General features: G+C 56.9%; 57 protein-coding genes (1 of these 57 only partly in view). 14 read left to right on the top strand and 43 right to left on the bottom strand.

Translation table 11 applies throughout. From position 1 onward, the window contains the following. The 4 genes from rlmH to A6764_RS01685 form a co-directional block, all read right to left on the bottom strand. On the bottom strand, positions 1-385 hold the 5' portion of the coding sequence (gene rlmH / locus A6764_RS01700; protein ID WP_065067540.1) for a 23S rRNA (pseudouridine(1915)-N(3))-methyltransferase RlmH. It extends 95 nt beyond the left edge of the window; 385 of the gene's 480 nt are visible here — the first part of the coding sequence; the start codon lies at positions 383-385; its stop codon lies beyond the left edge, outside the window. A gap of 3 nt (positions 386-388) precedes the next feature. Beyond that, complete coding sequence (locus tag A6764_RS01695) at positions 389-550, bottom strand: CxxH/CxxC protein (protein WP_255309724.1); 162 nt, start codon at positions 548-550, stop codon at positions 389-391. 280 nt (positions 551-830) lie between these two features. Next, the gene (gene cls / locus A6764_RS01690) at positions 831-2,276 is read right to left on the bottom strand and encodes a cardiolipin synthase (RefSeq protein ID WP_065067541.1); all 1,446 of its coding nucleotides are present in this window, start codon (positions 2,274-2,276) and stop codon (positions 831-833) included. Positions 2,277-2,527: 251 nt separating this feature from the next. Next, a complete protein-coding gene (locus A6764_RS01685) occupies positions 2,528-3,748 on the bottom strand; it encodes a S1C family serine protease (RefSeq protein ID WP_029100535.1) in 1,221 nt (406 codons plus the stop codon). Between the two features lie 232 nt (positions 3,749-3,980). On the opposite strand from A6764_RS01685, the gene A6764_RS01680 reads away from it, so the two are divergent. After that, positions 3,981-4,220 carry a hypothetical protein gene (locus tag A6764_RS01680; RefSeq protein ID WP_065067542.1) on the top strand — a complete coding sequence of 80 codons (240 nt, stop codon included), beginning with the start codon at positions 3,981-3,983 and terminating at the stop codon, positions 4,218-4,220. Between the two features lie 10 nt (positions 4,221-4,230). On the opposite strand, the gene A6764_RS01675 is transcribed toward A6764_RS01680, so the two are convergent. The 6 genes from A6764_RS01675 to A6764_RS01650 form a co-directional block, all read right to left on the bottom strand. Next, positions 4,231-5,019 carry an MBL fold metallo-hydrolase gene (locus tag A6764_RS01675; RefSeq protein ID WP_065067543.1) on the bottom strand — a complete coding sequence of 263 codons (789 nt, stop codon included), beginning with the start codon at positions 5,017-5,019 and terminating at the stop codon, positions 4,231-4,233. Positions 5,020-5,313: 294 nt separating this feature from the next. Then, entirely contained in the window at positions 5,314-6,090 is a 777-nt protein-coding gene (locus A6764_RS01670) for a two-component system regulatory protein YycI (protein WP_029100537.1), read from the bottom strand. Further along, positions 6,077-7,459 carry a YycH family regulatory protein gene (locus A6764_RS01665; protein WP_065067544.1) on the bottom strand — a complete coding sequence of 461 codons (1,383 nt, stop codon included), beginning with the start codon at positions 7,457-7,459 and terminating at the stop codon, positions 6,077-6,079. Before A6764_RS01665 ends, A6764_RS01670 begins: the two co-directional genes overlap by 14 nt. After that, the gene (gene walK / locus A6764_RS01660) at positions 7,456-9,285 is read right to left on the bottom strand and encodes a cell wall metabolism sensor histidine kinase WalK (RefSeq protein WP_029100539.1); all 1,830 of its coding nucleotides are present in this window, start codon (positions 9,283-9,285) and stop codon (positions 7,456-7,458) included. Before walK ends, A6764_RS01665 begins: the two co-directional genes overlap by 4 nt. Further along, positions 9,282-9,989: a response regulator YycF gene (yycF, locus tag A6764_RS01655; protein WP_029100540.1), complete on the bottom strand. Its 708-nt coding sequence runs from the start codon at positions 9,987-9,989 to the stop codon at positions 9,282-9,284. Before yycF ends, walK begins: the two co-directional genes overlap by 4 nt. Before the next feature lie 161 nt (positions 9,990-10,150). Then, positions 10,151-11,647, bottom strand: coding sequence for a peptidoglycan DD-metalloendopeptidase family protein (locus tag A6764_RS01650; protein WP_065067545.1), 1,497 nt, complete (start codon positions 11,645-11,647; stop codon positions 10,151-10,153). 267 nt (positions 11,648-11,914) lie between these two features. On the opposite strand from A6764_RS01650, the gene A6764_RS01645 reads away from it, so the two are divergent. Beyond that, on the top strand, positions 11,915-12,286 hold the full coding sequence (locus tag A6764_RS01645; protein ID WP_029100542.1) for a hypothetical protein: 372 nt from the start codon (positions 11,915-11,917) through the stop codon (positions 12,284-12,286). Between the two features lie 73 nt (positions 12,287-12,359). Here the strand turns inward: A6764_RS01645 and A6764_RS01640 are convergent, their stop codons facing one another. The 11 genes from A6764_RS01640 to pepF form a co-directional block, all read right to left on the bottom strand. Continuing rightward, positions 12,360-12,563, bottom strand: a complete 204-nt coding sequence (locus A6764_RS01640; RefSeq protein ID WP_029100543.1) for a hypothetical protein — start codon at positions 12,561-12,563, stop codon at positions 12,360-12,362. Between the two features lie 317 nt (positions 12,564-12,880). Then, positions 12,881-14,167 carry an adenylosuccinate synthase gene (locus A6764_RS01635; protein ID WP_029100544.1) on the bottom strand — a complete coding sequence of 429 codons (1,287 nt, stop codon included), beginning with the start codon at positions 14,165-14,167 and terminating at the stop codon, positions 12,881-12,883. 256 nt (positions 14,168-14,423) lie between these two features. After that, positions 14,424-15,773, bottom strand: a complete 1,350-nt coding sequence (dnaB, locus tag A6764_RS01630) for a replicative DNA helicase (protein ID WP_029100545.1) — start codon at positions 15,771-15,773, stop codon at positions 14,424-14,426. Positions 15,774-15,796: 23 nt separating this feature from the next. Beyond that, positions 15,797-16,240, bottom strand: coding sequence for a 50S ribosomal protein L9 (rplI, locus tag A6764_RS01625; protein ID WP_029100546.1), 444 nt, complete (start codon positions 16,238-16,240; stop codon positions 15,797-15,799). Between the two features lie 64 nt (positions 16,241-16,304). Then, entirely contained in the window at positions 16,305-18,242 is a 1,938-nt protein-coding gene (locus A6764_RS01620; RefSeq protein WP_029100547.1) for a DHH family phosphoesterase, read from the bottom strand. A 4-nt stretch (positions 18,243-18,246) separates the two neighbouring features. Next, entirely contained in the window at positions 18,247-19,155 is a 909-nt protein-coding gene (locus tag A6764_RS01615; RefSeq protein WP_035296454.1) for a DUF2232 domain-containing protein, read from the bottom strand. Positions 19,156-19,243: 88 nt separating this feature from the next. Beyond that, complete coding sequence (gene rpsR / locus A6764_RS01610; protein WP_035290218.1) at positions 19,244-19,474, bottom strand: 30S ribosomal protein S18; 231 nt, start codon at positions 19,472-19,474, stop codon at positions 19,244-19,246. 57 nt (positions 19,475-19,531) lie between these two features. After that, the gene (locus A6764_RS01605; protein WP_029100550.1) at positions 19,532-19,990 is read right to left on the bottom strand and encodes a single-stranded DNA-binding protein; all 459 of its coding nucleotides are present in this window, start codon (positions 19,988-19,990) and stop codon (positions 19,532-19,534) included. Positions 19,991-20,019: 29 nt separating this feature from the next. Further along, complete coding sequence (gene rpsF / locus A6764_RS01600) at positions 20,020-20,307, bottom strand: 30S ribosomal protein S6 (RefSeq protein ID WP_029100551.1); 288 nt, start codon at positions 20,305-20,307, stop codon at positions 20,020-20,022. A 141-nt stretch (positions 20,308-20,448) separates the two neighbouring features. Then, a complete protein-coding gene (gene ychF, locus A6764_RS01595; RefSeq protein ID WP_065067546.1) occupies positions 20,449-21,549 on the bottom strand; it encodes a redox-regulated ATPase YchF in 1,101 nt (366 codons plus the stop codon). A 207-nt stretch (positions 21,550-21,756) separates the two neighbouring features. Continuing rightward, positions 21,757-23,667 (bottom strand): oligoendopeptidase F, encoded by a 1,911-nt coding sequence (gene pepF, locus A6764_RS01590; RefSeq protein WP_029100553.1) that lies wholly within the window; start codon positions 23,665-23,667, stop codon positions 21,757-21,759. A gap of 339 nt (positions 23,668-24,006) precedes the next feature. Here pepF and A6764_RS22305 point away from each other — a divergent pair, with 339 nt between their 5' ends. After that, a complete protein-coding gene (locus A6764_RS22305; RefSeq protein ID WP_035290222.1) occupies positions 24,007-24,096 on the top strand; it encodes a YjcZ family sporulation protein in 90 nt (29 codons plus the stop codon). 355 nt (positions 24,097-24,451) lie between these two features. Here the strand turns inward: A6764_RS22305 and A6764_RS01585 are convergent, their stop codons facing one another. From A6764_RS01585 to A6764_RS01575, 3 genes are read right to left on the bottom strand one after another with little or no spacing between them, the layout of a single operon-like run. Next, positions 24,452-24,661 carry a DUF951 domain-containing protein gene (locus A6764_RS01585; RefSeq protein WP_029100554.1) on the bottom strand — a complete coding sequence of 70 codons (210 nt, stop codon included), beginning with the start codon at positions 24,659-24,661 and terminating at the stop codon, positions 24,452-24,454. 30 nt (positions 24,662-24,691) lie between these two features. Beyond that, positions 24,692-25,582 (bottom strand): mechanosensitive ion channel family protein, encoded by an 891-nt coding sequence (locus A6764_RS01580; RefSeq protein WP_029100555.1) that lies wholly within the window; start codon positions 25,580-25,582, stop codon positions 24,692-24,694. After that, positions 25,579-25,860 carry a putative Se/S carrier protein gene (locus tag A6764_RS01575; protein WP_029100556.1) on the bottom strand — a complete coding sequence of 94 codons (282 nt, stop codon included), beginning with the start codon at positions 25,858-25,860 and terminating at the stop codon, positions 25,579-25,581. Before A6764_RS01575 ends, A6764_RS01580 begins: the two co-directional genes overlap by 4 nt. Before the next feature lie 343 nt (positions 25,861-26,203). Here A6764_RS01575 and yyaC point away from each other — a divergent pair, with 343 nt between their 5' ends. After that, complete coding sequence (yyaC, locus tag A6764_RS01570; protein WP_035296459.1) at positions 26,204-26,815, top strand: spore protease YyaC; 612 nt, start codon at positions 26,204-26,206, stop codon at positions 26,813-26,815. Positions 26,816-27,005: 190 nt separating this feature from the next. Here the strand turns inward: yyaC and A6764_RS01565 are convergent, their stop codons facing one another. The 19 genes from A6764_RS01565 to rpmH all read right to left on the bottom strand — a co-directional run bounded on the left by A6764_RS01565 (position 27,006) and on the right by rpmH (position 44,792). Beyond that, positions 27,006-27,905 (bottom strand): diacylglycerol/lipid kinase family protein, encoded by a 900-nt coding sequence (locus A6764_RS01565; RefSeq protein WP_065067547.1) that lies wholly within the window; start codon positions 27,903-27,905, stop codon positions 27,006-27,008. A gap of 178 nt (positions 27,906-28,083) precedes the next feature. Then, positions 28,084-28,800, bottom strand: coding sequence for a DUF554 domain-containing protein (locus tag A6764_RS01560; protein ID WP_029100559.1), 717 nt, complete (start codon positions 28,798-28,800; stop codon positions 28,084-28,086). Positions 28,801-29,156: 356 nt separating this feature from the next. Then, entirely contained in the window at positions 29,157-30,317 is a 1,161-nt protein-coding gene (locus A6764_RS01555; RefSeq protein WP_065067548.1) for an aminotransferase class V-fold PLP-dependent enzyme, read from the bottom strand. Between the two features lie 18 nt (positions 30,318-30,335). After that, the gene (locus A6764_RS01550) at positions 30,336-31,178 is read right to left on the bottom strand and encodes a ParB/RepB/Spo0J family partition protein (protein WP_029100561.1); all 843 of its coding nucleotides are present in this window, start codon (positions 31,176-31,178) and stop codon (positions 30,336-30,338) included. Beyond that, complete coding sequence (locus tag A6764_RS01545; protein WP_029100562.1) at positions 31,175-31,933, bottom strand: ParA family protein; 759 nt, start codon at positions 31,931-31,933, stop codon at positions 31,175-31,177. The genes A6764_RS01550 and A6764_RS01545 overlap by 4 nt, the downstream gene beginning before the upstream one ends. A gap of 276 nt (positions 31,934-32,209) precedes the next feature. After that, entirely contained in the window at positions 32,210-33,061 is an 852-nt protein-coding gene (gene noc / locus A6764_RS01540; RefSeq protein WP_029100563.1) for a nucleoid occlusion protein, read from the bottom strand. A 360-nt stretch (positions 33,062-33,421) separates the two neighbouring features. After that, positions 33,422-33,577 carry a hypothetical protein gene (locus A6764_RS01535; RefSeq protein ID WP_176703318.1) on the bottom strand — a complete coding sequence of 52 codons (156 nt, stop codon included), beginning with the start codon at positions 33,575-33,577 and terminating at the stop codon, positions 33,422-33,424. Between the two features lie 926 nt (positions 33,578-34,503). After that, positions 34,504-34,854, bottom strand: a complete 351-nt coding sequence (locus A6764_RS01530; RefSeq protein ID WP_065067549.1) for a hypothetical protein — start codon at positions 34,852-34,854, stop codon at positions 34,504-34,506. A gap of 260 nt (positions 34,855-35,114) precedes the next feature. After that, the gene (locus tag A6764_RS01525) at positions 35,115-35,660 is read right to left on the bottom strand and encodes an MgtC/SapB family protein (protein ID WP_035290225.1); all 546 of its coding nucleotides are present in this window, start codon (positions 35,658-35,660) and stop codon (positions 35,115-35,117) included. Positions 35,661-36,046: 386 nt separating this feature from the next. Beyond that, the gene (rsmG, locus tag A6764_RS01520; RefSeq protein ID WP_065067551.1) at positions 36,047-36,763 is read right to left on the bottom strand and encodes a 16S rRNA (guanine(527)-N(7))-methyltransferase RsmG; all 717 of its coding nucleotides are present in this window, start codon (positions 36,761-36,763) and stop codon (positions 36,047-36,049) included. A 12-nt stretch (positions 36,764-36,775) separates the two neighbouring features. Further along, positions 36,776-38,671, bottom strand: coding sequence for a tRNA uridine-5-carboxymethylaminomethyl(34) synthesis enzyme MnmG (mnmG, locus tag A6764_RS01515; RefSeq protein WP_029100567.1), 1,896 nt, complete (start codon positions 38,669-38,671; stop codon positions 36,776-36,778). 45 nt (positions 38,672-38,716) lie between these two features. After that, positions 38,717-40,093, bottom strand: a complete 1,377-nt coding sequence (gene mnmE, locus A6764_RS01510; protein ID WP_029100568.1) for a tRNA uridine-5-carboxymethylaminomethyl(34) synthesis GTPase MnmE — start codon at positions 40,091-40,093, stop codon at positions 38,717-38,719. Between the two features lie 347 nt (positions 40,094-40,440). Continuing rightward, a complete protein-coding gene (locus A6764_RS01505; protein ID WP_255309723.1) occupies positions 40,441-40,566 on the bottom strand; it encodes a hypothetical protein in 126 nt (41 codons plus the stop codon). Positions 40,567-40,589: 23 nt separating this feature from the next. After that, complete coding sequence (locus A6764_RS01500; protein WP_029100569.1) at positions 40,590-41,840, bottom strand: helix-turn-helix domain-containing protein; 1,251 nt, start codon at positions 41,838-41,840, stop codon at positions 40,590-40,592. A 294-nt stretch (positions 41,841-42,134) separates the two neighbouring features. Further along, positions 42,135-42,764 (bottom strand): RNA-binding cell elongation regulator Jag/EloR, encoded by a 630-nt coding sequence (gene jag / locus A6764_RS01495; protein ID WP_065067552.1) that lies wholly within the window; start codon positions 42,762-42,764, stop codon positions 42,135-42,137. Beyond that, a complete protein-coding gene (yidC, locus tag A6764_RS01490) occupies positions 42,761-43,519 on the bottom strand; it encodes a membrane protein insertase YidC (protein ID WP_029100571.1) in 759 nt (252 codons plus the stop codon). Before yidC ends, jag begins: the two co-directional genes overlap by 4 nt. A gap of 42 nt (positions 43,520-43,561) precedes the next feature. Then, positions 43,562-43,786, bottom strand: a complete 225-nt coding sequence (gene yidD / locus A6764_RS01485; protein WP_035290332.1) for a membrane protein insertion efficiency factor YidD — start codon at positions 43,784-43,786, stop codon at positions 43,562-43,564. A gap of 7 nt (positions 43,787-43,793) precedes the next feature. Further along, the gene (rnpA, locus tag A6764_RS01480; protein ID WP_065067553.1) at positions 43,794-44,162 is read right to left on the bottom strand and encodes a ribonuclease P protein component; all 369 of its coding nucleotides are present in this window, start codon (positions 44,160-44,162) and stop codon (positions 43,794-43,796) included. Between the two features lie 495 nt (positions 44,163-44,657). Beyond that, positions 44,658-44,792, bottom strand: coding sequence for a 50S ribosomal protein L34 (rpmH, locus tag A6764_RS01475; protein WP_081656608.1), 135 nt, complete (start codon positions 44,790-44,792; stop codon positions 44,658-44,660). 565 nt (positions 44,793-45,357) lie between these two features. Here rpmH and dnaA point away from each other — a divergent pair. The 10 genes from dnaA to A6764_RS01425 all read left to right on the top strand — a co-directional run bounded on the left by dnaA (position 45,358) and on the right by A6764_RS01425 (position 57,601). Next, positions 45,358-46,719, top strand: a complete 1,362-nt coding sequence (dnaA, locus tag A6764_RS01470) for a chromosomal replication initiator protein DnaA (protein ID WP_065067554.1) — start codon at positions 45,358-45,360, stop codon at positions 46,717-46,719. A 214-nt stretch (positions 46,720-46,933) separates the two neighbouring features. Then, positions 46,934-48,073, top strand: a complete 1,140-nt coding sequence (gene dnaN / locus A6764_RS01465) for a DNA polymerase III subunit beta (protein WP_029100575.1) — start codon at positions 46,934-46,936, stop codon at positions 48,071-48,073. A gap of 27 nt (positions 48,074-48,100) precedes the next feature. Next, complete coding sequence (gene yaaA / locus A6764_RS01460) at positions 48,101-48,316, top strand: S4 domain-containing protein YaaA (protein WP_029100576.1); 216 nt, start codon at positions 48,101-48,103, stop codon at positions 48,314-48,316. Between the two features lie 16 nt (positions 48,317-48,332). After that, positions 48,333-49,451, top strand: coding sequence for a DNA replication/repair protein RecF (recF, locus tag A6764_RS01455; protein ID WP_029100577.1), 1,119 nt, complete (start codon positions 48,333-48,335; stop codon positions 49,449-49,451). Between the two features lie 12 nt (positions 49,452-49,463). Next, entirely contained in the window at positions 49,464-49,748 is a 285-nt protein-coding gene (gene remB, locus A6764_RS01450; protein WP_029100578.1) for an extracellular matrix regulator RemB, read from the top strand. Next, complete coding sequence (gyrB, locus tag A6764_RS01445) at positions 49,748-51,673, top strand: DNA topoisomerase (ATP-hydrolyzing) subunit B (RefSeq protein WP_035296478.1); 1,926 nt, start codon at positions 49,748-49,750, stop codon at positions 51,671-51,673. Before remB ends, gyrB begins: the two co-directional genes overlap by 1 nt. 227 nt (positions 51,674-51,900) lie before the next feature. Beyond that, positions 51,901-53,088: an MFS transporter gene (locus A6764_RS01440; protein WP_065067555.1), complete on the top strand. Its 1,188-nt coding sequence runs from the start codon at positions 51,901-51,903 to the stop codon at positions 53,086-53,088. Between the two features lie 100 nt (positions 53,089-53,188). Beyond that, the gene (locus A6764_RS01435) at positions 53,189-53,731 is read left to right on the top strand and encodes a YdbC family protein (protein WP_065067556.1); all 543 of its coding nucleotides are present in this window, start codon (positions 53,189-53,191) and stop codon (positions 53,729-53,731) included. Positions 53,732-53,836: 105 nt separating this feature from the next. Continuing rightward, entirely contained in the window at positions 53,837-56,341 is a 2,505-nt protein-coding gene (gyrA, locus tag A6764_RS01430; protein WP_035296484.1) for a DNA gyrase subunit A, read from the top strand. 174 nt (positions 56,342-56,515) lie between these two features. Further along, the gene (locus A6764_RS01425) at positions 56,516-57,601 is read left to right on the top strand and encodes an HD-GYP domain-containing protein (protein ID WP_035296487.1); all 1,086 of its coding nucleotides are present in this window, start codon (positions 56,516-56,518) and stop codon (positions 57,599-57,601) included. The last annotated feature ends 70 nt before the right edge of the window (positions 57,602-57,671 follow it).

Genomic DNA, 57,671 nt, shown 5'->3' with positions numbered 1-57,671 from the left:
TGGAAAACGACAGCTGCGCATCGGCCCGCTTCAGCACCTCGGGCGACAGTCCGAGGGAGCCGCCGATCACGAATGCGATCTGGCTGCGTCCGTGCAGGGCCAGCCTGTCCAGCTCGGCGGAGAGCTTCTCCGAGGACCACATCTGGCCGTCGATGGCGAGCGCGATCACGTACTGGTCGGGTTTGAGCTGGGCGAGGATGCGCTCGCCCTCCCGGCGCTTCACCTGCTCCATCTCGCTCGGGCTCAGCTCTTCCGGCGCTTTTTCGTCGGCCACCTCCACCACCTGCAGCTTGCAGTAGGCGGAGAGGCGCTTGCTGTATTCGTCGATCCCTTCACGCAGATATTTTTCTTTCAGTTTGCCCACGGCGACAATCGCGATCTGCACGTCCTACATTCCTTTCCCGCGCAGGAGCGCAATCTTGCCCTCGGCGCCGCACACCCGGCAGCGCTTGTCCAGCGTCTCGTCTTCCACGTCCTCGGCCCGATACGTGTCCGGCGCCGCCTCAAATTGATCCACGTACTCATCGATCTCCTGGTCGACGTGCTCCATGCAGGCAAACCGCACCGGGTGTTCCGGGTGCAGCTCCACCTCTTTTCCAGCGATGCGGATTGTTTGTGCGGTTGGCTGCTCGTTCGTGTTTCTGGTCTTCTGCTCCATGTGTTCTGCTCCTTTTTCTTTCTCGTTACCCGTCCTTATTCTACCCAAGTTCCAGGAAAGGTCAAATGACGCTGCCCCCGTTCCGAGAAAGCGCCCCGCCATTTCCCGGGAAGGAGGCGGGCCGACCGGATCGCCAGGCGGTGGGTGTCGTCCGGAAATACGCCCGCCTTCCCTACAGAATCGGCGACAGCAGCCGCGTTAGCGACTCTTTCAGCCGCACGACGATCGGCCGCTGCTCGTACGCCTCCATGGTCACTTCCGTACAGTCGGCCAAGTCCTGCCGAAAGATCTGCTCCAGATGGGTGGCCAGATCCGTATCGAACAGAAAGGCATTCGTCTCAAAATTGATCTTGAAGCTGCGGATGTCCAGGTTGGCGCTGCCAACCGAGGCGATTTCGCCGTCGACGACCATCGTCTTGGCGTGCAGGAAGCCCTTGTCGTACCGGAAGCAGCGGACGCCGCTTTTCAACAGCTCGCCGATGTACGATTGCGACGCCCAGTAGACCAGTTTGTGGTCGGCGCGGCCGGGGATCATGACCCGGACGTCGACGCCGGACATGGCCGCCATCTTCAGGGCCGTCAGCAGGCTGTCGTCCGGGATCAGGTAGGGCGTCTGCACAAAGATGCGCTTTTTTGCCTTGTAGATCATTTTCAGATAGCCGTGCTTGATCTGCTGCTTCTCCGAATTGGGGCCGCTGGACACGATCTGGACGCCCACGCTGCCGGCCGCGACCGGCTCGGGGAAGTACCGCAGCAGCTCCTCCATTCGCCGGGTGGCGGACAGGTTCCAATCGAGGAAAAAGCGGGCCTGCAGCATGGGAACGGCGCTGCCGGTCAGCTTCAGATGGGTGTCCCGCCAGTAGCCGAGCCGTTTGTGCAGTCCCAGATACTCGTTGCCGACGTTGAATCCGCCGATGAAGCCGGTCCTGCCGTCGATGACGGCGATCTTCCGGTGGTTGCGGAAGTTGACCCAGATGTTCACGTAGGGAATCCGCGACGGAAAGAACGCGGCCACCTGTCCGCCCGCCTTCACCAGCGGGCGGAAGAAGCGGGTGGACAGGTGGGACGAGCCGATCGCGTCGTACAGCAATCGGACCTCCACCCCCTGCCGCGCCTTGTCGGCCAGGGCCCGGATGAGCCGTCCGCCCAGGTCGTCATCGCGAAGGATGTAGGTCGTGATATGGATATGGTCACGCGCTTCGTCGATACTCTGAAACAGCGCGTCAAATAGGCTGCAGCCTTCGGTATACACCTCGACCGTGTTGTCCTGGGTAAGCAGCGCGGCGTCGCTGGCCACATTCATCAGGATCATGTCCCGATGATCGCGCATGGCCGGATCGCGAAAGCACAGCGTTCCGTTTTCAAGCTGCCGCATCTGCTGCTCCACCGCCTCCTGAAACCGGGAAAACTCGCCTTCGCGCAGCCTGTACAGCTTCCGCCTCGTCAATTTCTGTCCGAACAGCAGATAAAACACGAATCCCACGCCGGGCAAAAACAGCAGCACCATCAGCCACGCCCAGGTGGCGGCAATGTTGCGCCTCTCCATAAAAATGAGAATGGCCGCCAGCAGCAGGTTGGCAATCGTCAAGAGGGAAACGATTTGTTGAAACAGTTCCATATCCCATCCGTCCCTGTTGGCGCGGCGGTCCCGTCTGCGGCGCAGGGACCGGGCACAGGTGTCTCCTTCTCGATTCATGTTTCTTTCATTGTACACGATGTGCGGCACTGCATGCACATGGTCACGAGGAGGCAGGCCTCGGGCGGCGAACACGCAAAAAAGGGGTGCCGATTCAGTTCGACACCCGTTTAGAGGAGGAAGCGCAGTTGGTTCAAAGAGACAGCCGCGTTGGCAGCCCGGTTGGGACCGCGTCACCGCTGCGGCGGATTGGTCAGAGTGGCGGTAGTTGTCTTCTGGAAGCCATCCCGGTAGTAGGTGATTTCGATCTTGTCACCCGGCTTCTTGTTCAGGGTCAGGTATTTGCGCAGTTGAGCGGCGTTGTTGATTTCCTTGCCGTCCAGCTTGACGATGACGTCGTACATACGCAGACCCGCTTGGCCGGCCGGGGAGAATTTCGGCACCTCGTCGCGAATGACGACGCCCGCTTTCACGCTGTCCGGCAGATTCAGCGTCTCTTTCCAGTGATAACGGGGAACGTTGGTCAAATCGTAAGGAATAATGCCCAGATACGGTCGTTTCAACTGGCCGTACTGCATCAGTTGGCCGACAATCGCCTTCACGTCGTTGATCGGGATGGCAAAGCCCAGCCCCTCAACGCCTTCCTTGGAAATCTTCAGCGTATTGATCCCGATTACCTGTCCGTAGATGTTGACCAGCGCGCCGCCGCTGTTCCCCGGGTTGATCGCCGCGTCCGTCTGCAGGACGTCCAGCTCCCAGTCATCCTGCCCGTCTTGATCCACGTCAATCGGCATGGAGCGCTGCAGCGAACTGATAATGCCCTGCGTAACGGTGCGGGAGAACTCCATGCCAAGCGGGTTGCCGATGGCGATCGCCGGTTCGCCCACTTTCAGCGTGCTCGAGTCGCCCAACTCCGCCACCTTCGTCACCTTGGAGCCGTCGATCTCCAGCACGGCCAGGTCGGTAAACGGATCGTACCCCATCACTTTGGCGTCCACCTTGTCCCCGGACGGCAGGACGACCTCCACTTTTTCGGCACCGTCAATCACGTGGTTGTTGGTGATGATGTGCGCTTTGCCGTTTTTCTTTTCAAAGATAACCCCGGACCCTTCACCGCGCGTCACCGACTCCTGGTTGAACCAGTTGACTACCCGGCGGATGTTGATCACGCCGACGACCGCGTCTTCCACTTTTTCCACGGCTTCCACCGTCGCGGTATTGACTTCGACGGAGATCGGCTGGGCAAACAGTTTGGCGGCCGGATTGGTCATGGCATTGGCCGTGCCCGGTTCCACCATGGAGATGTATCCCGATTTGGAGAGGGTCGGCAGCATCAAGAGGACGACCATCCCGCCGATCACGGCCGAGGTGATCGACGTCATGATCAAGCGTCCGACACCCGGCTGCTTGCGCTTTTTCTGCTCCACATGCGCCATATCATCGTAAAAACCCATGGTTCTCGCTCTCCTTTCTCTACTTACCTAGCTTAGCGGCTTTTTTGCCTACGTATACATACGATTGCGACACTTTCAGTATACGACGTGTTTTCGGCAAAATCGCGTGAGAAATATGGAAAGGTTGTGGAAGAGCACCAGCAAACCGGCATAAACCGCAAGCGGCGCGGATATGCTGGAGGTAAGGCTTTCCGCGAAGGATTCGCAGAGATGCGAGAAAGGATTGATAGGCATGAAAGACGTAAAGGTCATCGCCAAGCTGGCCGACCTGCAGGAAGTGGGATACCAGAACGCGCTGCTGCTGCACGCGCTGGTGGAACTGCTGGAGGCCAGGGGTTTGCTGACGAAGGACGAGCTGATCGGCAGCATGCACGAGCTGGACGCCGAGCTGCACCACCGCATCCAACAGATTGCCGGGCTCTCCCCTGCTCCCTATGAACCTCCTGTCACACCGCTCAAGCCGCGTTCCTGACCATGCGTATCTACAGCACTTCCAATCGGGTCGGCCGGTCGGGGTAGGTCTCCCGCAGATGGACGTCGTCGCCCACTTTCAGTCCCCGCTCTTCCAAGAGGCTTTTCACCGTGAGACGCGCCAGATCGATCATGTTGTTTTCCTTGCTCAGGTGGGCGAGGTAGACGCGCTCCGCACGGCCGCTCAAAAAATCGCCCAGCGCCTCGCCGGCCGCTTCGTTGGAGAGATGGCCCACGTCGCTCAGAATCCGCTGCTTGATGCTCCACGGGTACTGCGACATGCGCAGCATCTCCACATCGTGGTTCGCTTCAAAAATGTAGGCGTCCGCGTCGCGAATCGTTTGCTTGATCCGGTCGCTGACATAGCCCAAGTCGGTGGCGACGCTCAGTTTTTTCCTGCCGTGGTAAAAGCAAAACCCCATCGGCTCGGCGGCGTCGTGGGAAATGCCGAACGACTCGATCCCCAAATCCTCCAGTTCCTTCTTTTCGCCCACCTCAAAGAAGCGCTTCTGTTCTTCCCTGATGGTGCCGATCTGTTTGTCCAGCTCGGCCCACGTCTTTTGGTTGGCATAAATGGGCAGATTGTAGCGGCGGGCCATCACGCCGATTCCTTTGATATGGTCCACATGCTCGTGGGTAACCAGAATGGCGTCCAGCTCCCCCGGATTGACCCCGATCTCCCGCAGGGCCGCCTCCGCCTGTTTTCCGGTAATGCCCACATCGATCAACACGGAAACACGGTCGGTCGCCACGTAGATGGCGTTGCCCGTGCTGCCGCTTGCCAGAACACTAAATCTCACCGCATATCCCTCTTCCTTCACACGTCACGTTGCAAAAAACTGTCCGGTCTGAAACACGTCGGCGATGGTCACGACACCGTCTGGAAGTCCTTATCGCCCGGTCGCCGCCGCCGGTTGGACTGTCTTCCTCATGAGGTCGCCGACTCGCGTTCCGGGCGAGCCTCACAATTTCGACTGTCTTCCTCGTGCGGACGCCGACTCGCATTCCGGGCGGGCCTCACAGTTTGGACTGTCCTCCTCGTGCGGTCGCCGACCCGCGTTCCGGGCGGGCCTCACGGTCAGTTTGGACGGCCCTCACGGTTTGGATGTCACCAGCGGCCGTTCCAGCGCGCCGGTGAACGCGTTGACAAAATGCTGCTTGCCGTCGTGGATGACGCGCCACACCGGGGCCAGCACCTGGACGTCCGCATCGTACGAGCCGTAGTATCCGAGACGGACACTCTCGATCCGCTCGCCCGGCTGAATGATCCGCTTGTCCACCAGCGAGCGAATGGCCGTGTACGGCGAAATGACCTGCCGGGACGCCCCCTGGCTGCGAAGGTGCAGGTAGGTTTGCCGGTATCCGAGGACCGCGCCGTCCTCCAGGTAGATTTCCAGCGGGGCCACAAAGAGCGGCAGCTTCTTGTAGGTCTGCCAGTACAGCAGCCGTCCCTGGCTGGATTGATACAGATCGGCCGTGTATTGGTCGGCGTGCAGCATGCGCGGGCCGAGCTGGCGCAGCAGATCGCCCGGGGTGAACTGTCCGCGGATCGGAAGCGGCGGGTCCAGCCGGGCGGCCAGCGCCATTTTTTCCATCGTCACCCGAATCCCGGGTATCTCCTGCAGGGTGATCGCATTGATGCCGGCGTACTCCGCGTTGAGGTAGGTCATCGCCGGCGTCTCCTGCGGCACCTCCGCTTCCAGCGAGATGTTTTGCTGATTCAGATACATCTCGATGTCCCACCTGTCCGCCTGCACCGCCTCCGGGCTCTGCCAATGGCTGAACCGGGTCACGTACACCTGGTAGCCGAGAAACAGATCGAGGAAGAGAAAGGCCCAGATCAAAATGGTCTTGGCTCTACTCCAATCCATGTGCCTGTCCTCCTCCCCGCTGCACCAGGGCGGGAATGTACAGATTGGCCCGATTGGCGATCTCCACGACCCAGACTGGCGTCAGTTCGACGTACTCGGGGGTCGTTCGGGTCTCGTACGCCAGGTACGCGTTGGTAATCTGTTCGGTATCCGCCAACTGTTTGTCGCGGATATACTGGTACAGCTCCGGTCCAGACATCACGATCCACTCGTGGTTGTCGATGTAGCGGTCCAGATCCAACAGCGAACGATCCATCGTCACCACCTGCCCCGCCTCCGAGGTGATACGGATCACGTCGATCGGATAACCGTCCTGGCTGACCAGCGGATAGGCGCCGACGTACTGCCGGAACGTGATCACGTCTTTTTCGTTGTAGCTCCTTTTGATTGTCTCGAAGTGAAAGTCGCCTGTCCACCCCACGTGTTTGTTGATAAACGAGACCGCCCCTTTGACCTTTTCCTCGTCCGTCAGTTCCTGCCCGCCCGGTTGAAAGGCAGGGTCGGTAAAGGTGATCGCCTGCTGTTCGGAGCGCAGCAGGATCGAGCGGCTGCCGTCGGTAAAAATCAGCGTTTTGTCCCGCTCCATGATTTGTCGGACCAGCGTCCGGTCGAGGAAGTAGGCGTCAATCAACTGGTCGTTGGTCAGCGTATGGTAGCTGTAGCGAAACGCCTGCATCCTCGTCTGGTTTTTGGGCAGATAGTACATGTCTCCGAGAGCATATCGCTGCTCCACCGTGGGCATGCTCCGCGGCGGCCCGACCACTTTCAGGATCTGTTCCGGCATGGCGTTGCCGGTCGGCAGGTAAGACTGGCGCAAATCCTTGGGACTGATCGACGTGCGCGCCCGCATCACCCGCTCTTCTTCCGTGGAAATGAACAGGGCGTACACGACGTCTTCCTCTTCCTCGTAATACAGCCACAAACGGTCGATGCTTTTCAGCCTGGCTTCGTTCTCATCGCGGATCGTCACCAAACGGCCCACGACAGACATGGGGACGCTGCTGCGAAAGCGAATCTCCACCCCCTGCTTTTCCCGGGCAATTGCCTCCCATTTGTCCGTGGTGAGCGGATACGGAGCGAAGTCGAGGAAGATCCACTTGGGCATTTCCACCTGAACGATGACGCGATACTGCCCGTCCGTCGCGTTCGCCTTCGTGTGCCGGTTCTGCCCGTAGTGGAAAATGACCGACTCCGGCGTCACCAGCTCTTCCAATTGTTTTTCCTGCACCGGCTTTGACTCCTTGTACTGGGCCGGCTCGATGAATTGAAACTTGGGCTGATTGCTCCACAACAGCGCGGTCAGACAAAAGCTGGTCAGCACCAGGAGGTTGAGCAGCACGGTTTTGGCGGGTTCCTTCCACTGCTTCATCCCGCCTTCCCCCCTTTGGCAAACGGCACCCAGAACGTCACCGTGGTTCCTTGGTTCAACTCGCTGGCAATCTCAATCTCGGCTCCATGCGCCTGCACCAGTTCGCGGGCGATGGCGAGGCCGAGGCCGGTTCCGCCCTGTCCGCGCGAACGCGCCTTGTCGACGCGGTAAAATCGCTCGAAAATCCGCTTCAAATCCCGGCTGGGAATGCCGATGCCGGTGTCGGCGATCGAGATGTACACCCGTTTTTGATGCCGGTTGGCGTGCGCCCGCAGCACCACCGAGCCGCCCGCGGGTGTATACTTGATCGCATTGGACAGCAGGTTGTCCAGCACCTGATTGATCGCGTCCTTGTCGATGTGGACGTCGGGCAGCGTTTCCTGGATGTCCAGGCTGAGCTGCACCCCCTGCTGCTCGCCGAACAGGGAAAAGCGGTCCGCCGCGTAGCGCAGCAGTTGGTTGGCATTCACGTCCTTGCAGTGCAGGCGGACGCCCTGCGAATCAAAGCGGGAAAGCTGAAGCAAATCGTTGACGAGCCGGATCATCCGCTCCGTCTCCGACATCGTGACCCGCAAGAAGCGGTTGGACAGCTCCGGCTCCTCGACCGCTCCGTCCAGCAGCGCTTCCACGTAGCTTTTGATCGTGGTCAGCGGCGTGCGCAGCTCGTGCGACACGTTGGCCACAAACTCCCGGCGCTGCTGCTCCAGCCGCTGCTGCTCGGTCACGTCCTGCAGCACGGCGATGATGCCGCCCTTTTTGCCGCTGTCATGCTGCAGCGGGGTAAACGTCACGCGCAGAATCAGCACATCCCGGTTGGGCAGCATCATCTCGATAAACAGCGGCTCTTCCTGGGCGTACAGCGGCATCTCCTCCTCCGGCGGCAGCCGCAGAAGGTCGTGCAGGGTAGACCCTTTTTGCACGCACTCGTTCATCGTCACCTGCAGCATCTCTTCCGCCGATCGGTTTAGCAGGATGATCTGGCCATCCCTGTTGGCCGCGATCACACCGTCGGACATGTTGCTGAGAATGCCGGCCAGCTTTTCGCGCTCTTCTTCCTGCTGCAGAATGGCCTCCTGCAGCCGCCGGGTCATGTGGTTAAAGGCCATGCCCAGCTGGCCGATTTCATCTTCACTGTACACACGTACGTTTCTGTTAAAATCTCCGTCCGCGACGGCTCGCGCCTGACGGGTCATCTCCTTGACCGGCGTGGTTATCGTCCGCGCCAGCACCACGCCCAGTCCGGCCGTCAAGAGCAGCGCGATCATCGTCCCCGAGGCGAGAATCCCGTTCATCTTGCGAATCGTCATGTACGTGCCTTCCATGGAAGCGACCATGTACACGGCCCCGTAGACGATGTTGTCTCCCTTGACCGGCAGCACCAGCACCTTTACCCGGTCTCCGGTCCGCGGGTCGATCCGCATCGACTCGCTGCGCGTTCCCAGGAGGGCGATCGTCACTTCCGGCTGGGACGTGCGCTGGCCGATGATGCGCTTGTCTTCCGTCGTGCTGATCACCGTGCCGTTGGAGTCGATGACCTGGACGTTGGCCCCGTTCAGCTTCACCAGGTTGTTGATCAGGTTGTCGATGCCCTGCCTGACCTCATCGGCACTCTGTTCCTTGGCGTCGCGCGGGCGCAGGTACCCCTCCAGATGGGTGGCCAGCAGGCTGGCCTGGGCGTTCAGCGTCTCCGAGAAGTTGTTGAGGTAGTAGCTTTCCACTTCCCGCGCAAAATAGGCACCGATAAACTGCATGGCCATCAAGATCAAGAGCATGTAGATGACGACCACTTTCCACTGGACCGTGGTAAACAGCCGGAGCGGTCTCATCCGGCCGTTCCTCCCAGACCCGGATTGCGCATGGTGTACCCCAGACCGCGGCGCGTAATGATGTACTTCGGCTGGCTGGGATCGTCCTCAATTTTTTCGCGCAGCCGGCGAATCGTCACGTCGACGGTGCGCACATCGCCAAAGTAGTCGAATCCCCATACCGACTGCAGCAGGTGCTCCCTCGTCAAGACCTGTCCCTGATGGCGAGCCAGGTATGCGAGCAGTTCAAACTCGCGATGCGTCAGGTCCAGCGGCTCTCCCGCCTTCTCCACCGTGTACGAATTCAGGTCGATCTCCAGCTCGTGCACGCGGATCTGGCGGATGTCCTGCTCCTCGTTTTTCGGTTTCTGCCGGCGCAGATGGGCCTTGACGCGGGCGACCAGTTCCCGCGCGCTGAACGGCTTGGTCACGTAATCGTCCGCCCCCAGCTCCAATCCCAACACCTTGTCCAGCTCCGAATCTTTGGCCGTGAGCATGATAATCGGCACGTCGCAAGTCTGCCGCACCACCCTGCAGACGTCCATCCCGTCCCGGCCGGGGAGCATCACATCCAAAAGGATCAGGTCCGGCTTTTCGTTCTGCACCTGAAGCAGCGCTTCTTCGCCGTCATAGGCGCAGACCACCTGATAGCCTTCTTTTTCAAATGTAAACTTCAAAATATCGGCAATTGGCTTTTCATCGTCCACAACCAGGAGTTTTGCCATTCCGCTCCCCCCTTCTGTCTATTGGATTCCACTCGACCCCGGTTTTTTCCTCCACAAGCCCGCCTTGTAATACTTGTCATCCCCCTGCACGGACGCCTCTCGCGCAACAAGAAAAGGGCTCCTCCGTTTTCGGAGGAACGCCCTTTTTTTCGATGAATGTGCTAATTCAGGAAACGAAGCGGGTTCTGGACTCGTCCATTTTTTATCACCTCGAAATGGAGGTGAACCCCGGTGGAATCTCCGGTAGAGCCCATGACGCCGATCGGTGCGCCCTGTTCCACCACTTGGCCGACCTTTACATTGATGGAACGCAAGTGGCCGTAGCGGGTCTTCATCCCGTTTCCGTGGTCGATCAAAATGGATTTCCCGTAATCGCCATCCCATCCGGCGAACACGACACGGCCGTTGTCGGCCGCCCGGACCGTACCGGAACCGGCGATGTCGATGCCTTTGTGCAGTTTGCCCCAGCGCATGCCAAAGCCGCTGCTGATATAGCCTCTGGCCGGCCAGGCGAAACGGCCTGTCCCACGGGACGGAATCACCTTGGTGCCCCGTTCCACAATTTTGGCCACAGGCTGGACCAGCACCTGCTGGTTGAGCACCCTGCGGTCAACCACCTGTCCATTCTCCTTGACCACCTGGTAGCTGACCAGCTTGCTGCCGTCGCGTCCTTCCTGGACGACTCTGGTTTCCCCTTTGGGCAGCTTGTCGTTGTTTTTGATCTGCGTGGTGTACGGAATCGCCTCTTTTTGCGAGACCTCCTCCTTCACCTGGACCGTGACCAGGGGCCGGATGGCCGTCACGTTGATCTTTTGCCCCAACTGGAGCACGGTGTCTTCCGTAATCCCCGGGTTGTTGGCGTAAATGTCCTTGGAGGTGATGCCGTACTTCTGCGCGATGCAGCCGATGCAATCGCCCTGCACCACGGTATGGGTGACGGTTTTCAACGTGCCTCTGGACAGCAGTTCTTCCAGCTTGTCCACCGGCAGCACCTGCGCCGCCGCGACCGAGTCGCTTTCCAGCTTCACGTCTTCCTTGAACGTCACTTCCTTGACCTTTTCAGGCATCGCCGGCGGCATGGACGCGGCCGCCACCATCGCTTGTTTTCCTCTCACGGCGGGGATGCCGGAGAACTTTTCCTTCACCTTGGCCAGCGCTTCTTCGGCCGAACGGCGATCGGCGGCGTAGCCGATCACTTTGCCGTCGACGACCAGCTTGACGGCTTCCACCTTGATGCCGGCAAGATCCGACAGCTTTTCAATCGCGGCGGCATTGTCGTATGTGCCCTTGTAAACCTTCTCTTCCGTAAACGTTATGTAGTTGGAAAGCGTCAGGTTCAGGCCGTGCTTGTCCTTTTCCTCCGCCAGCTTTGCCTTGATCCAGTTGTTCACCACGTCCGGACTGTTCACCACGCCGATTTCCTGTCCGTTTACAAACACGTGATAGATCGGGATGACGTTGCTCGTATAGTAACTGTAGGCTGATACTCCAATTGTCGTTGTCAGTAGCAATCCTGCCGCTATGGATAGGGTTTGCTTTTTATGGGTGCGGAGATACGCGTTCGTGCGTGCCGCCGCGCGCTTCGCCAGTTGGCTGCCGTTCTGGATGAAGCTGCTCATCCGCTTTTGCAGCCTGGCCTTCCATTCGGCCCATTGCATACCTTGTCCCTCCTGAAAACAGTACAGCTTTTCCAATTGCCGGTACTTGCTGAATATTTGAAAAATACCGTCCAGGTCAAAAAGCCTATTCTCTTGTTTCCAGTTGCCTGTCAAATTGCCTAAAGAAACCAACTATGTCGACTTTACCACAAAAATAACGACAACATCAAGTGTAAAATATTGTCGAATAAACGCTCCGACAAAAAGGCATCATATGGACACCAGAGCGGCAGTGCTCATGCAGAAATGTTGAGAGGAGCGGCACACGTGAAGGAACGCAACATTTTGGCCGGATTCAAGACCGAGGAAGCAGCTGTCCAGGCGGGCGACAAACTTCGCCAGGCCGGTTTCGACATCGTTCAGATCGACCGGATCGGTCAGTTTCCCGGCGATGGCGTGGAGAACATCCTCAACCCGATTACCGGAGAAATCCCCAGTCTGGCGAAGATGACCACAGCGGGCGATTTCCCCAGCGGCCGCGACGCCAGCATTCTGGCGGCGGCCAATCCGGATGCGAGCGGAATGGCCGACCGCGGCGACGACAATCTGGAAGCCAGCATCCTGCTCACCGCAGTCGTGCCGGAAGAACGAGGCGACGAAGCGACCGACATCATCCGCGCCTGCGGCGGCATGGTCTAGCCGCAAATCGCAAATGAAGCCACCTTCCCTCTCATCGGGGCAGGTGGCTGTATTTGGCATGTGCATCGGGACGTCACACCTCGACCATCGACGTGATGTCTTTCAGCGCCAGACGGCGAATCGTCGTTTTCCCCGCATCCCGCTGCTTGTATGTGGTGATGAAGCAGAGATACCCGTTGTCAAAATGAGTCATGGTTCCTTTGATGACGCAGCCGTTGAACATTTTCACCTGAACGTTCTTGCCCAGGAGTTTCATTGCCTTTTGATCGAATCCCATCATCGCGACCACCTCATTTTCTTTCCTTGGTATGCCTTACCATATGCCCAGACAAAGTCGTTTTGTGTCTGTCCGGCGGAAAAAAATTTGCTCCATGCTTATCCTCCGCAGGCATAAACGCAGCCGACAGGGGCAGGAAAATGTACGGGCCTTCTTTCCGCTCGGGATGGGACGGACGGACCAGGACGTTTGGCCAAACGGGCGGGAAACTCCCTCCTTCGCACTACGAAACCGGTCGTAGGAACATCGCAGGACATATAAAAAAAGCTGCCCGAAACGGCAGCTTTTTTGCGGAAAACCCGCCCGATACGCAAGGATTATCCGTAGATGCCGCGGACAACCACGGTCTGTTCGCGGTCCGGACCCACGGAGAAAATGGAGAGCGGAATGCCGGTGAGCTGGGTGATGCGCTCCACGTAGTGGCGGGCGTTCTCCGGCAGGTCGTTGAGACTGCGCACGCCGGTGATGTCTTCCTTCCACCCCGGCAGCTCTTCGTAAACCGGTTTGCATTTGGCCAGCATGTTCAGATTGGCCGGGAACGACTCGATGATTTGCCCGTTGTACTCGTACGCCGTGCAGATGCGCAGGGTGTCGATGCCGGTGAGCGTATCCAGCTTGGTCACGGCCAGGCCGGTGATCCCGCTGACGCGGCGGGCATGGCGGACCACCACGCTGTCAAACCAGCCGACGCGGCGCGGACGTCCGGTCGTCGTGCCGTACTCGTACCCCACTTCGCGAATGTGGTCGCCGGTGGCGTCGGTCAGTTCGGTCAGGAACGGGCCGTCACCGACGCGGGTGGTGTAGGCTTTGGCGACGCCGATCACCTGGTTGATCTTGGTCGGACCGACGCCGGAACCGATCGTGACCCCGCCGGCAATCGGGTTGGAGGAGGTGACGTACGGATAGGTGCCTTGATCGATGTCCAGGAGTACCCCCTGCGCTCCTTCAAACAGAACGCGGTTGCCGCGGTCAATCGCGTCGTTCAGCACCACCGACGTGTCGGTGACGTACGGGCGGATGATCTCCGCATACCCCAGGTATTCTTCCAGCACTTCTTTCAGGTCAAAGCCGCTGGTGTTGTACATTTTCTCCAGCAGGCGGTTCTTCTCGGCCAAATTGCGTTCCAGCTTGCGCGCGAATTCGTCCTTGTCCAGGAGATCGGCGATGCGGATGCCGATCCGCGCCGCTTTGTCCATGTACGCCGGGCCGATCCCCTTGCGCGTGGTGCCGATCTTGTTCTGGCCGCGGCTGTCTTCTTCCACGCTGTCCAGCTTGATGTGGTACGGCATGATGACGTGCGCGCGGTCGCTGATTTTCAGGTTTTTCGTGGAGAAACCGAAGCCGTGCAGGTATTCCAGCTCCGCCACCAGCGCCTTCGGATCGATCACCATCCCGTTGCCGATGACGCAGATTTTGTCTTTATAGAAAATCCCGGAAGGAATCAGATGCAGCTTATACTTGTTTCCGTCAAAAATAATCGTGTGCCCCGCATTGTTACCCCCCTGGTAACGGGCCACTACCTCTGCGCTTTCCGCCAGATAGTCCGTAATCTTCCCTTTTCCTTCATCGCCCCATTGGGTTCCGACGACAACGACCGTTGACATCGAAAAACACCTCCTGCTCTCATCATATCCTTATTGGGCCTGAAACACTCTAAGTGTACTAAACCATTTCATACCTGTCAACGAAAATACGAACGTTAGGAGTTTGGGTAGATTCTACGTTCGGTATTTTTATCTTATTCAGAAAAACCGCCGCTGATCCCCCATTTGCCGCCGGCGTCCGGATGCAGCAAAAAAGCCGGACGGTCGTCCGGCCTTGCGCCTGCCTGTGCCGCCTTCGCTGCCCGCGGTCCGATGCTCAACCCGCCATGTCGCGGAAGCGGTTGTCCAGGCTGACAAACTTGTTGTATTCCTTTAAAAACGCCAGCTCCACGGTTCCGGTCGGGCCGTTCCGCTGCTTGGCGATAATGACTTCGATCACGTTTTTGTTCTCGGTTTCCTTGTCGTAGTAGTCGTCCCGGTACAGGAACGCCACGATATCCGCGTCCTGCTCGATGGAGCCGGATTCGCGAATGTCCGACATCATCGGCCGCTTGTCCTGGCGCTGCTCCACGGAGCGGCTCAACTGGGAGAGCGCGATGATCGGCACGTTCAGCTCGCGGGCGATCCCTTTCAGCGTACGGGAGATTTCCGAAACCTCCTGCTGCCGGTTTTCTCCGCGCCCGCGTCCCTGAATGAGCTGCAGATAGTCGATCAGGATCAGCCCCAATCCCTTTTCCGCCTGCAGCCGCCGGCATTTGGCCCGTATGTCCTGCACCGTAATCCCCGGCGTATCGTCGATGTAGATGGGGGCTTTGGCCAGCGTCCCGATCGCCATCGTCAGCTTCTGCCAATCGTCCTCTTCCAGCCAACCCGTCCGCATCCGGGACGCATCCAGGTTGCCTTCCGCGCAGATCATCCGCTGTACGAGCTGCGACGCCGCCATCTCCAGCGAAAAGATCGCCACGGTCTCTCCCGCCCGGGCCGCCACGTTTTGCGCCACGTTCAGCGCAAACGCGGTTTTCCCCACGGACGGACGGGCGGCCAGGATGATCAGGTCGCTGCGCTGAAAGCCGGAGGTCATTTTGTCCAGGTCCGGGTAACCGGACGGAATGCCGGTCACGTCGCCCCGTCTCTGGCTGAGAAACTCGATCCGCTCGTAGGTTTCCAACAGCACGTCGCGAATCGGCGTAAAGCCCCCGCTGTTGCGGTTCTGGGCAATTTCCAGGATGTATCTCTCGGCGTCCGCGAGAATCTGCGTGACGTCGTCTTCGCGCGAATAACCGTCATTGGCAATTTTCGTCGCCGTGCGAATCAGCCGGCGCAGCAGCGACTTTTCCTCGACGATGCGGGCGTAGTACTCGATGTTGGCCGCCGTCGGCACGGATCTGGCGATTTCCGTCAGATAGGTGACGCCGCCCACTTCGTCCAGCAGCTTGTGGTCCTGCAGTTCCGCCGTCACCGTGACGAGGTCGACCGGTTCCCCTCTTTCGTAGAGGTCCTGCATCGTTTTAAAAATCCGCTGATGCGCCGTCTTGTAGAAATCTTCCGGTCGAAGAATCTCGATGGCCGTGATGAGAGCTTCCTTGGATAAGAACACGGCCCCCAGAACAGACTGCTCGGCTTCGTTGTTTTGCGGCGGCACACGGTCCAAAAACAGGTCGCTCACGTCACACCCCTCGCTTGCCTAGCTTATTCTTCCACCACGTGCACTTTGAGCGTTGCCGTCACTTCGTTGTGCAGCTTGACCTTGATCTGGGTCACGCCCAGCGAACGAATCGCATCCATTTCCAGTTTGCGCTTGTCTACCTTTATGTTGAACTGCTCTTCCAAGGCCTGCGCCACCTGTTTGCTCGAAATGGCGCCGAACAGGCGGCCGCCTTCTCCCGCTTTTCCCGCTACCTTCACGGTCAGTTCGTTCAGCTTTTGTGCCAGTTCCTGGGCTTCCTGCTTCTCCTGCTCCTTGCGTTTCGCCTCGCTGCGCTTCTGCGCCTCCAGCGTCTTCAGGTTGGCTTCCGTGGCTTCCTTGACCAGTCCGCGCGGCAGCAGGAAGTTGCGCACATAGCCTTCGGACAGGTCTTTCACTTCGCCTTTTTTGCCTTGTCCTTTCACATCTTGCAGAAAAATGACTTTCATCGTCGTTTCCCCCTTTTCATCGAAAACTGGTCGAGGGCAGAGCGCAAAACAGCTTCCTCCCCGCCTAGACGACCGCATCGATCGCTTCTTTCAAGCGCTTGACCGCCTCTTGCAGGGAAATGCCCTCGATCTGGGTGGCCGCGCCGTTCAAGTGGCCGCCGCCGCCCAACTGCTCCATGATGGATTGGACGTTGATGTCCCCCAGGGAACGGGCGCTGATCAGCACGGTGTCGTCGGCGCGTCTGGCGACGACAAACGAAGCGGCAATCCCGGACAGCGTCAGCAGCTGCTCCGCCGCCTGGGCCACCTGCACCTGCGTAAAGTCCTCGTTCGGATCGCCCACGGCAATCGCCATGTTGTCGCGGTACGTCTCCGTGTTCATGATGACGCGGGCCCGCTTTACGTACTGCTGCAGGTCTTCTTTCAGCAGGCGCTGCACCGCCGCCGTGTCCGCCCCGTTGCGGCGCAAAAACGACGCCGCCTCGAAGGTACGCGAACCGGTGCGGAACGCGAAGCTCTTGGTATCCACCACGATCCCGGCCAGCAGGGCCGTCGCGATCAGGCTGTCGATGTTTAACCGTTCGCTCTGGTACTGCAGCAGCTCCGTCACCAGCTCCGACGTGGAGGAGGCGTACGGTTCCAGGTACAGGAGCACCGGCTCGATGAACTCCTCGGAGCGGCGGTGGTGGTCGATCACCACGATCCGGCTGGTTTCCTGCAGAAGCTGCGGCTCGATGACCAGCGACGGCCGGTGCGTGTCGACGACGACGAGCAGCGTCCGGCCGGTGACGAGACGAATCGCCTGCTCCGGCGTGATGAACGATTCGGCCAGCTCCGGATGGGCGTAGATCTCCTTCATCAGCCGATCCACGGAGGAGTTGCCCTCGTCCATGACGATGTAGGCGTCTTTGTTGTGGACCTGCACCGCCTTCAGCACCCCGAGCGACGCGCCGATCGAGTCCATGTCCGGCTGCTTGTGGCCCATGACGATGACATGCTCCGCCTCGTGGATCAGATCGCGCAGCGCGTGGGCGATCACGCGGGCCCGTACGCGCGTGCGCTTCTCCACGGCGTTGGATTTGCCGCCGTAAAACGTCAATTTGTTCCCCACTTTGACCGCCGCCTGGTCGCCGCCCCGTCCCAACGCGATATCCAGGCTGGATTGGGCCATTTGTCCCAGTTCGATGTAAGTGTCGGCCGCCGCTCCCACCCCGATGCTGAGCGTCAGCGGAATCTTGTTGTCGGCCGTCATCTCCCGCACGACGTCCAAAATGTCAAAACGGCTTTCTTCCAATTTGTCCAGCGTCTCTCGCTCCATCAGTCCCAAAAACTTGTCGGCGGTGAGTCGACGCAGGTAAATGCCGTGCTTGTTGGCCCACTCTGTAATGACCCCGGACACGCTGGTGGATAAAAGGGTGCGGCTTTGTTCGTCCATGACCTGTCCCACTTCGTCCAGATTGTCCAGGTGGATGATGGCGAGCACGGCCTTTTCGCGATGGTAGCGAAGCGTCAGCTCTTTCATGTCGGTAATGTCCGTAAAGTAGAGCAGCCGCTCCTCGGGCCGGATCAGCACTTCATAGGTACGTTCGTTGTAGGTAAACTCCAGCCGCTTCTGCTCCGGTTTCCAGGTCAGATGCGGAAAAACGTCCTGGAGACTTTTGCCGATCATCATCTCGTCTCCCGACATCTGTGTCATGAACGGGTTTACCCACTCGATTACCTTCTCTTCGTTGTACAGCAATATGCCGATCGGCAGTTCCTGGATGACGCCGTCTCCCGCTTTTTTCACCCGGTGCGTCACCGTAGCCAGGTATAGGCGCAGATCCCGTTGAAAGCCTTTTTCCGCTTGCAGGGCATAAAGAACCAGGCCAATCAGACAGATGATCCCGATCGCCCCGTACATCCAGTGATGCAGCGTCAAAATCCCCAACAGCAACAAGCTAAAGCTGAGAGCCAGGACCATATGCAGCCCGTACCAACGCTTTAACAGGAATTTGGGCATTTCCTCAGCCCCTCTTCACTCTTGTTTCCAGTTTTTTGCGCAATTGAAGCCCCAGATCAAAAATGCCTAATAAACTAAGTATAGTAGTTAGGAAAGGAAAAATAAATAGAGAGACAACTAGCGCGGGAGCCAATCGCTTCCATCCGTACAGATGAATCGCAAACAGACAGAAAGCCAATCCCTGCAGGGCAAAGATGCCGTCCAGCATCACCTTTACGTTGAGAACGGCGCTTGACCAGAACGTTCCCTCCGGCTCCTGCCCGATCAAAAACAGGCCGATCAGGGCGGCGAAGTAGTAGTACAGCAGGGAGCGGGGAAAACTCCACTCGCGTACCGGCTTCAAGGCGGGCACGGGGTATCCCAGCCGCTTGCCGATCAGGCGCGCCAGCCCGTGCGTGATGCCGCTCTGCAGGTAGCTGAGCATGACCAGAAACGCCGGCATCACCATTCTGCCAAGCGCAACGGACTGTTCAAACTGCTCTTTGGTCATAAACGACGGCTTGTAGGCTGCCGCCTCCCGCATGACCGCCTGGAAGTCGACATGCAGGACAAACGCAGCGAGAGCCAAAAAGGAAACGTATCCGAGAAACACCACGCCGGCTCCAGCCGTAATCGCGGACAGCGCCGTCCCGCGTTTGGCGTACATCACGCCCATGGCGCCGCCCCACAGCCCGAACAGGAGCGCGATAAAGCCGGTCATCGGCCCGGTCAGCACTCCGCCCAACAAGGCAAAGCCCAACACGATCCAGATCATGTTCGGCACCGTTCGTCTCATGCCCAGCAGCACGAACGGCAGCGGAAGCAATAAACCGGTTGCGACGCCCAGCACCGTGTAGAGGCTGACGAACAGCAGAATCAGCGCGATGGCCAACAGCACGGCGTTTTCCGCCAGTTGTTTGGTTTTGGAAGGCATGGCGACACCTCTCTGAGAATCTGGCAATGACAAATAATATGGAAAAAAGAGGGCCACGCAATTGTGTCCCCCTTTTTGCTTGTGTCAATTATTCAGCCGTGTACGGCAGCAGTGCCACTTGACGGGCACGTTTGATCGCTACGGTCAGCATGCGCTGATACTTCGCAGAAGTGCCGGTTACGCGACGAGGCAGGATTTTGCCGCGCTCGCTGATAAACTTCTTCAGCAGATCGGTGTCTTTGTAGTCGATGTGCTTGATTTTGTTTACCTTGAAGTAGCACACTTTGCGACGCTTGTTCGGACGTCCTTTGCGCGCCATGAAAAGTCCCTCCTTTTGCAGGAAATGTGAAGTTCTACGATTGAACGCAACCCCAAATCAGAACGGCAAGTCGTCATCCGAAATGTTGATCGGCTTGCCGGCATCGGCAAAGGGATCTCCAAATGGATCAAAGTCGTCTCGCTGACCGCCGGCCGGTTTCCCGCCGCCAAAGCCGGGATCGTAACCTGCGCCTTCACCGCCGCGCCCGCCCAGGAACTGGACGTTTTCCGCCACAACTTCTGTCACGTACACCCTTTTTCCTTCCTTGTTGTCGTAGGATCGCGTCTGAATGCGTCCTTCGACAGCCGCTTGTCTGCCTTTGCGCAGATACGTGGCGCACAGATCGGCCAGCTTCTGCCAGGCGACAATGTTGATGAAGTCGGCTTCCCGCTCGCCCGCCTGATTGGGGCGCGGACGGTTCACCGCAAGGGTAAAGGTGGCAACAGCGACGCCGTTTGGCGTATAGCGCAGCTCCGGATCTTTCGTCAGGTTTCCGATGAGAATGACTTTATTCATCTTGGGTCCCCCTCTGCCCGCGACGACGATTACTTCTCTTCACGAACAAACAAGTAGCGAATCACGTCGTCGTTAATTTTCATGAGACGCTCTGCTTCCGCAACAGCATCGGAATTCGCTTTGAAGTTCATCAAAACGTAGTAACCCTCACGGAACTTTTTGATCTCATACGCAAGACGACGCTTGCCCATCTCTTGAAGATTGGTCACTTCGCCGCCGAAGTTGGTGACAACTTCCTGGTAACGAGCAACGTTGGCTTTTACTTTCTCCTCTTCAAGGTCTGGACGCAATACGTACATGACTTCGTATTGACGCATACCTTTTCACCTCCTTATGGACTTAAGCGGCCCTGTGCGGGCAAGGAGCGAGTGCAGATAGATACGCATGGGACATGCACTCCATAAATACTCGCATTTTCGTATTATAGCAAAACACCCCATGCGAGGCAAGGTTGCGTTCTAGACATTGAACCGGAAATGCATGACATCGCCGTCCTGAACGACGTACTCTTTCCCTTCCAGGCGGTACTTGCCCTTTTCCCGGGCGGCCGCCACGGAACCGGCTTCCACCAGGTCGTCGTAGGAGATCACCTCGGCGCGGATAAAACCGCGTTCAAAGTCGCTGTGGATCACTCCGGCCGCCTGAGGCGCCTTGGTGCCCTTGCGGATGGTCCATGCACGCACTTCCTGCACGCCGGCGGTGAAGTAGGTAATCAGCCCCAGCAGGTCGTAGGCGGCGCGAATCAGACGGTCGAGACCGGACTCCTTCAGGCCCAGCTCTTCCAGGAACATCTGCTTGTCTTCGCCTTCCAGCTCGGCGATCTCCGCCTCCACCTTGGCGCTGATCACGACCACCTGCGCCCCTTCCTCGGCCGCCTGCTTGCGCACCGCCTGCACGTGCGGATTGTTGTCGGCGTCGTGAATGCCGTCCTCCGCCACGTTGCACACGTACAGCACCGGCTTGATGGTCAGGAGATGCAGGTCGCGGATCAGTTTGCGTTCGTCCTCGTCCATCTCCACGCTGCGCGCCGGCTTGCCTTCTTCAAATGCCGCCTTCAGGCGTTCCAGCACGTCCAGCTCCTGCTTCGCCTCTTTGTCGCCCGCTTTCAGCTTGCGGCCGATCCGGTCGATGCGCCGTTCGACCGACTCCAGGTCGGCGAAGATCAGCTCCAGATTGATCGTCTCCATATCGCTCAGCGGATCGACGCGCCCCGCCACGTGCGTGATGTTTTCGTCCTCAAAGCAGCGCACCACGTGAGCGATCGCATCCACCTCGCGAATGTGACCCAGGAACTGGTTGCCCAATCCTTCGCCCTTGCTTGCCCCTTTGACCAGACCGGCAATGTCCACAAACTCAAATGCCGTCGGAACCACCTTGTTCGGCACGACGATCTCCGTCAGCTTGGTCAGGCGCGGGTCCGGCACCTCGACAATGCCCACGTTGGGGTCGATGGTACAGAACGGATAGTTGGCCGATTCGGCGCCCGCCTGCGTGATCGCGTTGAACAAAGTCGACTTGCCTACGTTGGGAAGGCCTACAATGCCACAAGATGCACCCATCTATATACACTCCTTGTTTTCATCCTCATATCCTTTTCAGTATATAGATTTGGCTGAAAGAATACAATTGTCTCCTTGTGGCAGCAGATTCCGGCTTGCGGGTGCGTCTGTGAGCGTCTTTTACGCCTCTTACGTTAGCATCCTGTGCTGGGACAAAAAAAGCTCCCTTTCCGCGTGAAAGGGAGCCAGCCGGTTCGATCTGCCGCGTTACTTCTCGTTCACCAGCTTTTCCAGCTCGTTGAGCGTCTCTTCGAAGATCTCCATCGCCTGTTCGATCGGCTTGGAGGTGGACATGTCCACGCCTGCCGCTTTCAGCACTTCAATCGGCGGCGCGGAGTTGCCCGCCTCGAGGAAGTTGGTGCGGATGCGGTCGACGGCCGGTTTGCCTTCGTCCAGCACCTGTTTGGCCAGCGCCTGGGAAGCGGCGAAGCTGGTGGAGTATTGATAGACGTAGTAGCGGTAGTTGAAGAAATGGGGGACGCGCGCCCATTCCATCGCGATTTCCTCGTCCGAGACCATATCCGTGCCGTAGTACTTCTTGTTGAGGTCCAAATAGATCTTCTTGATCGCTTCGGCGTTGAGCGATTCACCCGCCTGTTCCTTCTCGTGAATCACCCGCTCAAACTCGGCAAACTGGGTCTGTCTGAACAGCGTGGAGCGGAAGTTCTCCAGGTAGTGATTGAGCAGGTACATTTTCTCTTCCTTGGTCTTGGCCTTTTCGTACATGCTCTTGAACAGCAGCGTTTCGTTCATCGTGGAGGCCACTTCCGCCGTAAAGGTCGGATAGTTGGACGTGATGTACGGCTGCGTCTTGTTGGTGTAGTACGACTGCATCGCATGGCCCAGTTCGTGGGCAATCGTAAACACGTCGTCCAGCGTTCCCTGGTAGTTGAGCAGCACGTACGGATGCGTGTCGTACGCTCCCCACTGGTACGCCCCGCTGCGCTTGTCGTCGGTGGAGTAGACGTCCACCCAGCCGCTTTCCAGCCCCTCGGCCAGCACCTTCACGTAGTCGTCCCCCAGCGCCTGCAGGCCGTCGACGACCATTTTCTTGCCTTCCTCGTACGGTATGTACCTGTTGTCAGACGGCACGATCGGGACGTAAATGTCGTACATGTGCAGTTCCTTCACGCCGAGCATTTTCTTCTTGAGCGCGATGTAGCGGTGCAAAAGCGGCAGGTTTTTGTTAACGGTTTCGATCAGTTCGTCGTACACTTTCGTGGGAATGTTGTTGGGCGTCAGGCTGGCCTCCAGCGCGGAGCCGTACTTGCGCGCCTGGGCGTAGAAGTTGTCCGCTTTCACTTTGGCCGCCAGCGTCTGGGCAAAGGTGTCCTGGAAGTCTGTCAGCGCCTGATAGTATGCCTTGAAGGCATCCTTCCGCACCCGCGGGTCCTTGCTCTCCAGGTAGGAGACGAAGTTGGCCCGCGTCAACTGCACCTCGTTCCCCTTTTCGTCCTTGATTTTCGGGAATTTCACGTCCTTGGAGAGCATGCCGTAGATGTTGGTCGGCGAGTTGCCCAGCGGCGACGACTTGGCCAGCAGCTCCTCCATCTCTTTGGACAGCGAGTACGGTTTGGTGCGGATCATGTCCTCTAGCATCATTTTGTACGGCGCCAATTCCTTGGCTTCCAGGAAGCTCTTCATCTTGTTGTCCGGAATGGCGACGATCTCCGGCTGCATCCACGAGGTCTTCTCGGAGACCAGCGTGTTCATTTTTTCCGCCCGGTCCGCCAGTTTTTGCAGCTCGGAATTGGCCGAGTTGACGTCCAGGGACATGTTGGCGTAGACGTACGCCTTGTCGTTCAAGCGCATCAGCGCGCTGTAGTCGTCCAACGCCTGCAGCAGCGATTGTACCGACTGGCCCAGTTTGCCCTGATGCTTGGTAAACGCGTTCGCCAGCGCTTCCACCTTGGCGACGTCCTTCTCCCAGTCCTGAACGGTCGGGTAGATATCTTCCAGCTTCCATTTGTACGAGTCGGGAATGTCGGCGCGGGATTTGTAAACGGGCGCTTCCGCCGCAGCCGCCACCGCCGCCGTACTGTACGGGATAAACGGGGAAGATACGGTCGTCAACGCGATCGCCAGCGCCGCAAAAGATGCAAACGCTCGTTTTTTCACTCAGAATCGCCCCTTTTCTTTATGTTTTATCTTTGCTACATACTGTAATTATATCCCTCCCCCTTAATTCCTTCTTACTAATAAAAATATTTTAAATATTTAATCCTATTTATCCAAAGATTTACGCTGTTTGTGAATAAAATTGTGGATAACATTTGTCGAAAAGCGTGATTGTCCACATTTCTTACGGAAAATCCCGAAAAAACGACTTGGTTGTCCACATTTTTGTGGATAGTGCTGTGCATAACTTATTTTCCGTTCAACGTGACAAACGCCCATACCGCCTCCTCTCTTCCGACATAGCATAAGTAATGAATCCAGGGTAGGAGGTGTTAGCTAGTGGGTATCTTCAACGGCCGCTTCGAGGGTTTCGCGCTTGTGCTGGTTCTCTTCATCCTGCTTGTCATCGTTGGTTGTGACTGCGACTAACGTCCCCGCCGCCATCCAACCTTTTTAAAGGTGTACATCCTTTTGACACGAGCGTCTGCATATCCAGCCCCGGCATCGCTTCGGCAGCAGCTTCGCCGGAATGGCTCGACTGAATTTTCGAGAGGTCATCCACAAGATGTTTTGCGCAAGGCAAGACGGCACCCACCCGGTTCCCTTGCCTTTCGCCACCATTGACCAAAAGAAAGAGGATGCAGCCCGTGATGCGGCTGCATCCTCTTTCCATTGCGCTCGCTTGTCCGTTTTTGCGGTGTCCTTTGTCCGCGTTTCCGGTTACCCGGCATTCCGGCCGTTTACGGGCATTGTGGAAAACAACAGGCCGGGTCTTCCCAAACGGTTACGATTCCGGTTGGTCCTCTGCACGAACCAGCACTTTTTTCATTTTCCGCTCAAATTCAAGACGCGGGATCATTACGCTGTGGTCGCATCCGGTGCATTTGATGCGGATGTCCATGCCCATGCGGATTACTTTCCAGGCGTTGGTCCCACACGGATGGGGCTTTTTCATCTGCACGATGTCCCCCAGGGCAAACTGCTTTCGTTCCATGTGTCTCCCTCCTTCTCCTCGTCCCTCGTGTCAGGCTTGTCCTTTTGGCTGGATGGACACCATCCGCGGGTACGGGATCTCGATGCCGCGCGCGTCGAACTCTCTCTTGATCATCGCCCGCAGCTTGCGGTTCACGCCGTGATGGGTGTTCGGTTTGCACTCCGCCGTCACGCGCATGATCACTTCCGACGGTCCGAAGGCGTGAACGCCGAGCAATTGCGGTTCCGCGACGATATCCGGCATTTCTTCCTGCGCCTTTTTCAAAATCTCTTTCAAGACGCGCTCGACGTGGTCCAGATCCTCTTCATAGGCTACCGATACGTCCACAACTGCCAACGTGTTTTGCAGCGAAAAGTTGGTCACCTGATTGATGGTGCCATTGGGGAAAATGTGAACCTCTCCCGTCCAACTGCGAATCCGGGTGATCCGCAGGCCGATCTCCTGCACCGTACCCGTCATGTTGTTGATCGTGACCACGTCGCCCACGGCGAACTGATCCTCAAAAATGATGAAGAAGCCGGTGATCACGTCGCGCACCAGGCTTTGCGCGCCAAACCCGACCGCCAGCCCCAGCACCCCCGCGCTGACCAGAACGGGACGCAGGTCGACGCCCATTTGCTGCAGCACCAGCAACATGGCCAAAAAATAGATCGTGTACCGGGCCACGTTGTTCACCAGCACCCGCAGCGTGTCGACCCGCCGCTGCTCAATCTGCAGCTTGCTGCCCTGCCGATGCTGAAACACCCGGTTTACCGCCGCCTGGACGACCGATACCACGATGCGGGACAAGATGATAATCATCAGGATTTTCAGGGCGACCAATCCGATTCTGACCCATGTATCCGGATTTGTCAGATAAGCGCTCGCTTGCGCATACAATGTCTCAAACCATCGCTCCTGCTTGGCGATCTCCTCTGTCATGCAAACCGCTCCTTTCTGTTTCCGTGTTCGTCGATTTCGTGGTAGCAGTCGGAAAACAAGCGAAAGTAGCCGCGAATTTCCACATGCTGCCCTTCGATGATCTCTCTGGCTTGCCGGTAGTCAGCCAGCGGGAACTCAATGGACAGGGCGCAGCCGGCCGTGATTTCTTTCGGGGTCGGGCGGGTGTCAATGTCGATATCGGCATACTCCAGCAGCATCTCCGCCCGCAGCGCCTGCTGGGTGGAATCAAACGCGATCAGTACGGTCTCGCCTTCCACATCGATCCCCTCCCTCCACTTTTCTGTTCCCATTGTACCTGTTCAGGTACAACCGCGCCAGTTTCCCCGGTTGTAAAGAATTGCTTTTGCCGGGCATGTTTCCGGGCATGGAAATGGAACAGGACCCATCGCTCAGCCCGAAAAGCTGCCGCCGCAAGACCGTGAACCGCCGGCTGCGGACGGCTGGTATTCCCGGACGCTTCTCCTGTCGTTGTTTCACTTTCCGAAGCGTTCAAAACAGCCGCAACCTTTGCATTAGCTGGTATAAAAATGCCCGTCCGGTACTATACTGTGAATACTTTTGGTGTTATCCGTCCGAACGACGCGAGACTTGGGGGTAGCCATGAACCTGTTCGATAGCCAGCGCAAGGACAGCTCCTTGCCGCCGTTTACAGTCGAGTATCGAAATGAAAACGCTGCCGATCAGTTGGCTCAGCACCTGGCGCAGCGCTTTCTCCTGAAGCCGTACCACGACGAAATTGTCATCCTCTGCATCGGAACCGACCGTTCTACCGGTGACGCGCTTGGGCCGCTGGTCGGCAGCAAGCTGAAATCCCGCACGCACCACCTGCTGCACGTATACGGAACCCTGGAAGAGCCCGTGCACGCCATGAATCTCAGCGAAAAACTGGATGAAATTCGCCGGACCCATCCGCAGGCACTGCTCATCGCCATCGACGCCTGTCTCGGCCAGTTCAGCAATGTGGGCAATATCAATGTGGCGGACGGGCCCCTGAAGCCAGGCGCCGGCGTGAAAAAGGACCTGCCCTCGGTCGGCACCTTTCACATTACCGGCATTGTCAATGTGGGTGGTTTCATGGAGTATTTCGTCCTGCAAAACACGCGTCTCTACGTGGTCATGCGCATGGCGGACATCATCGCCTCCGCCCTGTTCCAGGCGGCCGTGCTTCACTCGGGCGATCCGCAGCGGCTGGGCACTGCTTCCCCCGAGTAACCCCTTGCCCACTCTGTACGGGGATGACGCGTTTCTATCGAAGCCTTCGCGATGAAGGCGGATCTTCTTTCCCGGCGGTATGGTGCGGTTTCAGGGAACAGCCCGGTGTGATGTTTTCAACGATGGGACACCGAAAAAAGACTTGTTTTCCTCTCGCGCGGGGACAAACAAGTCTTTTGGTTGTGATCGTCTACAGACTTACAACCTGCCGCTGCCTGGTTACCTCCACCGTCACCGGCGTCACGGCCGCCACCTCTCCGTCGGCATGGACGACCAGCGGGTTTTCCGCCTGAATCCGGATGTGGCGGCCGCGAAAAAAGCGGACAGCCGGATGCCGGACGTGCGCCCCTCTGTAGATCAAGGGAAAGGCCCTCAGCAGGGACCAACGGCTGACGCCGCTGACCACGCACACCTCAGCCAAACCGTCATCCGGCACGGCCCCCGGACAGATGAGCATCCCTCCGCCGTAATTGGGAATGTTGGCGACGGCGATCAGCCAGACGTTTTCCAACTGCTCCTGTTTGCCGTCGACGGTCAGCATGACCCGGCAGGGTTGATAGGAAACCAGCACGCGCAGCATGGAAATCACATAGGAGAGCGTTCCAAGCCTAACCCGATTGAGCCAACGTTTGTAGCCGGCTTCGTTCGTGATCTTTGCCACCTGCCCGTCAAACCCGGCCCCCACGGCATTGACAGCCAATTGCCCGTTGACGCGAAGCAAATCGATCCGCTTTTGTTTCCCGGCAGCCAAAATCCGCTCCAACGCCTGCAGCGCATCGCTCGGCAGGTTGTGGCCGCGGGCAAAATCGTTTCCCGAACCGGCCGGCACATGGCCAAACGGGCAGCAAATCCCTGACTCGCTGATGCCGTTGATCACTTCGCTGACCGTTCCGTCCCCGCCGACCGCGACAATGTGCGTTACTTCCTCTTTTTGCAGCAGCTCGGCAGCCAGTTTTTTGGCTTCCCCCTCTTTTGACGTCATCCGCACCCGATAAACGGCACCACGCCGCTTCAATTCCGTCTCAAGACGTTTCCACACGACGGCTCCCCTGCCGTTTCCCGCCACCGGGTTGACGATAAATCCCAGCATTGCGCCCTCTCCTCGCCCGTTCTCCTCTCACTCCTGTCTGTATTATCGCACGATGCGGTGCCCCTGCATAGGTTGCGGCCCGTCGATCTGCATCCCGTGAAACGCCAGATGACGGCGGGCACATCCGGTTCACAAAGAAAGACTCCTCCCTCCGGAAGAGCCTGTCCCTCTCATTTGTTCAGCCCATCACTGCCGACAGCCATTTCTCCACCGGCACGCCGACCGCTGCGATCACGAGCGCCGGAAGCATGTTGGCCACGTTGATTTTTTTCAATTCCAGAATGTTGATGCCGATCGCGATGATCATCAGTCCGCCAACCGCCGTTACCTCCGCCAGTATGGCCTCCAGCATCGCCGGGCTGACCAGACTGTTGATTTGCGTGGCCAACAGGGCAATCGTCCCCTGATAGAGAAAGACGGGGACGGCGGAGAAGATGACGCCAATGCCCAACGTCGATGAAAAAATGATGGACGACAAACCGTCCAGCATCGCTTTCGTGTACAAAATGTCGTGATTGTTGCGCAAACCGCTGTCCAACGAGCCCAAGACGGCCATGGCACCGATACAGTACACCAGCGTTGCCGTTACAAACCCTGTGGCGATTTTCCCCTGCCGGTTTCCTCCCATCTTTTTCTCCAGCCATTGGCCCAGACGGTTCAGGCTTTTTTCGATGCCCATCAGCTCTCCGATCATGGAGCCCAGCACGATGCTGACAATCACGAGCAAAATGTTGTTCGTATCCAGGCTCATTTTCAATCCCAGCACGACAATGGCAAGGCCGATCCCCTGCATGACCGTCTGCCGGATTGATTCCGGGATGCCGGACAACAAGCGCCCCGCCAATGCCCCCGCCGCGATGGCAAGCGCATTTACCAGTGTCCCCAACAAAAACACGTTCTCCACTCCTCTGTGATCGCAGCTTTTGGAGGAACTCCGTTTTGCCGTTCTGTACGCAGCGCTTTACCGGGAGGCTTTTTCAAAGGGGCTTCCGAAACAGCCTCTTCTGCACACCTGTTCAAAGCCTGTTTTCAATCTGCCGTTTTCCCCTCTTCCGCCGTTCCCCTGCAAAGCGCTGCCGCGAAGGCACACCCGCCTTCTGCACGTTCCTCCCCAAGCTTTTCTCTCCAGGCCGATTCATGCCCGTTCGCGGAACCTCAATCTGGTTGCTGCCCGCGCAATCATTCCAGAATCTCTATCTCCAAAGGGATTCTGCCGGTCATCAAATGAGCAAGCTACGGGGCCTCTTCCGCCTACGCCGGATTGAAAGCGGACGCGATCTCGCGGACCGCGTTCAGCAGCGCGTCCACGTCCTCTTCCGTATTAAAGACGCCAAAGCTGGCCCGCACCGCTCCTCGCTGTTCCGTTCCCGCCGTCTGGTGTCCCAGCGGCGTGCAGTGGTAGCCGGCCCGCGTCGCAATGCCGTACTGCTGGTCCAGGATAAAGGACGCCTCCGCAGCATCGACTCCCGCGATATTAAAGGAAACGACGCCCACTCTTTCCGTTTCGATGCCCGGTCCGTACCATTCCACTCCCGGAATCTCCTGCAGTCCCAACATCGTCCGCTTCGTCAGTGCCCACTCGTGCGCGCGAATCGCTTCCACGCCTTTTTCCATCACAAACGTCACGCCAGCCAACAGACCAGCCAATCCGGCCGTGTTGACCGTTCCGCTCTCATAGCGGTCCGGCCTGGTCGTCGGCTGATCGATCGCTTCCGATTGACTGCCTGTCCCTCCGTGGATCAACGGCTCCAGTTCAATCGACTCGTGAACGTACAGGCCGCCCGTCCCCTGGGGCCCGTACAGTCCCTTGTGTCCGGGAAACGCCAGCATGCCGATGTTCATCTTCTCCACGTCGATCGGCAAAACGCCTGCCGTTTGGGACGCGTCCACCAGAAGTACGACACCGTGCCGTTTGGCCACTTCCCCCAGTTCGGCGACCGGCAGAATCACCCCGGTCAGATTGGAGGCGTGGCTGATCACCAGCAGTTTCGTTTTGGGCGTGATCGCCCGTTCAAAATCTTCCGCGTGAAACAGTTGGTCTTCTCTCGGCTCCACATAGGTAATCTCCACCTGTTTCGTCCGGCGCATGTACTCCAGCGGACGGCGCACGGAGTTGTGTTCAATCGACGACGTGACGACATGGTCTCCTTCTTTCAAAAACCCTTTGATCGCCTGATTCAGCGCCTGGGTGGCATTGAGATAAAAAAAGAGGTCATTCGGGTTTTGAATCCCAAACAACCGAGCCAATTGCACCCGCGTCCGAAACACGGTCTTGCTCGCCTTCATCGCCAACGCGTGCCCGCCTCTGCCCGGATTGGCCGCAAAATCATCGAGTACCTCGACCATCATCTCTTTTACCCCGGGCGGTTTGGGCCAGGTAGAAGCAGCATTGTCCAGGTAAATGATCCGCATTGCTTCCTCCTTATGGGGTTACTCCACATACAATATGTCCAAAATGCGCTGCAAGTCTTCCTGCGAGTAAAAATCGATCTCGATTTTCCCCCGTTTGGTTCCTTTTTTAATCTTCACCGATGTGCCGAGACGGCTGCGCAGACGTTCCTCCAGTTCCATGAGCTGGGGTTCCTTTTTGGGCGGCTTCTTCTTCTTTGTTTCACGTGAAACATTCAGTTGTTTCACCAGCTCCTCCAACTGCCGCACGCTTAACCCCTTGTTGACGACATCGTTGGCAAGCTGGAGCTGGACCGACTCCTTTTCCACGGACAACAAAGCGCGGGCGTGTCCCATCGACAGCGCAGACACCGACACCATCTCGCGAATCTTTTTGGGCAATTGCAGCAGGCGCAGCATATTGGCCACGTGCGGTCTGCTCTTGCCGATCTTTTGGGCCAGTTGTTCCTGCGTATACGAGTGATGGGCGATCAGCTTTTCGTACGCTTCCGCTTCTTCCAGCGGATTCAGATCTTCCCGCTGCAGGTTTTCGATCAGGGCAATTTCCATCAACTGTTGGTCGGAATACGCCTTGACCACGGCGGGCACTTTTTTCAATCCGACCGCTTTTGCCGCCCGCAATCGCCGTTCTCCCGCCACCAATTCAAAGCCTTTGATGCTTTTCCGAACGATCAGCGGCTGAATGATGCCGTGTTCCTTGATCGACTGGGCCAGTTCTTCGATCGCTGTCGGTTCAAACTCTTTCCGTGGTTGATACGGGTTGGGACGGATGTCTCCGACGGCGATCTCCGTTACGCTCTCCCCCTCTTCAATGAGATTGGACGTGATCAACGCGTTCAGACCTTTCCCTAAGCCCCTGCTCATACCCCTACCACTTCCTTCGCCAAGTCGGTATACACTTCCGCTCCTCGAGAGCGCGGATCATACGTGATGATCGCCTGTCCGTGCGACGGCGCTTCACTCAAGCGGACATTGCGGGGAATAATCGTCTTGTACACCTTGTCCTGAAAGTATTTCTTCACTTCTTCAATAACCTGCAGCCCCAGGTTGGTACGCGCATCCAGCATGGTCAGGACGACGCCTTCGATCGTCAACTGGGAATTCAGGTGTTTCTGCACCAGGCGGATCGTGTTCAGCAGTTGGCTCAATCCTTCCAGCGCATAGTATTCACACTGAATCGGAATCAGCACAGAATCGGCCGCCGTCAGGGAATTCACCGTCAGGATTCCGAGCGAAGGCGGACAATCGATAATGATGTAATCGTATTTATCTTTGACGACTTCCAGCGCCTTTTTTAAACGAACCTCACGCGAGATGGTTGGGACGAGCTCAATTTCCGCGCCGGCCAATTGAATGGTAGCAGGAATGATCATAAGACCATCGATGTCAGTAGGCAACGTGGCATCTACGGGGCTGACATCATTGATGAGCACGTCGTAGATACAGTAGCGCACATCCGCTTTGTTCACACCAATCCCGCTGGTTGCGTTTCCCTGCGGATCAATGTCCACCAGCAGCACCTTTTTTCCCAACGTGGCCAAACAAGCGCTGAGGTTGACGGACGTGGTCGTCTTTCCTACGCCACCTTTCTGGTTTGCTACCGCAATGATTTTACCCAACTTCTCCACCTCATTTTTACACCATTCTACTAACCATGTTACCAGATTTGCTGTTCTGTCGTACGCTGTTTTTTGGAAATGAAATATTTTCCGTCCATGTGCCCAGCGTGACACGGGGCGTATTTTCCTCCCGAAGCGTCAGAATGGGACGAGTGCCAAAAAGAAAGGCGGCCGTTGTCCGCCACCGTGTTCCTGTTTCCGGAACGATTCTTCCTCTTTCTTTTCTTTCTTCTTTCCCCTTTGGAAATCCGTGTGTGCATCTATCGCGTCTCTGTCTTATTTCCCTTCCATCCGTTTGGGAATGCGAATCGTAAATTGATAGTATTCCTCGTGATCCTCTTCATTCGTCTCGACCGGAAGACCGGTCTGCAGCACCATGTCAATGGACTGACGCACCGTGTTGATGGCGATGCGCGCATCCCGGGAAAAGGCTTTCCACTTGGGCTTTGCCTCTTTTTCCGGTTTGGGCTGTTCCGCTGCCTCCAGGAGCTGCTTGACGCGCGTCTCCGTCTGCTTGACGTTCCATTCACGCTCCAGAATTTCCTGCAGGACTTTTCGCTGCAGGTCCGCATCCTTCAAGGGGATCAAGGCACGCGCATGTCTCTCCGTCACTTTTCGGGTGAGCAGGGCATCCTGAATCTCCTGCGGCAAATGGAGCAGCCGCAGCTTGTTGGCGATGGTGGACTGCCCTTTGCCCAGACGCTGCGCCAGGCTTTCCTGCGTCAGGTTGTGCAGGTCAATCAGCTTCTGGTACGCGATGGCTTCTTCGATGGCCGTCAAGCCTTCGCGCTGCAGATTTTCGATCAAGGCGATGGATGCCGTCTGCGTATCGTTAAAGTCCTTGATGATTGCCGGAATACGCTCCATCCCCAGCTTTTTCGTCGCACGCCAACGCCGTTCCCCAGCGATCAACTCGTAACGGTTGTTTCGCAGGCGAACGACAATCGGTTGAATCAATCCATGCGTGCGGATGGTTTGGCACAGTTCGTCGATTTTTTCGTCGTCAAATACCGTCCGAGGCTGATATGGATTGGGTACAATTTCGTCAACGGGTATTTGTCGTATTTCTTCATTGTCTGTTTTGTCCGTCAACCCGAAAATGCGAGAAAACGAATCTTTTACTGCCATGGTTTGCATCCCCCACTTCCAACCGTTCCATCAGCCGCTGTGCTAAACAAGACGTGACGATTCCCTGGTTGACAAAACTTCCGCCTGAGCCGTTCGACGCAGCCGTTTCTTTTATTGGATTTCGGAACGTTTTCTTCCCGTATCAGTCTGGCGAGCTCACACGATGCTGGGTTGGGTGATACGGCCGAAAGAAAAACTTCTACCAGTCGTTTTTCGAAGATGTCGATCCTTCTTTTGCGAATGGTTCTTCCTGCTGTTTCAGGCTGCACATCGCTGAAGCATTTGCTTTTTGAAACAGGAAGAACACCTTCTGCAGAAGTCCTTCCGAGGATGATCAACCTTCACCAGCCAAGCGTATTCCTACTGCTCCAGGCAAATCATCGTGAAGTGTGCTTTTTTCTGAAACAGAAAAACAGTCGACGTCGTCTCTTCGATGCAGTCGAGTGCTTCCCCTGCGGATTTGTTACCAAAGAAATGCCGATAGCCGACGCTGAGGCACATACGTATCTGTCTCACGTACTCTTCTTTCCTAATTATTCTGCACGGTCCGTTTAATTCCTGCTGCGGAAACGTGTTTCACGTGAAACATCCAATACATGAACGTGCCCCCTCGTTTAGCAATCGCTTCTCAACGGATTACGCCCTACGTATGCAGCACGCACTCCTGAATCGTGTGCTGCCGGGATTCGTGATGGAACGGAAGCTGCTGCCCACCCCTGCCGCCCTTGCAGACGCATCCGCAGCAAATCGCCGTTCCCGCCTCATCACCAGATGGCCCCGTTCTTCCTTCTCTTTATTGCGTCAGGGAACGTTCCGTATTCATTTTCAGCCCGATTGTTGAGCGAACAGCCTGAACCGTGCAAGCGGGCGTCTCCTGCCGCCATACCGCACACAAGCAATGATGAATGGATCATGCCCGGTGGTGCAGAAAGCGGTAACCGGCAACCCATACATGGCAAAAGAACCGATGAATCTATTTATCTTCGGAGGTCATGCATCAGAGGAAATCGGGAAAATAACGAAAAAGAGATTGGGGAGCAGGTTGAGGGTAGCACGTTTTTCCATGGCGAAACTCATTGGTATTCTGCTCCCTCCTTTGTCCATCCAAGATGATGTTGTTTGGAAAAAATGCAAAAAGCGAAAATCCGGAGTCATCCCCGGTACAATGGAGCAATTCCCCTCCTCCCTTCATGCCAATCCGCATGTCGGGATATCGTCAATTCCCGTTCATGAACATCCTCCTATCGATCAGCTTTCACGAAGATGCGAATCACCCAGGCCATTGCGCGAACGGGAATCGTTCGCGTGAGAAACAGAACAAACCGTCCGCCTTTGTGGAACAAAACGACCATTTCCGCTGAACGACAGTCAACGCCAAACGATAGCCGGGTCTTTGAAACAGCCAATCCGTCCCGCATGCTCCCTTCTGCCCAGGACTCGTCTCACATGCTGCCGGCCGCCACGCTTGTCCCGGCAAACAAAAAACCAAGCGAACCTGCCGCCCGCTTGGATGAATCCGATCGTGTCCGTTGGGAAAACGTGATTTCTTCGGTTTCGACCCGGACGCCGCTCCGGCCCTTCCAGGGAAAACATGCCACTCTCACTGGCACCACGTCGATGATGAGCTGTGTATATTCCAGTATGCGAATGGGGCGGCGCTCATATAAAGGGCGTCTCGCCGATTTCTCCTCTGCTGATTTTCCCATCCCCTTTTTCGCTGCTGGATGGGATTCCTTTTTTCGCATACTCGTTAGGACGTTGGGGGCAGAATCGTCTGCTTGCGTGGCATCCATTCCCTCTTCTCATGACCATCGCCGCTGTCCGCCGCCTTTTCGCGAAACAGGCCGAGCAGCAGCAACCACGCAAAACAGCCGATACCTCCTGAGAGCGTCTGTCAGTACGTGCTGGTCGGCATGCCGTGAGCCGCTTGATCAGACGCTCTTGTGGCAGCCATCGATTCATCTCTCACTGATCTGTCAGCCGAGCGGCCCGATTCGGCAATCTCTCCCCTTCAACGCGTCTTTCTTTCGCCCCCGCTGTTTCACGTGAAACATCAATAATTGTCATGCCTGTTTCCGTCTCGTTCCTGCTGTCCAAAATCGTAATCGTCGTCTCCCGGCTCCTGCTGGTTTCGGAAGTTGAACAGATGGGGGAACAAGCGGTGAAAATCAAGCGTCAGATAGGCGAAAAACGCCGCAACGATCGCCGTAATATACATGCCGGCGCTGAACATCAAACCGATGGCCGAGGCCACCCACATGCCTGCCGCCGTAGTCAACCCTTTTACCGTACCGTTAAACTTGATGATCGCCCCCGCGCCCAAAAAGCCCATCCCGGTAACCACCTGGGCAGCCACGCGGCCGGGATCGTTGTTTACGCCACTGCTCGAAAAGCCGTAGATGGAAGCCAGTCCAAACAGGCAAGAACCGAAGCAGACGAGACTGTACGTGCGGAAACCGGCTCCCCGCTGCCGATTGGCCCCTCTGATGAAACGCTCCCGCTCCAATCCCATGATGGCGCCGGTCACAAACGCCAAAAACAGTCGAAGCAAAATCGTAGGCAGTTCCGGTGGGAAAAATGTCGCATGAATCGTATTCATTTCCCTCTCATCCTCCCGTTCATGCTATCGTCTCTTGCGGAAAAGACCGCCTTCTTTGAAGGTATGCGGACAAAGCCGCAATTATCAATGAGCGGCTGTCCGCTGCGGAAAGCTTCTCTGGCAGCTCACTCGGCAAAACATGTTCTTCTCCAGTGGAAGCGGAGGCGATTCCGGTTGTTCCGACGCAGTCACAGGAAGTCTTTCCATCGGAAACAGTCGGAACAGCCGGCCACCAAACAGTTTCGGCAGATTCTTCGCCACGCGTTTGTCGATGGGGGAACGCTCAAACGTTCCTCCCTGCCAAAAAAGGGCCACAGCGTTGTGCCATAGCCCTCCTGGTCTCCAAAAACGTCGGGATCCCGCAGCCGCCCCGCTGCAGTCTGCTTCTACAGCAGCGGTTTTTTGGCAGGGGTGCCCGGCTTGCGCGGATAACCTTTCGGGGTGGCGCCCACTTTTTCGATGATGACGATGTTGCGCTCCCCCGCTTCCTCCACCAGTTGAAACGTCTCCACTTTTTTCGTCTTGCCGCCCAGGGTCTTGATCGCCTTTTTCGCCTCTTTCAGTTCCGGCGAGATGTCGGCTCCCTTCAACGCGATGAAGTGGCCGCCGACGCGGGCGAACGGCAGACAATACTCGGCCAACACGTTCAGACGGGCGACCGCCCGGGCCACCACGAGATCGAACGACTCCCGATAAGCCGCTTCCTGTCCGCGCTCCTCCGCCCGGCCGTGGACCGGATACACGCCGTCCAGACCGAGTTCGGCGGCGACGTGATTCAAAAAGGTCATCCGTTTGTTCAGCGAGTCAATGATGGTCATCTTGAGATGAGGGAAGCAGATTTTCAACGGGATGCTGGGAAATCCCGCCCCCCCGCCGATGTCTGCCACCGACTCCACCTGATCAAAGGAAAAGTAGAAGGCAGGCGTAATCGAGTCGTAAAAATGCTTCACGTACACCTGTCCTTCTTCCGTAATCGCAGTCAGGTTCATTTTTTCATTCCACTCCACCAGCAGGCGGTAATACCCGTCAAACTGCTCCAACTGGCGGGCGGACAGCACGATGCCTTTGGCTGCCAGCGCCTCGGCAAATTGCTCTTTGTTCATGCCCTCGTCTCCTTACTCGGCCGTTCTCACGCGATTGTACTGCTCCAGATACACCATCAATACGGAGATGTCTGCCGGGTTTACGCCGGAGATGCGGGATGCCTGCCCGATGTTCAGCGGGCGGATTTTGCTCATTTTTTCCCGCGCTTCTTTGGACATGCCGGCGATCTGATGGTAGTCGATGTCGTCCGGAATGCGGCGCTCCTCCATCTTTTTCATCCGTTCCACCTGCTGCAGCGACTTGCGGATGTAGCCGTCGTACTTGATTTGAATCTCCACCTGCTCGGCCACCTCTTCCGGCACCGGTTCCGGAGCCGGCACCATTTGGATGATGTGCTGGTAGGTAATCTCCGGACGGCGGAGCAGTTGGGCCAGGTCGATCACTTCCGTCAATTCCGGCGAACCGGCCGCGCGCAGCACTTCCTGCACGTGCGGCATATCCGGACGGACGCGGGTGTTCATCACCCGTTCCTTTTCCTTCTCGATCAGTTCCCGCTTGCGGCAGAACTTGCGATAGCGCTCTTCGCTGATCAGGCCGATCTCGTAGCCGATGTCGGTCAGGCGCAGGTCGGCGTTGTCGTGACGCAGCAGCAGCCGGTATTCCGCCCGGGAAGTGAGCAGCCGGTACGGTTCGTTGGTTCCTTTGGTCACCAGGTCGTCGATCAACACCCCGATGTACGCCTGCTCCCGGCCCAAAATGACCGGCGGCTTGCCCTGTACTTTTCGCGCGGCGTTAATCCCGGCCATCAAGCCTTGGCCGGCTGCCTCTTCATAGCCGGACGTACCGTTGATCTGACCGGCGGTGAACAGCCCTTCCACCAATTTGGTTTCCAACGACGGCCAAAGCTGTGTCGGCACAATCGCGTCGTACTCGATGGCGTAGCCCGGCCGCATCATTTTCACGTTTTCCAGACCGGCCATGGAACGCAGCATGGCCAACTGCACGTCCTCCGGCAAGCTGGTGGACATTCCCTGCACGTACATCTCTTCGGTGTGGCGCCCCTCCGGCTCCAGGAACACCTGATGGCGCGGCTTGTCGCTGAAACGCACCACCTTGTCCTCGATGGACGGACAATAGCGCGGCCCCGTCCCCTCGATGATGCCGGAGTACATCGGCGCGCGGTGCAGGTTGCTGTTGATCGTCCGGTGCGTTTCTTCATTGGTATAGGTCAGCCAGCACGGCAGTTGATCCATGATAAACTCCGTGGTCTCGTACGAAAACGCGCGAGGCACGTCGTCGCCCGGCTGAATCTCCATCTTGGAGAAATCGACGCTGCTCTTGTGCACGCGCGGCGGCGTCCCGGTCTTGAAGCGAACCATCTCAAAGCCCAATTCCTTCAAATTATAGGCGAGACGGATGGACGGCCGCATGTTGTTCGGGCCGCTTTCGTACTGGAGATCGCCCAGAATGATTTTCCCGCGCAGATACGTCCCGGTGGTCAGCACAACCGCTTTCGCCGAATAGCGGGCTCCCGTCTGCGTAATCACCCCTTCGCAGACGCCGTTGTTGACGATCAGCTCCTCCACCATCGCCTGACGCAGGATCAGGTTGGGGGTCTGCTCGATCGTGTGTTTCATTTGATGCTGATAGGCAAACTTGTCCGCCTGCGCGCGCAGGGCGTGGACAGCCGGTCCTTTTCCCGTGTTCAGCATCCGCATCTGAATGTGCGTTTTGTCTGTATTTTTGCCCATCTCTCCGCCCAGGGCGTCGATTTCGCGCACGACATGCCCCTTGGCCGGCCCGCCGACAGACGGGTTGCACGGCATGAAGGCGACCGCATCCAGGTTAATGGTCAAAAGCAGCGTGCTGCACCCCATGCGCGCCGCCGCCAACGCCGCCTCGCAGCCGGCATGACCCGCCCCAATCACAATGACGTCAAACGATCCCGCTTCGTAGGTTGCGTTCATGGTTCTCCTCCTTTATGTCCAGTATGGGCGCAATCTCTTGTTTTGTCACTTGCCCAGACAAAACTGGGAGAAAATCTGGTCGATCAAATCTTCGCCCACACTCTCTCCGATCACTTCGCCGAGCAGTTCCCACGCCTTTTTGATGTCGATCTGCACCATGTCAATCGGCATCAGGTTGTCGATGCCGCTGATCGCATCGTCGACGGCCCGTTCCGCCTGGCGCAGCAGTTGAATATGACGGGCGTTGCTCACGTAGGTCAGGTCGTCCTGCTGTACGCGGCCGCTGAAAAAGAGATCGGCAATCGCCCGCTCGAGCTGGTCGATGCCCGTCTCCTCCCTGGCCGACGTCAGGATGAGCGGCCGGTTGGGGAAGTGCCGTCTGACTTCGTCCAGGTCGATGCGCTGCGGCAGGTCGACCTTGTTGACGATGACGATCACCTGGAATCCTTTGGCCGCGTCAAAAATGGCGTAGTCGTCAGGCGTGAGCGGCTCGTTGTAGTTGAGCACCAGCAGCACGAGATCGGCTTCCTGCAGCAGCTGCCGCGATTTTTCCACGCCGATCTTTTCCACGATGTCCTCCGTCTCGCGAATGCCGGCCGTATCGATCAAGCGCAGCGGCACGCCGCGCACATTCACGTATTCCTCGATGACGTCCCGGGTCGTGCCCGCCACGTCGGTGACGATCGCCTTTTCCTCCTGCACCAGGCTGTTCAAGAGCGACGATTTGCCGACATTGGGCCGGCCGATGATCGCCGTGGACAGCCCCTCGCGCAGGATCTTCCCCTGCCGGGCCGTCTGCAGCAGCCGGCCGATCTCCTCTTTGACCTCTGTGCATTTTTCGCGCAAAAAGTTCTGCGTTACCTCTTCCACATCGTGCTCCGGGTAGTCCAGCGTCACCTCGATGTGGGCCATGGCCTCGATCAGGTTTTGCCGCAGCTTGCGGATCAGGCGGGACAGTTTCCCCTCCACCTGGTTGAGCGCCACTTTCATCGCCTTGTCCGTCTTGGCGCGGATCAGGTCAATCACCGCCTCGGCCTGGGACAAATCGATGCGTCCGTTCAAAAACGCGCGCTTCGTAAACTCCCCGGGCTCCGCCAGGCGAGCGCCGTTGTCCAGAATCAGCTCCAGCACCCGTTCGACGGACACGATCCCGCCGTGGCAGTTCACCTCCACCACGTCCTCCCGCGTAAACGTCCGCGGCGCACGCATCACCGAGACCAGCACTTCTTCCACCCGCTCGCCGGTCTGTGGATCGTACAGATGTCCGTAATGAATGGTGTGGCTTTCCACAGTGGACAACTTCCGCTTGCCCCGATATATCTTATCCACAACTTCGATTGCGTCCGGGCCGCTGACGCGAATCACCGCAATCCCGCCCTCCCCCATGGGGGTCGCAACCGCCGCGATGGTGTCAAATTCCACGCTGTTTCACCTCAAGCTTTCCACTGACGAATCAGTACTAACTTCTTAGCATAGCAGAACCACCTGAAAAAATCCAAGCACGAAACGCTTCGATCGACCCTTTTCGATGAAGCGGCGTTATCCACAGCGGAACATGCAGTTTTCCCGTTCAAAACGTGAGATTCCCTGTCCGGTACGTTATCCACAGTATGGTCGTTTGAAAAGGGATCCAATCGCACTATCCACAGTCATGGCGCACCGGGTTTCCTCCGGATCAACTTCATGGATTTAAGTAAACAAAAAAAGCCCCCCCTAACGAGAATATCCATTCTCATTAGAAGGGGGGTTGTACCTACATTTGCGTAACGTTACCAATCGATATCGGCATCATTCACAACAATAACTGCTTTTCCATTTTGGTTCGGCAGTGTTGAAGGCACGGTAAATGCGAAAAGTAGAGCAGCAGTGCAGATAATGGAAAAAAACTCTTTCACAGGGTATACCTCCCTTATACTTTTTATTCATTATGACAGATATTTTCAATTAATTCCATAACTTCAAACGATAAGTTTTTCTCGTTTTTTCGATGGTAGGCCAAGAGGAGACAAATGCACTCGGTTACTTTTTTGAAAGCCCCTAGCTGTCGATAATAAGAAATACTTTGAAGTATGCTATGCAGCCCTTCGTCAACCAGTCCAACTGCAAACTGACACAAGCCTTTTCGCTTATAATACCTGGCTGCCTGTTTAATCCTATTTGGGTGGCTGATGTAACCAGAAGGCACAAACTCTCCTTCTGACTCAATCAGTTCATGTATCAGATCGTTTCTACCGGTCTCCAGGTACACTTCCAAAAGATCACTTGCAATGGAAATACGGCTGTTGTGGTCAGCCTCATCAAGACACTTTTTATAGAGACTGATCGCTTCGTCGTGTTGTCCCTTTTTGGCGTGAAGAAGCGCTCGCAGGTGTTTTTTACGAAAGTCCGCATATTCGCTGTTTTCATACTGTTTTAAGTAAAACTCGGCGAGAACCAAATCACCCAGTCGCAAGTATGAATTCACAATCGCAATTAGCGCAGAGGCTTTCTGTTTGTTGTCCGTTTGGTCTTCTAGTATTCCTTTTCTACACAACTCTATACATTCGTTATAATACCCCAAGATTGAAGCATGTCCACCAATTCGATAATAAAAAGTAATGCGCTCAATCGGTTGTAAGGAATCCAAGTAGTGCAACAGTTCCTTTCCTCTGCGGTACGTTTCTTCAAAGTTGCAAAAATCATCACGTTCTAGTAAGTACCGCTCATAAAGCCCCTTCGCCAAGTAATAGGGAATTCCATGCTTTCTGGTATATTCAATGAGCACATCGTACAATACCAGTTTAATGCCCTGATCGTCCGTACCATTTGCCGTTTGGAAAAGGTGGTCCAGAGCAAGAAATGTATCCATTCTGGGCGTGTCCAGCAATTTTTGGGCCGCTTTTTCGATAACGGTTTTGTTTTTGTGGGCTATGGCTTCTTGGAGCAGGAACTTTAATGTTTCCGCCCGTTCTGTTACATCCAGATACGTACTGATTACCAATCCGTAGGGAATATTCAATGTGCTTCCGATCTTTTTCCAGGTGGCAAATCCAGGCCGTTTCGTTTCCCCGGATTCAATCCGAGACAGGACGCTTTTGCTGACGCCTGACCGCTCCGCCAGTTCGCTTAATGTGATATTTTCCTGATGCCTGTACCTGAGAAGCACATCTGCAAAGTCTCCAAACCCCATGGCAGAAGCCCCCTACCTAAAACTTTAGGAATTTTCACTTTTCCTTATGATTAGAATACCACAAAATTTTTTTGATGGTAATCGTTTCCTTGGATATACCCATGATTTTTGTGAGCTTATTCCCATAACTAGCAAGAAAAGTTCTTCGCTTTCCATATCGTTTATCATCATAATTTTACTAATGTTTCACACAAAAGAAAATGAAAAGGGAGCCGTAGCGAATGGAAAACAAGCCGATTCCGCTTCCATGCGGTCTGCATCCATGACGTCCCTGCCGGGTATAAAAAAAGAAGCCTACCTGGAGGCTTCTTTGGGCGCGATCACGATGCAGCGATTGGGTTCGTCCCCTTCGCTGTAGGTGACCACATCCGCACGTTTTTGCAAAAACGAGTGAATCACTTTCCGTTCCGCGGCCGACATCGGTTCCAGCCGGACGGAGCGCCTGGTGGCGACAGCCTTTTTGGCCACCCGCTCGGCCAGCTGCTCCAGCGTTTCCTTGCGGCGCGTGCGGTAGTTTTCAGCATCGAGAATGATGCGGACGTGTTTGTCCGCGTGGCGGTTTGCTACGACATTTACGAGATACTGTAGTGAGTCTAAGGTCTGTCCCCTGCGGCCGATAATGATCCCCAGGTTGGTCCCCTGTATGTCAAACAGGATGCCGTCTTCCACGGGGCGCGTTTCCACTCGGGCGTCCACGTTCATGTTGGCCAGCACATCCAGCAGAAACGCGAGGCCCTGATCCACCGGATCGACATTGACCTCCACTTCCACCTTGGCGTCCCGCGAACCAATCAGCCCGAACAACCCCCTGCTCGGCTCCTCCAGGACGCGCACGCTCACCTTGTCACGTGTGACGCCCAGTTCTTCCAAGGCCTTTCGCACAGCATCGTCAATGGTCTTTGCCGCAGCTACCACCTTTTTCACTTGGAGGTTCCCTCCTTAGGACGCGGCGCTTTGTTTGTGTCGCGATACAGGAAATACGTCTGCACGATCGTAAACAGGTTGCCGTACACCCAATACAGGGACAGCGCCGACGGCAGCGTTACGGCGATCGCCAGAATCATCAGCGGCATCATGATCGTCATCAACTGCATCTGCGGATTGTTCTGCACCGCCGATCCCATCATCTTGGACTGCAGGTACGTGGTAATCGCCGCCACGATCGGCAGGATGTAGTACGGGTCCTTTTCCCCCAGCGACATCCACAGGAAGGTGTGGTTCTTGATTTCTTCCGTACGGATAATCGCGTGGTAAAACGCGATCAGAATCGGCATCTGCACCAGCAGCGGCAGGCAGCCGGCCAGCGGATTCACGTTGTTCTTCTGGAACAGCACAAGCGTTTCCTGCTGGGCCTTTTGCGGATCGTTTTTATACTTCTCGCGGATTTTTTGCAGTTCCGGCTGAAGCTCCTGCATTTTCTTGGAACTCTTGATCTGCTTGACCATCAGCGGCAGCACGAGCAGGCGGATGATGATGGTGGCCACCAAAATCCCCAAACCGTAACTGCCCCCCAGTACCACCGCGCTCTCTTTGATGAGCCAGGACAGCGGCCAGACGAAATACTTGTCCCATATGCCGGTGGCGTCCGGACCGATCGGCGCAGCGGCCTGAGGGTTGCAGCCCGACAGGATCAGTACCAGCAGGGCCAGCATGGATATGCTGAGGATGCGTCTTCTCAAAGGATGGTCCTCCTTTTCCCTGATTCGGTTGTTCACGATTGATTACGAATTGCGTTGATCCGGCACAGGATCGAATCCGCCCGGATGAAACGGGTGGCACTTCAACAGGCGGCGCAGGGCCAACCAGCCCCCCTTCCACGCCCCGAACCGGCGAATGGCCTCGATCGCGTAGTGCGAACAGGTGGGCGCAAACCGGCATGTAGGCGGTTTCAACGGGGACAGAAACAGTTGGTATCCGCGTATCAGCCATACCATTATGCGCGCCATCACTGTTTCACCCTCTTTTTTGGTTATGTACGGGTGTCTGTTTGATCACCTTGGCTCGTTTCATCACGTGCAGGAGCGATTGTTCAATCGCGTCCAGCGTCATCGCTTCCACACCGGGTCGGGCGATGATGACCAGATCCACGTCCGGCGGGATGACGCCTTCCAATCGGCCCACCGCCTCGCGGATCAACCGCTTGACCCGGTTCCGGATCACGGCGTTGCCGATTTTTTTGCTGACGGAAATCCCGGCGCGAAACGCGGCTTGTCCCTCCTGTTTGGCGCAATACAGGACAAACTGCTTGTTTGCCGCCGAGCTCCCCTTTTGAAACACTGCTTGGAAGTGCTCGTTTTTTCTGAGCCGATGCGAACGATGCAAGGTAAACAACCCCTAACATCATAATTATAGTAGAAAACGTATGCAGCATCTACCAGTATATCCTGGTTTCGTCCACTTTTTTCCCCCGTCCGACCGATCCTCCCGCACGCGCGCGGATGATTCCGGTCCGGCACCCGCGCAGATACACCGTCCGGCGAGGCTAAGAAAAAAGCCGGTCCCATCCCTCTCGCGTTCCAATGTCCTTCCTCCTCCTTGCCGTCCCCCGCATTCGTAAAACGAGACCTTCTTCTATATAGAAACGAACGCATTCGCAAAAGGTTTCGAATCTGCGGCAAGAACGCCCGCCCGGTTGTCCCTACGCACTCTTCCCTCTCGGCCGCACTAGCGGTGAGCCGGGCGAGCGCGTTCTCTCCGGGCAGTCCCTCTCAAGGAGCGGCGCCAATCGGCGCCTGCTGCGGACACAAGTCCTGCGGTCAGGTGATGTCCCGACTGATATCCATCACATACAGCAAAAAAGGCCACTGTAGCTGTGGCCTATGCGGAAAGCACTTTTCTACCTTTACGACGACGGGCTGCCAAGACCTTACGGCCGTTTTTCGTGCTCATGCGCTTGCGGAACCCGTGGTCCTTTTTGCGTTTGCGATTATTTGGATTAAACGTTGGTTTCATTCCCTATACACCTCCGTCCTCAAAAGGCATTCTTTCGCATTATAAGGAGATTTGCCTAAAAAGTCAAGCGGACCCGGCAGCGCCATCCAAGGAAAAATATCCCCACAAAACTATTTCCCGTCTTGTGGATATCATTTTATCCACACTCGCACATTTCGACAAGGTTATCTACAGCTTGTACACAAAATATAGGGGTGTGAATATGTGCCCAACACCAGTGGTTGTGTTTGTGGATAAGTGCGAAAAAACCATTGATACCATGCCTTTTATCTGTTATTATGTTTTTGTTTTGGAACGTGCATAACTCCATTGGGATAATCAGATTTTCCACAGTGTGTGGATAAGTTTGTGGACAGCTTTCCTCAGTTGTGAATGATTGTATTCACAATGATGCGGATAACCGTCTACTTTTTTTCGCTTCTCTGAGCGAAATCCCTTTTTTTCGACTTTTTTTATCCACAGTCGACACGCTGTAAGCGTGTTGAAAATTCGTCCTGTTGGTCATCCGCCATTCCGATCATTTTCATTCATTCCATAATCGTTTGCCCGAAAGGAGGGATTCTGGTTGGATGCAGCGATTAGCGAGCTCTGGCGAAAGGTGCTGGCCAAGATAGAAAAATCGCTCAGCAAACCAAGTTTTGATACCTGGCTCAAGGCGACCAAAGCAACCACACTGGAGGAGGACGCGCTGATCGTCATGGCGCCCAACGACTTCGCCAGGGACTGGCTGGAAACCCGCTACTCTCAATTGATCACCGATACACTCTATGAGGTGACCGGCGTAAATATGAAAGTAAAGTTCGTCGTCCAGCAAAATACGGACGGCGCCTTTGCCGAAGAGCAGCCGGCGCCCCGTGTGAAAGTGTCCACTCCTCCAGCCAACGCCGATGACCAGCCCCCCAGCATCCTGAATCCCAAGTACACGTTTGACACGTTCGTCATCGGTTCCGGAAACCGGTTTGCCCACGCTGCATCGCTCGCCGTGGCGGAAGCACCGGCCAAGGCGTACAACCCGCTGTTCATCTACGGAGGAGTCGGACTGGGGAAGACTCACTTGATGCACGCCATCGGCCATTACGTGATTCAGCACAATCCCTCGGCCAAAGTGGTGTATCTGTCGTCGGAAAAGTTCACCAATGAATTCATCAACTCGATCCGAGACAACAAGACCGTCGATTTTCGCAACAAATACCGCAGCGTAGACGTGCTGTTGATCGACGACATCCAGTTTTTGGCAGGCAAGGAGCAGACGCAGGAAGAGTTCTTCCATACGTTTAACGCGCTGCACGAGGAAAGCAAGCAGATTGTCATCTCCTCCGACCGGCCGCCGAAAGAGATCCCCACGCTGGAGGATCGCCTCCGCTCCCGCTTCGAATGGGGACTGATCACGGACATCCAGCCGCCTGATCTGGAGACGCGGATTGCCATCCTGCGCAAAAAGGCCAAAGCGGAAAACCTGGACATCCCCAACGAAGTCATGATCTACATCGCCAACCAGATCGACAGCAACATCCGCGAGCTGGAAGGCGCACTGATTCGTGTCGTGGCGTACTCGTCCCTGATCAACCGCGACATCGACACCCACCTGGCGGCGGAAGCGCTGAAAGACATCATTCCGTCTTCCCGTCCGCGGGTGATCACGATCATGGACATCCAGCGCGCGGTCGGCGAGGCGTTCAACCTCAAGCTGGAAGACTTCAAGGCGAAAAAGAGGACCAAATCGGTAGCGTTTCCACGGCAGATCGCGATGTATCTGTCCCGTGAGCTGACGGACGCGTCGCTGCCCAAAATCGGCGACGAGTTTGGCGGCCGCGACCATACAACGGTCATTCACGCGCACGAAAAGATCTCCCGGGCGCTCGCGACCGATCCGCAGCTCCAGGCGACGATCCAATCGTTGATCGAAAAGCTGAAAGCCAACCACTAACCTGTGAATTGTGAATAACGCCAAAAGCCTATACACAACTTACCCACATGTGTATAGGCTATCTTTTACGTCAGAAATGGGGATATCCACAAACCCACAGGGCCTAGTACTACTTCTGTTAAAAAACATAGATCCTAATAGGATATGAAAGAGAAGCGGGCATTATGCACAGCGGCCCAAAACGAGATGGCAGGAAAAAGGGAGGTTTACGGTGATGCACATTACCGTTCAACGCGAAAAACTGGTTAACGCCGTTTCGCACGTCAGCAAGGCGGTATCCAGCCGAACGACAATTCCGATCCTGACCGGGATCAAGATGAAAGCGGATGAAGAGGGACTGACGCTGACCGCCAGTGATTCCGACGTCTCCATCGAAGTGCTCATACCCACGGAGGAAGGAGACGAATGGGGGGTAACCGTTCACCAGCCGGGAAGCATCGTGCTGACCGCGCGCATTTTCAGCGAAATCGTACGAAAACTGCCGAGCAACGAAATTCAGATCCAGGTGGATGACCGCCTGGTGACGCAAATCCGGTCCGGCCAAGCGGAATTCACGATCAACGGGATGGACGCGAACGAATTTCCGCAGCTGCCGCAGTTGGAAGAGGACAAGGTGTTCAGCGTGCCGGGCGATTTGCTGAAAGCGATGATTCGCCAGACCGTGTTTGCCGTGTCCACGTCCGAAATGCGGCCGATTCTCACCGGGTTGATGTGGTCGCTGGACCGCGGCCAACTGAAATTCGTCGCGACCGACAGCCACCGCCTGGCCAGCCGCACGGCGATGGTGGAGTGCCCGGAAGAGCTTTCCTTCCACAATGTGGTCGTACCGGGTAAAAGCTGCAACGAATTGGTCAAAATATTGGATGAAGACCAACATCCGGTCGACATCGTCGTGGCCGACAATCAGATCCTGGTGAAGTCGAAGCACATTTTGTTCTACTCCCGTCTGCTGGAAGGGACGTATCCGGACACGACCCGGATCATCCCGCAGGGCAGCAAGACGGAAATCACGGTCGGCACAAAGGAATTCCTGCAGTCGATCGAGCGCGCTTCCCTGTTGAGCCGCGAGGGCAAATCCAACGTGGTGCGCCTTGTGACACTGCCGGACGGCAGCGTGGAGATCACCTCCAACGCGCCGGAGATCGGGAAGGTGACGGAGATCGTCGTGCCCAAGTCGCTCAACGGCGAGGAGCTGAAAATCTCCTTTAACGCCAAGTACATGATTGACGCGCTTCGCTCCATCGACAGCAGCGAAATCAAAGCCAGCTTTACCGGCCCGATGAGCCCGTTTGTCATCCGTCCGACCGACCATGACTGGATGCTTCACCTGATCCTGCCGGTCCGGACCTATTAGCAATTGGAAAAGGAAAGGAGCCCATCCATGCGAGAGGTGTCCATTCAAACCGAGTACATCGCCCTGGGCCAGTTCCTCAAGCTGGCCGACATTATTGACACCGGCGGGATGGCCAAAGCGTTTCTCGCCGAAGTGCCGATCCTGGTCAACGGCGAAGAGGAAAACCGGCGCGGCCGCAAGCTGTATCCCGGCGATGAGGTGACGGTCGAAGGGCACGGCCGGTTCAAAGTGGTACGCCGCTGAGAGGAGAGCGTGATTCTTGTTTCTCAAGAACCTGTCGCTAACCCATTTTCGCAATTACGACGCGCTGTCCCTCACGTTTGACGGCCCTATTCAGCTGTTTATCGGCAACAACGCGCAAGGCAAGACCAACGTGTTGGAGTCCATCTACGTTCTCGCTCTGGCCAAATCCCACCGGACGCCCCGGGACAAGGAGCTGATCGCCTGGGATGCCGATTTTGCCGCCATCCGCAGCGACGTCGAGCGCCGCTACGGATCGGTCCGTCTGGAGCTGCAGTTGACCGCCAAGGGAAAACGGGCCAAAATCAACGGGATGGAACAGCAAAAATTAAGCGAATACGTCGGAGCACTCAACGTGGTCATGTTCGCCCCCGAAGATCTGGGAGTGGTCAAGGGGGCGCCTGCCCAACGGCGCCGGTTTATCGACATGGAAATCGGCCAGGTGTCTCCGACGTATCTGTACTATTTGAGCAATTACAACAAGGTGCTGGCCCAGCGCAATCAACTGCTGAAAGACATGGCGATGAAGAAAAGTAACTCGCTGGAAATGCTGGCAATTTGGAATACCCAATTGGCTGATTTAGCGGTAAAATTGTTACGGAAGCGTTTTGAGTTCATTCGGAAGCTGGAAACGTGGGCCCGAGCGATCCACGCCGGCATTACCGACGGCAAGGAAACGCTCTCTTTGCATTATGAGAACAGTTCGCCGGTGACGGAAGAGATGGCCGCGGAGCAGGCGGTAGAGGCGATGCTGGCCGCCTACGAAGAGGTGTTTGACCGGGAAATGGCGCGGGGCAGCACGCTGATCGGCCCGCACCGGGACGATTTCAGTCTGAAAGTGAACGGCATGGACGTACAGACGTACGGTTCCCAGGGACAGCAGCGGACCAGCGCGCTGTCGATCAAACTGGCCGAAATCGAGCTGATCAAGGAAGAAGTGGGTGAGTACCCCGTTCTTCTGTTGGATGACGTGCTGTCCGAATTGGATGAACATCGGCAGACGCTGCTGTTGGAAACCATACAGGATCGCGTTCAGACGTTTGTAAGCACCACGGGTGTGGAAGGCTTAAAACATCAGGTTCTCCAGCAAGCCTCGCGTTTTTACGTGCGGGAAGGGAAAATCTCCGGGGAAAGGTAGGGAGAACAGGTTATGTTTATACACATTGGTGGCGATACTGTGGTGAGCACCAAGGACGTGATTTCGATTCTCGACCATCAGTCTGTCAAATCGTCAAAAGTGAACCAGGCGTTTTTGCAAGCAAAGCGGAGCATGGTGGTGGACCAGGGTGTGGAGGAGACGAAATCGTACGTCATCACCAAGGATGCCGTATACTGTTCGCCCATATCTTCCCTGACGCTGAAGCGACGCGCTCAGTTCGTGGACAGCTTGGATCAGGTTCCCGTACAAGCTGAAGTGGAGGAGTTGACAGAGTAGTGGACCAAGTAACGACGAAGGATACGAATTACGACGCCAGCCAGATCCAGGTGCTGGAGGGCTTGGAGGCGGTGCGCAAGCGTCCCGGGATGTACATCGGGTCGACCAGCAGCCGCGGTCTGCACCATCTGGTGTGGGAGATTGTCGACAATTCCATCGACGAAGCGCTCGCCGGATACTGCGACAATATTGAAGTGGTGATTCATCCGGACAATTCCGTCTCCGTGACGGACAACGGCCGGGGGATCCCCACGGGCATCCACGAAAAGACCGGGAAATCGACCGTCGAGACGGTCCTGACCGTCCTGCACGCCGGGGGGAAATTCGGCGGCGGCGGATACAAGGTGTCGGGCGGTCTGCACGGCGTGGGCAGCTCGGTGGTGAACGCGCTCTCCGAGTGGCTGGAAGTGGAAGTGAAACAGAACGGCAAGATCCACTTCATGCGCTTTAACGTCGGGGTTCCGGAGGCGGATCTGGCGGTTGTCGGAGAAACCACTGAAACCGGCACCAAGGTCACCTTCAAACCTGACCCGACTATTTTTACCGAAACGACCGTATTTGATTACGAGGTGCTGCAGAAGCGCATCCGCGAGCTGGCCTTCCTGAACAAAGGGCTGCGCATCACGTTGAAAGACGAGCGGCCCGGCCAGGAGCGGGAAGAGACGTTCCACTACGAGGGCGGGATCGTGCAGTTTGTCGAGTACCTGAACAAGAACCGCGAACCGCTGCACGAAGAAGTCATTTACTGTGAAGGGGAAAAAGACGGGCTGCACGTAGAGGTCGCAATTCAGTACAACGACAGCTACGTCAGCAACATCTACTCCTTTGCCAACAACATCAACACGCACGAGGGCGGGACGCACGAGTCCGGCTTCAAGACGGCGCTCACCCGCGTCATCAACGACTACAGCCGCAAGTTCAACTTCCTGAAGGAAAAGGACCCCAACCTGTCCGGCGATGACGTGCGCGAAGGGATTACGGCGATCATTTCCGTAAAGATCCCGGAGCCGCAGTTTGAAGGGCAGACCAAGACGAAGCTGGGCAATTCCGAGGCGCGCAGCGTGACCGAGTCCGTGTTCGGCGACCGCTTTGCCACCTTCATGGAGGAAAATCCGTCGGTGGCCAAGCGGATCGTGGAAAAAGCGCTGATGGCGGCACGGGCGCGGGAAGCGGCGCGCAAGGCACGCGAGCTGACCCGGCGGAAAAGCGCGCTGGAGGTAAGTGCGCTGCCGGGCAAATTGGCCGACTGTTCGTCCAAGGACGCCTCCGAGTCCGAACTGTTCATCGTGGAGGGGGACTCCGCGGGCGGTTCGGCCAAGGCGGGACGCGATCGCCACTTCCAGGCGATCCTGCCGCTGCGCGGCAAGGTGTTGAACGTGGAGAAATCCCGTCTCGACAAGATTCTCGCCAACAATGAGATCCGCGCGATCATCACGGCGCTCGGCACGGGTGTCGGCGAAGATTTTGACATCTCCAAGGCCCGCTACCACAAAATCGTGATCATGACGGACGCGGACGTCGACGGTTCGCACATCCGGACGCTGCTCTTGACGCTGTTCTACCGCTACATGCGGCCGCTGATCGAGGCGGGCTACGTCTACATCGCCCAGCCGCCGCTGTACAGCATCAAGCAGGGCAAGCAGATCTACTACGCGTACAACGACAAGCAGCGGGACGAGATTCTGGCCACGCTGAAGAGCACGCCCAAACCGAGCATTCAGCGCTACAAGGGGTTGGGCGAGATGAACGCCGACCAGCTCTGGGAGACGACGATGGACCCCGAGGTGCGCACCCTGCTGCAGGTCAGTCTGGAAGACGCGATGGAAGCGGACATGGTCTTCGAAACCCTGATGGGCGACGACGTGGAGCCGCGCCGCGAGTTTATCGAGCAGTATGCCGCCACGGTGCGGGATTTGGACATTTGAGGGGACGGTTCCCCCATGCCGGATGGGTGCGGATGGAACCGGTCGTTTTTCAAGGAAGCGCATGCGTTTTCGCAACAAACCGGAAAAAGCTTGTCCCGAATGGGGCAGGCTTTTTTTATGGGGCGGAGACGACAGCGATGACGCCGCACTTCGTTTGTTGACATTTTTAAACTTACAAAATCATAATGTATAGGAAATGATATGTCCGACACGCTGGAGGGGAAACCATGAACCAAACGGAGCCGCTTTGGACGAAAGATTTCGTGCTGCTGGCGCTCTCCAATTTTTTTCTCTTCGTCGGGTTTCAGATGCTGATCCCGACGCTTCCGCTGTTTGTGACCGAACGGGGCGGGGACCAGTTGGCCGTCGGTCTGGTCGTCAGCCTGTTTACGGTGTCCGCCCTGCTCGTTCGGCCGTTTGCCGGGAAAGCGCTGGATTCGGTCGGACGGCGGCCGGTCTTGATGGTGGGGCTTGCCCTGTTTCTGCTGTGCGTGGCCGGCTATTACTGGATGGCGACGATCGCTCTCGTGCTGGGGCTTAGGTTTGTGCACGGCATTGGCTGGGGAATTGCCACGACTACGTACGGCACGATCGCTTCCGATCTGATCCCGGCTGCGCGGCGCGGGGAAGGCATGGGGTATTTCGGGATGTTCAGCAGCCTGGCGATGGCTCTGGGACCGTTGGTGGGGCTGTGGCTGGCGCAATCGTTCGGATTTGGCTGGCTGTTCGCGATCTCGTCCGTTTTGACCGCATTGGCCATGCTCCTGTCCAGACCGGTGAAAATGGCCGCCCCGGCCGGCGCGGGGCGGCGGCAGCCCGCGGCAGAACGGAGCGGACTGGTGGAGCGAAAAGCGCTGTTTCCGTCGCTCCTGGTGCTGTTTCTGGGGGTGACGTACGGCGGCATTGTCAGTTTTATCACCTTGTTTGGCCAGGAAGCGGGGATCGGCAATGTCGGCCTGTTCTTCCTGTTCAACGCGCTGTCGCTGATGCTGATTCGACCGGTTGCCGGGAAACTGTTTGACCGAAAAGGGCATGCCTGGGTACTGCTGCCCGGCGGCGTCGTGCTGGCTGCCGGTCTTCTGACGCTGTCGTACAGCACGACGTCTTTTGGGCTGATTGCAGCCGCCATCCTGTTTGGAAGTGGGTTTGGCGCGGTTCAGCCGTCGCTGCAGGCCTGGACCATCCACCGCGTGCCGCCCGACCGGCGCGGGGCGGCGAACGGCACCTTTTTTTCCGCATTCGACCTGGGGATCGGAGCGGGGGCGATGCTCCTGGGCGCAGTGGCCAAAGCGACCGGTTTTGCCCTGATGTATCGCTGCTCCGTCGTCGTGATTCTGCTCTATCTGATCATCTACCTGGCGTACGTGACCAGGGAGCGGCGCCGGCGTTCTCGCCTGGAACCCGGTTCGTCCTGAGACGGTCCGGGTTTTTTTCTAGCACCGGTTTTATGAACAGGCGGCCGCCTGTTGGCGGTTTGCCGGTCTGACAGGACACAAAAGAAGCAGGGGGCGTGTCATGTTCATCAAATGGATTGCGTGTCAGGTGAGGGAGGGCCAAAAGCAGTCCTTTTCCCGGGGGCAGGAGCAGTGGAGAGCCGTCAGGGAAGTGGACGGCTTTCTCGGCCAGGTCGGTGGGTGGAATGTCAGCGACCCGGCTGAGGCGGTCATTCTCGCTTGTTGGCGGGACGAAGCCGCTTACCGTGCGTTTATGGCGAACCACCACGACCCGATTTTTGCCAAAACCAGGCAGCAGCAGACGTATGAGCGCATCCGCGTGGAGCTCTATGAACGCGTTCGCGACATGCCGGGAACGATGGAAAACGTGCTCGACGCGTTGGCGGTTGGGAAATGGCTGCGGCTGGAACAGCGGCCGGTTTTGCCGGAAGCGGACAGTCTGGCGGGTTGGACGGGGGCTGCCGCCGGTGTGGCGGGAAAAGCCGTGAAGGAGGGCGGGCGTTTTCTCGTCGCGACGGTGTGGGATGCCGCCCAACCGGACCAGGAGGGGACATCCGGGGCGATCATCGCCGCGTTGGAGGATGCCTGGCTGGTGCTGCCGTGAGACCGGGGACTGGTGCCGCGATGCGTTTGGGAGAGATTTTGGACGTGACCTCTTTCTCTATGGTATAATAACGTATTGCGAAAACCAGTTGGAGGTTTACCCTTTATGGCAGAAGAAACAGCTCGGTTTCCCAAAGTCGATATTAGCCAGGAAATGAAAGAGTCGTTCATCAGCTATGCGATGAGCGTAATTGTCAGCCGGGCGTTGCCAGACGTCCGCGACGGGCTGAAGCCGGTTCACCGGCGTATTTTGTATGCCATGCACGACATGGGATTGACGCCGGACAAAGCGTTCCGGAAGTCGGCCAACGTCGTCGGTGAAGTAATGGCCAACTACCATCCGCACGGGGATTCTGCCATCTACGAAACGATGGTTCGGATGGCTCAGGACTTCAACATGCGCTACATGCTGGTCGAGGGGCAGGGCAACTTCGGTTCCGTGGACGGAGACCCGGCAGCGGCGATGCGGTACACCGAATCCCGCCTGTCCAAAATTGCTCTCGAACTGCTGCGCGATATCGATAAAGAGACAGTCAACTTTACACCCAACTACGACGGCCGGAAAGAGGAGCCGGTCGTGCTGCCGTCCCGTTTCCCCAACCTGCTGGTAAACGGTTCGGCGGGGATTGCCGTGGGCATGGCGACCAACATTCCGCCTCACAACCTGAGCGAAGTGATTGACGGCGTCGTGGCCATGATCGACAATCCGAACATAACGGTTCAGGAACTGATGAAGATCATCAAGGGGCCCGATTTTCCGACCGCCGGGGAAATCCTCGGCTACAGCGGCATTCGCCGGGCGTACGAAACGGGCCGCGGATCGATCATCATGCGGGCCAAAACGACGATCGAGGAAGACAAAGGGAAACCGCGCATCATCGTGACGGAAATTCCTTTCCAGGTCAACAAGGCCAAACTGATCGAAAAGATCGCCGAGCTGGTACGGGAAAAGAAAATCGACGGAATCACCGACCTGCGCGACGAGTCGGACCGCAAAGGGATGCGGATCGTCATCGAACTGCGCCGGGACGTGGTACCCAAAGTCGTATTGAACAACCTGTTCAAGCATACCCAGATGCAGAGCACCTTCGGGGTCAACATGCTCGCGCTGGTGGACAACCGTCCGCGCGTGCTGAATCTGCGGGACATGCTGTACTACTACCTCCAGCATCAGCGGGAGATCGTCCGCAGACGGACCGAGTACGAGTTGAAGCAGGCGGAAGCCCGCGCCCACATCTTGGAAGGGCTGCGGATCGCGCTGGATCACATCGACGAGATCATCAGCCTGATCCGTGGATCGCAGACGGCGGAAGAGGCCCGCGATGGACTGATGTCCCGTTACGGATTGAGCTACGAGCAGGCCCAGGCGATTCTCGACATGCGCCTGCAGCGCCTGACCGGTTTGGAACGGGAAAAGATCGAGAACGAGTACCAGGAGCTGCTGGCGAAAATCGCCGAGCTGCGCTCCATTCTGGCCGATGAAGGCAAGATCTACGCGATCGTCCGCGAAGAGCTGCTGGAGATCAAGGAGAAGTTTGGCGACGAGCGCCGGACCGTCATCACGTTTGGCGAAGAGCACATCGAGGATGCCGATCTGATTCCGGAAGAAGACGTGGTCATCACGCTGACCCATGACGGCTACATCAAGCGCCTGCCCGTCTCCACCTACCGTGCGCAGAAGCGGGGCGGCCGCGGTGTACAGGGCATCGGCACCAAGGACGACGACTTTGTCGAACACCTGTACATCACCAATTCGCACGACCACATCTTGTTCTTTACCAACAAGGGCAAGGTGTACCGCCTGATGGGGTACGAGATTCCGGACCTGAGCCGCACGGCCAAGGGCACTCCGGTGATCAACCTGATCCAGATCGAAAAAGGAGAGCGGGTCAACGCGGTCATCCCCGTCAAGGAACTGGGCGGAGACGCCTACTTATTCTTCGCTACGAAAAAGGGAATTATCAAACGGACGGAGCTGTCCGCGTTTGAGCATATCCGAAAAGGCGGCCTGTTTGCCGTCAACCTGCGGGAAGACGACGAGCTGATCGGTGTTCGCCTCACCGACGGCCACCAGGAGATCATCATGGGGACCCGCAACGGCATGTCCGTCCGCTTCAAGGAAAGCGACGTGCGGACGATGGGCCGGAGCGCGACCGGTGTCAAGGGCATTACCCTGGACGATGACGATGACGTGATCGATATGGACGTCGTGAAGCCGGGAGCGGAGGTGCTGATCGTCACGGCGAACGGCTACGGCAAGCGCACTCCGATTGACGAGTACCGCCTGCAGTCCCGCGGCGGCAAAGGCATCAAGACGCACAACGTCACGGAAAGAAGCGGACACGTTGTCGGATTGAAAGTGGTCGAACCGGAAGAAGACCTGATGATCATTACCACGTCCGGCATCATTATTCGCACCGAGATCAAAGGCATCTCGGTAATGGGCCGCTACACCCAGGGCGTCAAGCTGATTCGCCTCGCCGAAAACGAGCAGGTCGTCTCCGTGGCCAAAGTGCCGCCGAGCGACGACGACGAAGAGTCGGACGGCAGTCAAGAGGGGCAGCAGCCGGAAGCGGACCAGTCCGCCGGCGAACCTGAGGAGCAAGAATAACAAGTATGTTGATCGGATAAAAGGGAAGGTTGTTCCGCTGCAGTGGAACGCCTTCCTTTTTGCTTTATTCTGCGGGAATCTGATCATATTTTCCTATGATTTGGATTTCCGTTGTCATGAAATTGGGAAAAGAGTACTATAACAGTAACAATACTGATGCGGAGGGTGGGGACATTGCCCATCATACATGTGAAGAATGCAACAGTTGGAGTGAAGCTGGCAGAGGATGTAAACACGATGTTGGGTGGGTTGCTCTTTCCCAAAGGGACGGTTTTGTACGAGAGAGAATGGGAGATTCTCGAAGCGTTCATGATTGAGCAGGTGCATGTGGAGGAAGCCCATGCGGCCGGCGGCGAATGGTCGGACGATCAGCCGAATGAACCGCAGCCGGTCAGCGCACAGACCAGCAGGGAGAAGCAATCGTTTCAACAGTCGTTCAGCAAGGCGGTCGCCACTCTGAAAAATCTGATGGTCGGGGTGGAAGGGGGGCAGAACATTCCCGTCATGGAAGTGCGGGAAGTGGTCGCGCCGCTGCTCAGGCAGGTGCAGGATCAGCCGGAAATCCTGCTTTCCCTGAACAGCATGTCCCGCATTGACAGCTACGCCTACGAACATTCCATCGCGGTCGGTCTGATTTCGTACATGATTGCCAAATGGCTGAAGATGCCGGAAAAGGAATGGATGCAAATCGCGCTGGCCGGAACGCTTTTGGACGTGGGAAAAACCAGGATTGACCGCCGGATTCTGCAAAAACCGGGTAAATTGACACCGGACGAGTTTGAAGAGATGAAAAAGCACACGGTGTACGGGTATCAGATTATCAAGGCGTCCACGGGCTTGAACGAAGGCGTGGCCTTGGCTGCCCTGCAGCATCACGAGCGGGAGGACGGTTCGGGGTATCCGCTGGGGTTGACGGGCAGCAAGCTGCATCCGTACAGCAAAATTGTGGCCGTAGCCGATGTCTATCATGCGATGTGTTCCGATCGCGTCTACCAAAAGGCGCTCTCTTCCTATCTGGTGGCGGAGCAGCTCCTGCAGGACAGCTTCGGCAAGCTGGATCCGCACATCGTGCATACGTTTGTAAACGGCATCACCCGTTTTGCTGTGGGAACGGTTGTGGAACTGAGCGATGGAACCATCGGCAAGGTGGTCTTTACCGACCGCAGCCAACCGACACGTCCCATGGTGGAAACGGGCGGGCGGATCATCAACTTGGCGGAATCGCGTCACTTGTCCATTGTCAAGGTGATAAAGTGTTAGACACTGAGGAACGGAGAGATCCGTTCCATTGTTTGTGTGGCGGTCGAGTCGGAAGAAACCAGCCGTCCGA

The organism is Brevibacillus sp. WF146 (genome assembly GCF_001673705.2).
GTDB classification, from domain to species: domain Bacteria; phylum Bacillota; class Bacilli; order Brevibacillales; family Brevibacillaceae; genus Brevibacillus; species Brevibacillus thermoruber.
The sequence above is the reverse complement of the archived record's forward strand: the minus strand, read 5'-3'. Positions and strand labels throughout refer to the sequence as shown.

Excerpts from the sequence above, each read along its gene's own strand:
- A6764_RS01695 (WP_255309724.1), bottom strand. The coding sequence starts at position 550 with ATGGAGCACGTCGACCAGGAGATCGATGAGTACGTGGATCAATTTGAG.
- cls (WP_065067541.1), bottom strand. The coding sequence starts at position 2,276 with ATGGAACTGTTTCAACAAATCGTTTCCCTCTTGACGATTGCCAACCTG.
- A6764_RS01685 (WP_029100535.1), bottom strand. The coding sequence starts at position 3,748 with ATGGGTTTTTACGATGATATGGCGCATGTGGAGCAGAAAAAGCGCAAG.
- A6764_RS01680 (WP_065067542.1), top strand. The coding sequence starts at position 3,981 with ATGAAAGACGTAAAGGTCATCGCCAAGCTGGCCGACCTGCAGGAAGTG.
- A6764_RS01670 (WP_029100537.1), bottom strand. The coding sequence starts at position 6,090 with ATGGATTGGAGTAGAGCCAAGACCATTTTGATCTGGGCCTTTCTCTTC.
- A6764_RS01665 (WP_065067544.1), bottom strand. The coding sequence starts at position 7,459 with ATGAAGCAGTGGAAGGAACCCGCCAAAACCGTGCTGCTCAACCTCCTG.
- walK (WP_029100539.1), bottom strand. The coding sequence starts at position 9,285 with ATGAGACCGCTCCGGCTGTTTACCACGGTCCAGTGGAAAGTGGTCGTC.
- yycF (WP_029100540.1), bottom strand. The coding sequence starts at position 9,989 with ATGGCAAAACTCCTGGTTGTGGACGATGAAAAGCCAATTGCCGATATT.
- A6764_RS01650 (WP_065067545.1), bottom strand. The coding sequence starts at position 11,647 with ATGCAATGGGCCGAATGGAAGGCCAGGCTGCAAAAGCGGATGAGCAGC.
- A6764_RS01640 (WP_029100543.1), bottom strand. The coding sequence starts at position 12,563 with ATGGGATTCGATCAAAAGGCAATGAAACTCCTGGGCAAGAACGTTCAG.
- A6764_RS01635 (WP_029100544.1), bottom strand. The coding sequence starts at position 14,167 with ATGTCAACGGTCGTTGTCGTCGGAACCCAATGGGGCGATGAAGGAAAA.
- rplI (WP_029100546.1), bottom strand. The coding sequence starts at position 16,240 with ATGAAAGTCATTTTTCTGCAAGATGTGAAAGGACAAGGCAAAAAAGGC.
- A6764_RS01620 (WP_029100547.1), bottom strand. The coding sequence starts at position 18,242 with ATGCCCAAATTCCTGTTAAAGCGTTGGTACGGGCTGCATATGGTCCTG.
- A6764_RS01615 (WP_035296454.1), bottom strand. The coding sequence starts at position 19,155 with ATGCCTTCCAAAACCAAACAACTGGCGGAAAACGCCGTGCTGTTGGCC.
- rpsR (WP_035290218.1), bottom strand. The coding sequence starts at position 19,474 with ATGGCGCGCAAAGGACGTCCGAACAAGCGTCGCAAAGTGTGCTACTTC.
- A6764_RS01605 (WP_029100550.1), bottom strand. The coding sequence starts at position 19,990 with ATGAATAAAGTCATTCTCATCGGAAACCTGACGAAAGATCCGGAGCTG.
- rpsF (WP_029100551.1), bottom strand. The coding sequence starts at position 20,307 with ATGCGTCAATACGAAGTCATGTACGTATTGCGTCCAGACCTTGAAGAG.
- ychF (WP_065067546.1), bottom strand. The coding sequence starts at position 21,549 with ATGGGTGCATCTTGTGGCATTGTAGGCCTTCCCAACGTAGGCAAGTCG.
- A6764_RS01585 (WP_029100554.1), bottom strand. The coding sequence starts at position 24,661 with ATGGAACGAAAGCAGTTTGCCCTGGGGGACATCGTGCAGATGAAAAAG.
- A6764_RS01580 (WP_029100555.1), bottom strand. The coding sequence starts at position 25,582 with ATGACAGAGGAGATCGCCAAGCAGGAGCGATGGTTTGAGACATTGTAT.
- yyaC (WP_035296459.1), top strand. The coding sequence starts at position 26,204 with ATGAACCTGTTCGATAGCCAGCGCAAGGACAGCTCCTTGCCGCCGTTT.
- A6764_RS01565 (WP_065067547.1), bottom strand. The coding sequence starts at position 27,905 with ATGCTGGGATTTATCGTCAACCCGGTGGCGGGAAACGGCAGGGGAGCC.
- A6764_RS01555 (WP_065067548.1), bottom strand. The coding sequence starts at position 30,317 with ATGCGGATCATTTACCTGGACAATGCTGCTTCTACCTGGCCCAAACCG.
- A6764_RS01550 (WP_029100561.1), bottom strand. The coding sequence starts at position 31,178 with ATGAGCAGGGGCTTAGGGAAAGGTCTGAACGCGTTGATCACGTCCAAT.
- noc (WP_029100563.1), bottom strand. The coding sequence starts at position 33,061 with ATGGCAGTAAAAGATTCGTTTTCTCGCATTTTCGGGTTGACGGACAAA.
- A6764_RS01530 (WP_065067549.1), bottom strand. The coding sequence starts at position 34,854 with ATGGATGCCACGCAAGCAGACGATTCTGCCCCCAACGTCCTAACGAGT.
- A6764_RS01525 (WP_035290225.1), bottom strand. The coding sequence starts at position 35,660 with ATGAATACGATTCATGCGACATTTTTCCCACCGGAACTGCCTACGATT.
- rsmG (WP_065067551.1), bottom strand. The coding sequence starts at position 36,763 with ATGAACAAAGAGCAATTTGCCGAGGCGCTGGCAGCCAAAGGCATCGTG.
- mnmG (WP_029100567.1), bottom strand. The coding sequence starts at position 38,671 with ATGAACGCAACCTACGAAGCGGGATCGTTTGACGTCATTGTGATTGGG.
- A6764_RS01500 (WP_029100569.1), bottom strand. The coding sequence starts at position 41,840 with ATGGGGTTTGGAGACTTTGCAGATGTGCTTCTCAGGTACAGGCATCAG.
- yidD (WP_035290332.1), bottom strand. The coding sequence starts at position 43,786 with ATGGCGCGCATAATGGTATGGCTGATACGCGGATACCAACTGTTTCTG.
- rpmH (WP_081656608.1), bottom strand. The coding sequence starts at position 44,792 with ATGAAACCAACGTTTAATCCAAATAATCGCAAACGCAAAAAGGACCAC.
- dnaN (WP_029100575.1), top strand. The coding sequence starts at position 46,934 with ATGCACATTACCGTTCAACGCGAAAAACTGGTTAACGCCGTTTCGCAC.
- yaaA (WP_029100576.1), top strand. The coding sequence starts at position 48,101 with ATGCGAGAGGTGTCCATTCAAACCGAGTACATCGCCCTGGGCCAGTTC.
- remB (WP_029100578.1), top strand. The coding sequence starts at position 49,464 with ATGTTTATACACATTGGTGGCGATACTGTGGTGAGCACCAAGGACGTG.
- A6764_RS01440 (WP_065067555.1), top strand. The coding sequence starts at position 51,901 with ATGAACCAAACGGAGCCGCTTTGGACGAAAGATTTCGTGCTGCTGGCG.
- A6764_RS01435 (WP_065067556.1), top strand. The coding sequence starts at position 53,189 with ATGTTCATCAAATGGATTGCGTGTCAGGTGAGGGAGGGCCAAAAGCAG.
- gyrA (WP_035296484.1), top strand. The coding sequence starts at position 53,837 with ATGGCAGAAGAAACAGCTCGGTTTCCCAAAGTCGATATTAGCCAGGAA.